At 33.3% G+C, this 57,671-nt stretch carries 52 protein-coding genes, 1 tRNA gene and 10 pseudogenes (1 of these 63 running past the window's edge); 47 read left to right on the top strand and 16 right to left on the bottom strand.

Annotated elements, in window-relative coordinates:
- The 3 genes and pseudogenes from WAZ07_RS23055 to WAZ07_RS23065 form a co-directional block, all read left to right on the top strand.
- Positions 1–126 (top strand): CocE/NonD family hydrolase C-terminal non-catalytic domain-containing protein (locus tag WAZ07_RS23055; RefSeq protein WP_336472815.1); only part of this gene is annotated, 126 nt, incomplete at its 5' end.
- Positions 127–603: 477 nt separating this feature from the next.
- Positions 604–2,136 (top strand): alpha/beta hydrolase, encoded by a 1,533-nt coding sequence (locus WAZ07_RS23060; protein ID WP_336474323.1) that lies wholly within the window; start codon positions 604–606, stop codon positions 2,134–2,136.
- Positions 2,137–2,449: 313 nt separating this feature from the next.
- A pseudogene (locus WAZ07_RS23065) lies at positions 2,450–2,644 on the top strand (IS4 family transposase); the annotation flags it as partial.
- Between the two features lie 122 nt (positions 2,645–2,766).
- On the opposite strand, the gene WAZ07_RS23070 reads toward WAZ07_RS23065, so the two are convergent.
- Positions 2,767–3,510, bottom strand: coding sequence for an amidohydrolase family protein (locus tag WAZ07_RS23070; RefSeq protein ID WP_336474324.1), 744 nt, complete (start codon positions 3,508–3,510; stop codon positions 2,767–2,769).
- A gap of 305 nt (positions 3,511–3,815) precedes the next feature.
- On the opposite strand from WAZ07_RS23070, the gene WAZ07_RS23075 reads away from it, so the two are divergent.
- The 5 genes from WAZ07_RS23075 to WAZ07_RS23095 all read left to right on the top strand — a co-directional run bounded on the left by WAZ07_RS23075 (position 3,816) and on the right by WAZ07_RS23095 (position 6,127).
- The gene (locus tag WAZ07_RS23075) at positions 3,816–3,965 is read left to right on the top strand and encodes a hypothetical protein (protein WP_336474325.1); all 150 of its coding nucleotides are present in this window, start codon (positions 3,816–3,818) and stop codon (positions 3,963–3,965) included.
- Positions 3,934–4,353, top strand: coding sequence for an SMI1/KNR4 family protein (locus WAZ07_RS23080; protein WP_336474326.1), 420 nt, complete (start codon positions 3,934–3,936; stop codon positions 4,351–4,353). Before WAZ07_RS23075 ends, WAZ07_RS23080 begins: the two co-directional genes overlap by 32 nt.
- Positions 4,354–4,628: 275 nt before the next feature.
- A complete protein-coding gene (locus tag WAZ07_RS23085) occupies positions 4,629–5,300 on the top strand; it encodes a hypothetical protein (protein WP_336474327.1) in 672 nt (223 codons plus the stop codon).
- A 145-nt stretch (positions 5,301–5,445) separates the two neighbouring features.
- Positions 5,446–5,643, top strand: a complete 198-nt coding sequence (locus WAZ07_RS23090; protein WP_336474328.1) for a hypothetical protein — start codon at positions 5,446–5,448, stop codon at positions 5,641–5,643.
- Positions 5,644–5,662: 19 nt separating this feature from the next.
- A complete protein-coding gene (locus WAZ07_RS23095; RefSeq protein WP_336474329.1) occupies positions 5,663–6,127 on the top strand; it encodes an NUDIX domain-containing protein in 465 nt (154 codons plus the stop codon).
- A gap of 232 nt (positions 6,128–6,359) precedes the next feature.
- Here the strand turns inward: WAZ07_RS23095 and WAZ07_RS23100 are convergent, their stop codons facing one another.
- On the bottom strand, positions 6,360–6,695 hold the full coding sequence (locus WAZ07_RS23100) for a hypothetical protein (RefSeq protein WP_336474330.1): 336 nt from the start codon (positions 6,693–6,695) through the stop codon (positions 6,360–6,362).
- A gap of 604 nt (positions 6,696–7,299) precedes the next feature.
- On the opposite strand from WAZ07_RS23100, the gene WAZ07_RS23105 reads away from it, so the two are divergent.
- From WAZ07_RS23105 to WAZ07_RS23120, 4 genes are all read left to right on the top strand, one after another.
- A complete protein-coding gene (locus WAZ07_RS23105) occupies positions 7,300–7,503 on the top strand; it encodes a hypothetical protein (protein WP_336474331.1) in 204 nt (67 codons plus the stop codon).
- 211 nt (positions 7,504–7,714) lie between these two features.
- Positions 7,715–8,419, top strand: a complete 705-nt coding sequence (locus WAZ07_RS23110) for an ABC transporter ATP-binding protein (protein ID WP_336474332.1) — start codon at positions 7,715–7,717, stop codon at positions 8,417–8,419.
- Positions 8,420–8,421: 2 nt separating this feature from the next.
- Entirely contained in the window at positions 8,422–10,746 is a 2,325-nt protein-coding gene (locus WAZ07_RS23115; protein WP_336474333.1) for an ABC transporter permease, read from the top strand.
- 841 nt (positions 10,747–11,587) lie between these two features.
- Positions 11,588–12,019 carry an SMI1/KNR4 family protein gene (locus WAZ07_RS23120; RefSeq protein ID WP_336474334.1) on the top strand — a complete coding sequence of 144 codons (432 nt, stop codon included), beginning with the start codon at positions 11,588–11,590 and terminating at the stop codon, positions 12,017–12,019.
- Positions 12,020–12,239: 220 nt separating this feature from the next.
- Here WAZ07_RS23120 and WAZ07_RS23125 read toward each other — a convergent pair whose 3' ends face one another.
- Positions 12,240–13,127 carry an SDR family oxidoreductase gene (locus WAZ07_RS23125; RefSeq protein WP_336474335.1) on the bottom strand — a complete coding sequence of 296 codons (888 nt, stop codon included), beginning with the start codon at positions 13,125–13,127 and terminating at the stop codon, positions 12,240–12,242.
- A 512-nt stretch (positions 13,128–13,639) separates the two neighbouring features.
- On the opposite strand from WAZ07_RS23125, the gene WAZ07_RS23130 reads away from it, so the two are divergent.
- On the top strand, positions 13,640–14,134 hold the full coding sequence (locus tag WAZ07_RS23130; protein ID WP_336474336.1) for an Imm6 family immunity protein: 495 nt from the start codon (positions 13,640–13,642) through the stop codon (positions 14,132–14,134).
- An 829-nt stretch (positions 14,135–14,963) separates the two neighbouring features.
- Here WAZ07_RS23130 and ycaC read toward each other — a convergent pair.
- Together ycaC and WAZ07_RS23140 are read right to left on the bottom strand one after the other, a co-directional pair.
- Positions 14,964–15,599 carry an isochorismate family cysteine hydrolase YcaC gene (gene ycaC, locus WAZ07_RS23135; protein WP_336474337.1) on the bottom strand — a complete coding sequence of 212 codons (636 nt, stop codon included), beginning with the start codon at positions 15,597–15,599 and terminating at the stop codon, positions 14,964–14,966.
- Positions 15,600–15,791: 192 nt separating this feature from the next.
- Positions 15,792–16,352, bottom strand: a complete 561-nt coding sequence (locus tag WAZ07_RS23140; protein ID WP_336474338.1) for an NADPH-dependent FMN reductase — start codon at positions 16,350–16,352, stop codon at positions 15,792–15,794.
- A 401-nt stretch (positions 16,353–16,753) separates the two neighbouring features.
- On the opposite strand from WAZ07_RS23140, the gene WAZ07_RS23150 reads away from it, so the two are divergent.
- From WAZ07_RS23150 to WAZ07_RS23185, 8 genes and pseudogenes are all read left to right on the top strand, one after another.
- Entirely contained in the window at positions 16,754–17,194 is a 441-nt protein-coding gene (locus tag WAZ07_RS23150) for a helix-turn-helix transcriptional regulator (protein ID WP_336474339.1), read from the top strand.
- Complete coding sequence (locus WAZ07_RS23155; RefSeq protein WP_336474340.1) at positions 17,191–18,372, top strand: macrolide family glycosyltransferase; 1,182 nt, start codon at positions 17,191–17,193, stop codon at positions 18,370–18,372. Before WAZ07_RS23150 ends, WAZ07_RS23155 begins: the two co-directional genes overlap by 4 nt.
- Before the next feature lie 240 nt (positions 18,373–18,612).
- Positions 18,613–19,185 carry an HAD-IA family hydrolase gene (locus WAZ07_RS23160; RefSeq protein WP_336474341.1) on the top strand — a complete coding sequence of 191 codons (573 nt, stop codon included), beginning with the start codon at positions 18,613–18,615 and terminating at the stop codon, positions 19,183–19,185.
- Positions 19,186–19,808: 623 nt separating this feature from the next.
- Positions 19,809–20,099 (top strand): annotated as a pseudogene (locus WAZ07_RS23165) (cytoplasmic protein); the annotation flags it as partial.
- A 99-nt stretch (positions 20,100–20,198) separates the two neighbouring features.
- On the top strand, positions 20,199–20,621 hold the full coding sequence (locus tag WAZ07_RS23170) for an SMI1/KNR4 family protein (protein WP_336474342.1): 423 nt from the start codon (positions 20,199–20,201) through the stop codon (positions 20,619–20,621).
- Positions 20,622–20,873: 252 nt separating this feature from the next.
- Positions 20,874–21,581, top strand: coding sequence for a DNA alkylation repair protein (locus tag WAZ07_RS23175; RefSeq protein ID WP_336474343.1), 708 nt, complete (start codon positions 20,874–20,876; stop codon positions 21,579–21,581).
- 60 nt (positions 21,582–21,641) lie between these two features.
- Entirely contained in the window at positions 21,642–22,061 is a 420-nt protein-coding gene (locus tag WAZ07_RS23180; protein WP_336474344.1) for a hypothetical protein, read from the top strand.
- A gap of 11 nt (positions 22,062–22,072) precedes the next feature.
- On the top strand, positions 22,073–22,519 hold the full coding sequence (locus WAZ07_RS23185; protein WP_336474345.1) for a hypothetical protein: 447 nt from the start codon (positions 22,073–22,075) through the stop codon (positions 22,517–22,519).
- Positions 22,520–22,585: 66 nt separating this feature from the next.
- On the opposite strand, the pseudogene WAZ07_RS23190 reads toward WAZ07_RS23185, so the two are convergent.
- The 3 genes and pseudogenes from WAZ07_RS23190 to WAZ07_RS23200 form a co-directional block, all read right to left on the bottom strand.
- Positions 22,586–22,908 (bottom strand): annotated as a pseudogene (locus WAZ07_RS23190) (tyrosine-type recombinase/integrase); the annotation flags it as partial.
- A gap of 354 nt (positions 22,909–23,262) precedes the next feature.
- Entirely contained in the window at positions 23,263–24,084 is an 822-nt protein-coding gene (locus tag WAZ07_RS23195; protein ID WP_336474346.1) for an alpha/beta fold hydrolase, read from the bottom strand.
- Positions 24,085–24,511: 427 nt separating this feature from the next.
- A complete protein-coding gene (locus WAZ07_RS23200; RefSeq protein WP_336474347.1) occupies positions 24,512–24,724 on the bottom strand; it encodes an alpha/beta-type small acid-soluble spore protein in 213 nt (70 codons plus the stop codon).
- Between the two features lie 278 nt (positions 24,725–25,002).
- On the opposite strand from WAZ07_RS23200, the gene WAZ07_RS23205 reads away from it, so the two are divergent.
- Positions 25,003–25,497 carry a YndM family protein gene (locus tag WAZ07_RS23205; RefSeq protein WP_336474348.1) on the top strand — a complete coding sequence of 165 codons (495 nt, stop codon included), beginning with the start codon at positions 25,003–25,005 and terminating at the stop codon, positions 25,495–25,497.
- A 27-nt stretch (positions 25,498–25,524) separates the two neighbouring features.
- Here the strand turns inward: WAZ07_RS23205 and WAZ07_RS23210 are convergent, their stop codons facing one another.
- The 5 genes and pseudogenes from WAZ07_RS23210 to WAZ07_RS23230 form a co-directional block, all read right to left on the bottom strand.
- Entirely contained in the window at positions 25,525–26,040 is a 516-nt protein-coding gene (locus tag WAZ07_RS23210) for a DUF3231 family protein (protein WP_336474382.1), read from the bottom strand.
- Positions 26,041–26,379: 339 nt separating this feature from the next.
- On the bottom strand, positions 26,380–26,592 hold the full coding sequence (locus WAZ07_RS23215; protein WP_026591505.1) for an alpha/beta-type small acid-soluble spore protein: 213 nt from the start codon (positions 26,590–26,592) through the stop codon (positions 26,380–26,382).
- Positions 26,593–26,930: 338 nt separating this feature from the next.
- A pseudogene (locus WAZ07_RS23220) lies at positions 26,931–27,220 on the bottom strand (RNA-guided endonuclease TnpB family protein); the annotation flags it as partial.
- Positions 27,221–27,401: 181 nt separating this feature from the next.
- Positions 27,402–28,535, bottom strand: a complete 1,134-nt coding sequence (locus WAZ07_RS23225; RefSeq protein ID WP_336474349.1) for a zinc-dependent alcohol dehydrogenase — start codon at positions 28,533–28,535, stop codon at positions 27,402–27,404.
- Between the two features lie 499 nt (positions 28,536–29,034).
- A complete protein-coding gene (locus WAZ07_RS23230; RefSeq protein ID WP_396550381.1) occupies positions 29,035–29,880 on the bottom strand; it encodes an MBL fold metallo-hydrolase in 846 nt (281 codons plus the stop codon).
- 1,348 nt (positions 29,881–31,228) lie between these two features.
- Here WAZ07_RS23230 and WAZ07_RS23235 point away from each other — a divergent pair.
- From WAZ07_RS23235 to WAZ07_RS23305, 15 genes and pseudogenes are all read left to right on the top strand, one after another.
- Positions 31,229–31,555, top strand: a pseudogene (locus WAZ07_RS23235) (serine hydrolase); the annotation flags it as partial.
- A 94-nt stretch (positions 31,556–31,649) separates the two neighbouring features.
- Positions 31,650–33,734, top strand: a complete 2,085-nt coding sequence (locus WAZ07_RS23240; protein ID WP_336474351.1) for a serine hydrolase domain-containing protein — start codon at positions 31,650–31,652, stop codon at positions 33,732–33,734.
- 204 nt (positions 33,735–33,938) lie between these two features.
- A pseudogene (locus tag WAZ07_RS23245) lies at positions 33,939–34,223 on the top strand (GNAT family N-acetyltransferase); the annotation flags it as partial.
- 417 nt (positions 34,224–34,640) lie between these two features.
- The gene (locus tag WAZ07_RS23250) at positions 34,641–35,147 is read left to right on the top strand and encodes an ankyrin repeat domain-containing protein (protein ID WP_336474352.1); all 507 of its coding nucleotides are present in this window, start codon (positions 34,641–34,643) and stop codon (positions 35,145–35,147) included.
- A 185-nt stretch (positions 35,148–35,332) separates the two neighbouring features.
- Positions 35,333–35,875, top strand: coding sequence for a DUF2247 family protein (locus tag WAZ07_RS23255; RefSeq protein ID WP_336474353.1), 543 nt, complete (start codon positions 35,333–35,335; stop codon positions 35,873–35,875).
- On the top strand, positions 35,872–36,423 hold the full coding sequence (locus tag WAZ07_RS23260) for an SUKH-4 family immunity protein (protein WP_336474354.1): 552 nt from the start codon (positions 35,872–35,874) through the stop codon (positions 36,421–36,423). Before WAZ07_RS23255 ends, WAZ07_RS23260 begins: the two co-directional genes overlap by 4 nt.
- A gap of 113 nt (positions 36,424–36,536) precedes the next feature.
- Entirely contained in the window at positions 36,537–37,079 is a 543-nt protein-coding gene (locus WAZ07_RS23265; RefSeq protein ID WP_336474355.1) for an RNA 2'-phosphotransferase, read from the top strand.
- A gap of 189 nt (positions 37,080–37,268) precedes the next feature.
- Complete coding sequence (gene imm47, locus WAZ07_RS23270; RefSeq protein ID WP_336474356.1) at positions 37,269–38,057, top strand: Imm47 family immunity protein; 789 nt, start codon at positions 37,269–37,271, stop codon at positions 38,055–38,057.
- A gap of 463 nt (positions 38,058–38,520) precedes the next feature.
- On the top strand, positions 38,521–39,039 hold the full coding sequence (locus tag WAZ07_RS23275; protein ID WP_336474357.1) for a hypothetical protein: 519 nt from the start codon (positions 38,521–38,523) through the stop codon (positions 39,037–39,039).
- A gap of 395 nt (positions 39,040–39,434) precedes the next feature.
- The gene (locus tag WAZ07_RS23280; protein ID WP_336474358.1) at positions 39,435–40,205 is read left to right on the top strand and encodes a hypothetical protein; all 771 of its coding nucleotides are present in this window, start codon (positions 39,435–39,437) and stop codon (positions 40,203–40,205) included.
- 253 nt (positions 40,206–40,458) lie between these two features.
- A complete protein-coding gene (locus tag WAZ07_RS23285; RefSeq protein WP_336474359.1) occupies positions 40,459–40,911 on the top strand; it encodes a DUF7832 domain-containing protein in 453 nt (150 codons plus the stop codon).
- Positions 40,912–41,695: 784 nt separating this feature from the next.
- Positions 41,696–44,266, top strand: a complete 2,571-nt coding sequence (pulA, locus tag WAZ07_RS23290; RefSeq protein WP_336474360.1) for a type I pullulanase — start codon at positions 41,696–41,698, stop codon at positions 44,264–44,266.
- Between the two features lie 225 nt (positions 44,267–44,491).
- A complete protein-coding gene (locus WAZ07_RS23295; RefSeq protein WP_336474361.1) occupies positions 44,492–44,857 on the top strand; it encodes a hypothetical protein in 366 nt (121 codons plus the stop codon).
- 182 nt (positions 44,858–45,039) lie between these two features.
- Complete coding sequence (locus tag WAZ07_RS23300; RefSeq protein WP_336474362.1) at positions 45,040–45,525, top strand: Imm30 family immunity protein; 486 nt, start codon at positions 45,040–45,042, stop codon at positions 45,523–45,525.
- 161 nt (positions 45,526–45,686) lie between these two features.
- Entirely contained in the window at positions 45,687–46,184 is a 498-nt protein-coding gene (locus tag WAZ07_RS23305) for an SMI1/KNR4 family protein (RefSeq protein WP_336474363.1), read from the top strand.
- 182 nt (positions 46,185–46,366) lie between these two features.
- Here WAZ07_RS23305 and WAZ07_RS23310 read toward each other — a convergent pair whose 3' ends face one another.
- Positions 46,367–47,323, bottom strand: a complete 957-nt coding sequence (locus tag WAZ07_RS23310; RefSeq protein ID WP_336474364.1) for a DMT family transporter — start codon at positions 47,321–47,323, stop codon at positions 46,367–46,369.
- 411 nt (positions 47,324–47,734) lie between these two features.
- Between WAZ07_RS23310 and WAZ07_RS23315 the strand changes: the two genes are divergently transcribed.
- The 5 genes from WAZ07_RS23315 to WAZ07_RS23335 all read left to right on the top strand — a co-directional run bounded on the left by WAZ07_RS23315 (position 47,735) and on the right by WAZ07_RS23335 (position 52,645).
- A tRNA-Cys gene (locus tag WAZ07_RS23315) sits at positions 47,735–47,805 on the top strand.
- 25 nt (positions 47,806–47,830) lie between these two features.
- Positions 47,831–48,724 carry an LPD16 domain-containing protein gene (locus tag WAZ07_RS23320; protein WP_336474365.1) on the top strand — a complete coding sequence of 298 codons (894 nt, stop codon included), beginning with the start codon at positions 47,831–47,833 and terminating at the stop codon, positions 48,722–48,724.
- Positions 48,725–48,742: 18 nt separating this feature from the next.
- Positions 48,743–49,894, top strand: coding sequence for a cysteine desulfurase family protein (locus WAZ07_RS23325; protein WP_336474366.1), 1,152 nt, complete (start codon positions 48,743–48,745; stop codon positions 49,892–49,894).
- 1,318 nt (positions 49,895–51,212) lie between these two features.
- Positions 51,213–51,806 (top strand): S1 RNA-binding domain-containing protein, encoded by a 594-nt coding sequence (locus WAZ07_RS23330; RefSeq protein ID WP_336474367.1) that lies wholly within the window; start codon positions 51,213–51,215, stop codon positions 51,804–51,806.
- 383 nt (positions 51,807–52,189) lie between these two features.
- A complete protein-coding gene (locus WAZ07_RS23335; protein ID WP_336474368.1) occupies positions 52,190–52,645 on the top strand; it encodes a hypothetical protein in 456 nt (151 codons plus the stop codon).
- Positions 52,646–52,804: 159 nt separating this feature from the next.
- Here the strand turns inward: WAZ07_RS23335 and WAZ07_RS23340 are convergent, their stop codons facing one another.
- Positions 52,805–53,998: a S8 family peptidase gene (locus tag WAZ07_RS23340; protein WP_336474369.1), complete on the bottom strand. Its 1,194-nt coding sequence runs from the start codon at positions 53,996–53,998 to the stop codon at positions 52,805–52,807.
- 254 nt (positions 53,999–54,252) lie between these two features.
- On the opposite strand from WAZ07_RS23340, the pseudogene WAZ07_RS23345 reads away from it, so the two are divergent.
- Together WAZ07_RS23345 and WAZ07_RS23350 are read left to right on the top strand one after the other, a co-directional pair.
- Positions 54,253–55,221, top strand: a pseudogene (locus WAZ07_RS23345) (RHS repeat domain-containing protein); the annotation flags it as partial.
- A gap of 188 nt (positions 55,222–55,409) precedes the next feature.
- Positions 55,410–56,078, top strand: a complete 669-nt coding sequence (locus WAZ07_RS23350) for a hypothetical protein (protein WP_336474370.1) — start codon at positions 55,410–55,412, stop codon at positions 56,076–56,078.
- A gap of 107 nt (positions 56,079–56,185) precedes the next feature.
- On the opposite strand, the pseudogene WAZ07_RS23355 reads toward WAZ07_RS23350, so the two are convergent.
- Positions 56,186–56,344: pseudogene (locus WAZ07_RS23355) on the bottom strand (IS6 family transposase); the annotation flags it as partial.
- Positions 56,345–56,407: 63 nt separating this feature from the next.
- Here WAZ07_RS23355 and WAZ07_RS23360 point away from each other — a divergent pair.
- From WAZ07_RS23360 to WAZ07_RS23370, 3 genes and pseudogenes are all read left to right on the top strand, one after another.
- A pseudogene (locus WAZ07_RS23360) lies at positions 56,408–56,782 on the top strand (RHS repeat-associated core domain-containing protein); the annotation flags it as partial.
- 111 nt (positions 56,783–56,893) lie between these two features.
- Positions 56,894–57,175 (top strand): annotated as a pseudogene (locus WAZ07_RS23365) (RHS repeat-associated core domain-containing protein); the annotation flags it as partial.
- 20 nt (positions 57,176–57,195) lie between these two features.
- Positions 57,196–57,671 carry the 5' portion of a hypothetical protein gene (locus WAZ07_RS23370; protein ID WP_336474371.1) on the top strand. It continues 286 nt past the right edge of the window, so 476 of the gene's 762 nt are visible here — the first part of the coding sequence; it begins with the start codon at positions 57,196–57,198; the stop codon falls past the right edge of the window.

Genomic DNA, 57,671 nt, shown 5'->3' on the forward strand with positions numbered 1-57,671 from the left:
TTTCAAGCCGGCCATCAAATAGGAGTCGTATTAATTGCAAGTGACTATGACTATACGATTCGTCCAAAAGCAGGGACGAAACTTACAGTAAAATTAAGTGAAGTAACATTACCAATTGTAAAATAGAAAAAAGCCTCCGAATGTGGAGGCTTTTTTCTATGACAGTTTGTCAATCTAAATGCGACAGTTTCTCTTGAAACGCTACGTGAGAGAATGTTAAGTGATGTCATTACTTAAAAAGAATCTCTTTCTTTTATCCTAATTGATGCGCATGGGGTAGTATCACATCATGGTGAAGTATTATCTAAATAAATTATAGAGAGAACAATTAAAGCATCCAGTGAGGTGATTTTTTCTTTTGGAATAGAAAGTTCTTTTGGTCAGTTACATATGATTCAGCGTGGTCCTTCCATACCACTTAAAAAATCCAGTGATAAAAAAAGAGGGAAGAGGCATTTTTTATTGAAGTCTATTTATAATAGCTTTTTAACCTGTTAGGTGGGACCGTAAAGTAGAGTATTAATCTTTTTGAAGAAATTTCTTTCTTATAGTACTTAGCATGCTGTACTAAAAAATTTAATTTTGAAAGGAAAATTAATAAAAATGAAAACGAAAAAAAGAATAGGGAATAAGTTATTACTTGTCAGTGCAATTTGTGCGATAACTATTCCTTCAGTTTCATTTGCGGAGGAAGTAATTTCACCTAAAAATTTCATGAGTTCTTCAAGTTTGTATGAGGGACGGAATACGGATATATTGAAAACAAGTTTATATCAAGATACATATAATAATCTGTTCAATTACCAATTTATATCGACATTAAAGGAAACCACCAAAAATATAAAAAAAATAGACAATACTGACGATGAAAATCCTTTTATATCTACTACTCTTTCATTTATCCGTTATATGCATACTGAAGATTATAAATCTGCATTTAATTTAACTTCTCGATCATTACAGAAAATAATATCCGAAAAATGGCTGAATAGCTATTGGAAAGAGCTTCCTGCTCAATTGCAAGCAGGTTCTTTTATAGAAATTGGAGAGATTACACAAAAAGAGACAAATTCCGTTCATACAAATGTAGAGATTAAATTAGTTTTTGAACAATCTACTGTACCGTTACTAATTAAACTAGATCCATCTGGAAAAATAGATGATTTTCAACTCAGTATGTCGTTTAGTCCTGTTGCAGATCGGCCATCATATAGTAAGCCTGAATCATTTGTTGATAAAGAAGTAGTAGTTGGAAGTGGTGCATTTCCATTACCAGGAACATTATCTGTTCCGAAAGGAAAGGGTCCTTTCCCAGCAGTTATTCTTGTTCATGCATCTGGAGCAGCCGATCAGGATGAAACAGCATATGCTTTAAAACCATTTCGCGATTTAGCTGAAGGTCTTGCCTCGAAAGGAATTGCTGTCCTTCGCTATAATAAACGAACCTATGAACATGGATTGAAAACAGAACTTAGTCCTTTTTATACAGTTGATAAAGAGACAACAGATGATGCTCTTCTTGTGACTCATTTCCTTCAAAATGAACCTATGGTAGATAGGAATCAAATTTATATTCTTGGCCATAGTCAAGGTGGAATGATGATTCCGAATATGATTGAAAAAGACCAAAATCAAAATATTGCTGGGGCAATTGTGATGGGAGGAGCGGCCCGTGCATTCACAGACTCTGTTTTAGACCAATTGGAGTATCGCCTTTCTATTGGAGCAATGAAACCAGAAGAATATAAATTTTACAAATCGCAATTTGAATTATTAAATGACCCTAATTTCTCTAGTCAGAATCCTCCAAAGGATTTTTATTTAGGATCACCAGTATATTGGGATTCTATCCGTAAAATTAAAGCAGCAGAAATGTCAAAGGAACAAAAAACACCGCTTCTTATTCTTCAAGGAGAAAGAGACTATCAAGTTCAATCAAAAATTGAAATTCCTTTTTGGAAAGAACAATTAAAAGAGCGAGATAACGTTGATTTTCGACTATATCCAAAGTTAAATCATTTCTTTACAGAAGGAGATGGGGAGTTAAGTAAACCGGATGAATATTATAGTCCTGCTAATATCCCTGAGTATGTTATAAATGATATTGCTACTTGGGTGCAAGGAAAATCGAAATAAAATTAGCAAACATATTTTTTAATAGCTATTTTCAGTTCTTAAGGTAGAATCATTTTTAATAAGATATATATAATTATATTTATAATGTAAATAACTATAACGAACGGGGTAAAGCTTCTTATTCAAATACTTTAGATTCTCATATCTGGGGGCATCATCCATGCCTATTGATTTAATATTTGAAAGTATATACAAATCCCCCCTAAAAGGGGTACCACCATATCGCTATCAAGCTAACAAAACAAAATACCCCCTAAAATGAAAAAATACGCTATTCTTTCTGTAGAATCATAGGAAAGGATGGCGTGTTTGTATGTCTATTGCTGTACCTGCTGAATTACAACTATTTGCTCAAGAAATTCAAAAATTTTTATCCCAAAATATCTTACGAGCTCTTTCTAGAGATAATGGTTTTGTGCAACGAACCAGTAAGTACTAAGCAAAAGATTTAGTCGCTTTATGTGTATGGATGAGTCAAAATGTCGCAACGACTTCTTTAACGCATTTAATATTGGGCTTAAGATGGGAAAACATATTCAAAATCAACCGATCGTAAAAAATTTAGAAATGTTAACAAAACCAGAAATAGATTATAAAAATATGAAACCTATTTATTCAACTTTCGCTCCCTTATTCTAGATACCAATCAAAGGCATTTTTATAAAGAATTTTTTTTACGGCTTCTTCTTCAAAGTTATTTTTAATCAACTCTATATCTGAATATTGGAACGGTATCTTTGCCCTTGTTGAAGGTAGGTCAGTTCCAAACATTAACGCATCAGGATTAATCGAATAAATTGCTTTCATTGCTTCAGCAGCATCAAAGTCAATCCTTCCAAATCCAGTAGCTTTTACTCGAATCCCTTTCTCTACTAAAGTTAATAAATTAGGGAGACCTTCTTTTGATAAACCTAGATGATCAATTGATACTTTTGGCAGTTTTTCTAATATATTAGTTATCTCTGGTAAGGCATTTGAATTGATATAAAGTTCTGTGTGCCAATTTACTAATTCATATACTCTTCTAGCAAAATTGTCTAAACGTGATATATCCTCTGAACCACCTCGATTTACATTAAAACGAAGTGCCCTAACACCTTTCTCATTTAATTTAATGATTTCATCATCTGATGTATCATAGGGTAGCTGTGTGACACCAACAAAGTTCTTTCCTAATGTTTGTAAGGCATTTACTAAGTAAGTTTGATCAAACTTTTGAAAGGAACCAGAGACAATTGCCCCACCAATTACATTTAAATTGCTGACAGTTTGTAAATAATCTTCAGACCTAAATGGATCTGGCATATATCCTTGATTTTCGTACAATGGAAATTTTGGATCAATAATATGTAAATGTGTGTCAAATATTTTCATAGGTTTACTCCATTCAAACGAATTTATAAATAAAGCATAGCCTACTTTTTGTCAGAAATAAATTCGTTATTAATTATTACAACTTATAAGTATATCTAATTAAAATAGGATAAACATGGAAAAGATATTAAGAAAGAGTTAGAATTTGATGGGTAGTGTTTATGAGTATTAATAATTTTCTTGGTTAAAATTTTAAAAATGAACCGCTCTGTTGGAATATGTAGATTTTAGTTTTTTAAACTCTTGACCTATAAAATAGAAAGTAGAGAAGCGTATAAATATTTTAATGGATTAGGAGGATTTAAATGATAGAGTTTCAAAAATTATCGATTTTCGAATTATTTCCTGCGGTTGATGAAGCGTGTTGTGTCGTTAAATTAAAAGGTTGTATTGCCAAAATACGTTTAGGAGAAAGGAGATTTTATGGGGTTAAAAAAGTGGCTTTTTTCAGATGAATCTTTAGATGAACAAGAAATTATTGAAGTTGAAAGGTTATTTGGATTTAAACTTCCTGATGATTATAAACAATGTATAACGAAAAATAATGGAGGGTTTCCGGAGCCAAATACCTTTGATTGTGATGATGGAAGAATTGAAGCTGTTTTCAATGATTTGATTAGTTTTACCGATAAAGATTTAAATATAAAAATGTTTTCTGAATTTTCAACACAAAAATTATTTCCTTTTGCTAGAGATCCTTTTGGAAATTTACTATGTTTTGACTATAATGACAATGCGGACTCGCCTAAAGTTGTTTTTTATAATTGCGAAGAAACTGGAAGTACATTAATTACCCCAGTATGTCAGTCATTTACAGATTTATTAGATAGATTATATTCTTAAAAATAAAACGAACACTAACAAAAAGAAAAGTGGGCGAAATCAAATTTAACCCTAAAAGCTCTCTTCGTAGTAGATAGATTAAAAAAATAAAACTCTATCTACTATAAAGAGATTATTTTAGGTTGAAAAGAATTTACTGAATTAAATCTTGATTGGTCAAAAATTTTTCAAGAAGGTTGTAAAACATGTTTATCTCAATTTATGTTAGAGTGTAAGATACAAATATTGTTAATAATCAATATTGATATTGATTAAATCGAAGGAAGGTTTAGGTATTGGATGTGGAAGAATATAATTTAGTTAATCGAAATAATTGTATGAAACCTAATTATAAAATAGATGATAAAGAAGTTTCTTTTGACATTTATGTTAGCCCTGATAAAGAAGTGTGTATGATAGGGAGAATGGATAACAATTATATTTGTTGGGCTTCGATTACCCATCTTGATGTAAGTGAATTGAACGTTGCTATTTTCGATTACGTATTGAAACATAGACCTGTTATGATTTCAAATGACTATAACGCATTAGGATTTCGGTATGAAGAAGTAATAAAATGGCATAAATTCCGAATCTTCAAAACGTTTTATAGAGATGGTAGATATCGTTACTACTCTCAAGCCAGTTCTGCCTATTTAGGAAATGACGAAAAATCTCTTTCTAAATATATGTCAGGGGAAATTAATAAGTTTTATTATTCAGAGTTAGTAAAATGTAACTATCGTTTGATAGATAATAATTATATTAAAATATTGGAAGGCTATAAAAATCTTTTAACACAAGGGGAAAATCATGGATATTATTATGAAATGAAACCTATTATTTCTATATTAGAAAATAAAGGTTATCTAAAATTATGTCCAAATGAGGAAATCAGAAATATATATTTGGATTGTATGAAAGAATGTTCTAACTTATATAACCAATATATGTCATCGGTACGATAAATTACTTATAAAATAAGTGCAGCCAAGGTGAATGGTAAATTAGCGTTTAAGGTATATATTAATTAATAGTGGAATGAAAAATAAAGAAATTTGAAAGTTTAAATACAAGTGCAAAAATATCTTTGATTATAAGGCTGAATTTAATGTGTACCTTGGGGAATGTGATATAACTATTTTATTAGGTTCAGTAAACAAAACTAAAACTATAGTTAAAATAAACAGAATTGAGATGGGTTTTAATTCTGAGGAAGAACTTCAATTTATTAAAATTAAAGAGCTAGCAAAAGAAGAATATTCCGAATTGAAAGCTAGTCTGAATTTACAAGCGTGTATAAAAAAATAAATGGTAGGAGGAAAAAACTTTGCAAAAACCATTTCATCATTTAGCAAGGGGAATCTTTATAAAAGATAATAAAATATTACTTGCACAAGCAAGAGGGTATACAAATACTTTTTTACCAGGCGGTCACATTGAATTTGGGGAGAGTGCAAAAGATGCATTGATAAGAGAGATTCAAGAAGAATTAGGAATTAGATGTACAGTAAATAAATTTCTTGGATTAGTTGAACACAAATGGGAGAAAAATGGAGAATTACATTGCGAAATAAATCAAGTATTTGAGGTTAATGGTAATGAATTACCAAATAATTTAAAGTCTAGCGAATCACATCTTAAGTTTTTTTGGTGTGATGGAAAAGATTTGGATGATAGGAATTTACAACCTTATCCATTTAGGAAACTAATTAAAAATTATTTAAACGGAAGAAAAGACGTTTGGTGGGAGAGTTCATTAAATTTAGAAATTGATGATTCAAACAGAAACTAAACTTTTTTATTCTACTAATGGGTTTTAGTTTAATAAAATGAGAGAGGATAGCACATAATAGTCATGTATAATATGTGTTATCCTTTATTTTTCAAAACTTTTTATAATTCAGGTCTTGATAACGTACAATTTTCTTTTTTGATTTGTACTTACATCCCAGAGTGGCCCCTCATACTTTGAATCGTTTTCGTCTCCCTCATATAGTTACATCAGAACCAATTACTCCTGTATATTAAAAATTGCAATACCCGATGAGTGGACTTGATGAACCTATTCTAAGAAAATAATCAGGAATATAACCATAATCTTGATGACCACCATAACCATTATCATCAGCATAGGCCCAAACCTTACTTCCCATGTAATTCTCACTATTTACGTAGCAGTATAGGGAAATGGTATTTCCAGCTGGAATTATTTCTTTTTCACTGCTTATTGTTGGTATAGAATACATATTCAACTCCTTTTTTACTTGATAAAAATCTGCATATGTTACTGTTTGATTAGAAAATAAAATAGATCCAGATATTGCAAGTGAGAAAACGGAAAATAACACTTTTTTAAACATATGTCTCCTCCTATTAATAAATTTGTAATGCCTACAGAAAATCTCCTCATGTCTATAATGATGTTATAGATTGCTTGGTATGCATTAGGGAAGAACTCTTACTAGGTACAATAATAGTTTTTATACTTTAACAGACATGCCCTATAGTCCAAAGTAGACCAAAGAATTCAATTCTATTTTTCACACAAGGATAAACAAAAGGATGATAACCATCATATTTATATCATATTGTATTAACTGTAAACTATTAACATTAAAACCAGAATAATAACAATATCCATATTGAGAAAATTAATACAAAATGAAAACGTTTGTTACTTTGCCCCTGGTTACAGCAACGCTGGTACTGAGCCTATTTGTAACATAGTTCATAACTTAAGGGGAATTTTAAATTAAGAGATCAGTAAGCTGGGTAAAGAAATAATGAAGAATGGAACTATTGTCAACAGAACAGTTGATAGGACTACAGCTTATCAGTTACCTTGATGAAGAAGGTAACATTACTCATTTCCATCCAGTATTTCCAGAATAGTTATTTAGTATAGAAAAAGGTAATTTTTACTCCGCAAGTGCTCCTACAAGTGATGCAGGTGGTGAAGCAACAATGATATCAGAGATCGTAATTAAAAAAGTATATCTTGTACAATGGGCAACAGATTTACGTAAATCAATTGATGGACTAACGGCTATTGTAAAAGGAATTTGGATAATTTTGTCGAATGGATTTATCTATGAAAACAACATTCTCACATTCAAACCAACCCTCAATTCAATCACTTCAAGCTCATTTACAGGTAGATGGATATAGTGGTTATTATCAAGTACTGAATGTCACCCTTGTGGGAAGTTAGGCGCATGCCAGACGTAAACTTGATGAAGCCTTGAAGGCTTTACCGTCTAGATGCAGAATACCGAAAAAAATGCAGCAAACAAATAGTAACTCTAAAATATATGGAAAAAGTTATTTGTTTTGGAATTGTTTTACGTTTACAAAAATACTATACGAGGAGATGTAATACGTGAAAAAGTTAATCGAATTCAAAAACGTAACGAAAGAATACAAAATAGGAGAAGTGTCAATCAAGGCCCTTGATGGTGTTGATTTTTCCATATTTGAGGGGGAATTCGTCGTTATTTTGGGTGCAAGCGGTGCCGGTAAAAGTACGATTTTGAATATACTTGGCGGAATGGATACGGCTACCTCAGGTCAAGTGTTTGTTGGTGATCAAGAAATAACAAGATTCAACGAAAAAAAGTTAACAGAATATCGTGGTGAGAAAGTCGGCTTTGTATTTCAATTCTATAACTTAATTCCAAATTTAAACGCTCTAGAAAATGTTGAATTTGCCACTGAAGTATGTAAAAACCATCTGGATGCTAAAGATATTTTACATAAAGTCGGATTAAAGAATCGTATCAAGAACTTCCCTTCCCAACTCTCTGGGGGAGAACAACAAAGAGTTGCTATAGCTAGAGCTGTTGCAAAAAATCCTTTACTTTTACTTTGTGATGAACCAACCGGAGCTTTGGATTATGTTACAGGTAAGTCTGTATTAAAACTTCTTCAAGACTTGAACAAGGAAACGAAAAAATGTGTCGTTTTGGTCACACATAATTCTGCAATTGCTCCTATGGCTGATAAAATTATTAAGGTTAAAAGCGGAATGATAGAAAGCGTTACGATTAATGATGAAAAACAAAGTGTTGAAGGGATTGAGTGGTAAACATGAAATTATTTTTAAAATTATTAAGGGATATTAAACAATCTATAGGGCAATTTATAACCTTAGTTTTGGTTATCGCAGTAGGCTCTTTTTTCTATGCGGGTCTAGTAACTTATAGCAATAATTTGAGTGCGTATACTAAGGCTTACTTTAAAGAACATAATTTAAGTGACTTAAATGTGTATTACAGTCAACTTTCCAAATATGATGTAGCTAGTTTAAGCGGAATTGAAGGCATAAATAAAATAGAAGGACGTTATACCTTTGATGCCAAGCAAGCCTTTGAAAATTACAAAACTTCCTTAAAAATTCATTCAATCCCTGTAAAGAATGAAATAAATACGCCTACTATGATTGAGGGGAGTATCCCGTCAAAGAAAGATGAAATCTTATTAGATTCTCGTTATGCAAAAGAACATCATTATCGTGTCGGTGATCAAATCAGTATAAGTACGAATGAAAGAAATTTTGAGTTTACAATTAGCGGATTGGGTGAGAATGTTGAATATGCAAAAAAGAACGAAATACAAGATCATAAAACCTATGGAGTAGCTTATATTGCCGAAGAGACAATACCTGAAATTGTAGACGGCTTTTACTATAATGAAATCATTATTGATGCTAAAGAAGGGTACGACATTGACAAATTAGGTAAATCAATTGAAATACAATCCAAACAACTAACTTATTTGGATCAAGTAAGTAAAGAACGGACTTTCAATTATTCTAAAATAAGTCAAACGATATATAATAATGATTTAATGAGTAAAGTTATACCTTTAGTTCTTTTTTTGATTGAAGCCACTATATTATTTCTTACAATGTCGAGAATTATAGATTCTCAAAGAAATCAAGTAGGAATTATGAAAGCTTTAGGTATAAAAAACAGAAATATCATGCTTCATTATATGGGGTATCCTGTGCTGGTAGCCATAATAGGCTCAATTATAGGATGTGTTATTGCTGCTGTCGTATTTGTTCCATTAATAACTGAGTCTAGTGCAAGGGCCTACTCTCTTCCTAACATTAAATACCCACTTTCTCTTTATTCCATCATTCCTCCCATTATTTTCTCTAGTGCTTTCGGACTCCTGTCATGTTATTTAAGTGGTAGAACCATATTAAAAGAACGTGCGGCTCAGGCTATGCGCCCTAAACCGCCAAAGAAGATGAAAAAGCTATTTATAGAAAGAGTTCCGGGTCTATGGAGTCGTATTTCCTACAGCTATAAACTTATTTTGAGAAATATATTTTTAAATAAACAAAAAGCTTTGGCGAGCTCAATTGGTGTTGTTGTAAGCACTGTTTTATTGATAACTGCTTTCGGCACTCAAGCAGCCTTGCTAAAAGTAGCTAACCAAATTGAAGATGTTTATACCTATGATTTAAGAGTCGATTATACGATGGGGACATCTTCTGATACGATAAAACTACCCTCCGGTATTAAAAATAGTTATTTTTTATCCACTTTTCCTGTTGAATTCATAAAAGATGATGAAAAAGAAAATGCCACTTTAGTTATTACTGAAAAAGAAAACAATCTCATCCATTTCTTTGACGAACATAACAATAAGATATCTTTAGAAAATAATGGTGTGCTGGTACCAAAATCTTATGCTGACAAATATCATATTTCAGAAGGGGATATAATCAAAATAAAGTTCACAGCACCAGAGCTTAAAAATAAATCTGTAGATATGAAGGTTTTAAATATATCTACACAGTATTCGAATCCGTCGTTTTATAGCACACCAGCTTATTTAAAGAACTTTGACATAGACTACATCCCAAACTCACTTTTAGTTGAAGCTAATAACTCTACAGATCTTACAAACGTTCGTAACTTCTTTGAACAAGATCATCATGTAAATACAATTGCAGATAAGAATGATCTAAAGAAATCAGCTCAATATATTTTGAAACAAAACAGTTTTGTATTCATATTGTTTATCACTTGTGCCGTCATACTCTCCTTTGGCGCCATATATACGATATCTTCCATAAACATTTATGAAAGGAATCGTGAGCTTGCAACACTTAAAGTATTAGGCTATCAAAAAAATAAAATAAACAGATTAATATTTTTTGAAAACATTATACTAACCACATTTGCGGTAATTGTAGCTCTACCGATAAGTGGCTATGTTTATACAATTGTTGTAAAGGCTCTGTCTAGTACCCATCAACAAATACCAGATAAATTAAATATTTTTATCATGTTAGTTTCTATTATTCTTGCGTTCTTACTTACCATTGTATCTAACTTACTACTTAAGAGAAAAGTTACCAAAATAAATATGATCGAATCATTAAAAAGTATAGAATAAACTCCTTAAGGAAATGGACAAAAATGGGCGGTTTCACCCTAGCGCGAAAATAACCCGCTCCGAAATGATGACCATAATTGTCAAATGGAAAAAGCTTAGTAACATGTTGTAATCAGCTCGTTTCTCTGCTACGGTTTAGCATTGAACAGAAGGAAGAAGCGCAACTGTGAGCGAGAAGGGGTACATGAAAGGATATGCGGATAGAGCGTTCTGTTCGAATCAGCCGCTGACGCGAGTAGAAGCTGTAATTCTATTCAACTGATTGAGAGGCACAGGCCTAATTGCAGGAACGCTGCAGCAAATTCTGTTTACACATCTAGATGGGGTAGCACCACACATCTATCAACTTAAGCCTTTAGGCTATTTTTAAAGTTAGAAGCACGTTACTATTCTCTTATATTAATAAGAGGGAGTGACGTGCTTTTTATGAATACTAACAAAATAACCGAGCATGAAAAACAGCTAAGTATGGCAAATGACATGAGCTTATGAATAGCTGTAAAAGAAACCGTAAGTATCATGTAGATTTTAGCCGGTTACAAGAGGATAATAGGAAATGAAATACAAGGCACCTTAATTGATGAAATTGCAAATAGGGTTGTTGATACGCGAAATCAAGACAAGGTTCCAGCAAGAAGAAAATGAGACCTGAAGGATTAGCTCCAATAGAGAAAAAGGGGTATGGGAATATGTGGTTAAATTATTATTACGATGAAAAATAAATGATGAGCTTAAGGAGCTTAAGGCTTCACTTGCGGTGCGGAAAGGGAATAGTGGTTCAGGTAAGTGAGATCGCGAGGCTAGTAAGATAATTGAAGCAAAAGGGGGAATTTGATTTTTAATGAATGTATTAGCTAATATGAGCAGCATGTATAGGATTGATGCTAGTAGAGCTCCATCTACAGAAGAAGAAATGAAAGCACTTCAAGAATTTTCAACAATAGATATACCTATGGAATATATAGATATAATCCGTGTAGGTTCAGACATAGAAATTAATATAGGTAATGAAATGTATATTCGTATTTGGGGAGCTTCGGGTTGTGTAGAATTGAATGAAGCTTATTTTATTCAAAAGTATATTCCGAACTCTCTTGCAATTGGTGATGATGAAGGTGGTAGAACGTTAATATATTTTAATGGAAAAAATGAGTTTGGATTATATATAGTTGACTTTAATGATTTAGATGTTGACGAGACTGTATTTGTAGCACCATCAATTAATGATTTATTGACTAAGAATGTAGGAGTAGAGAAGATATTACCTTATTAAGGAGATATGTAAGCTATAAAGAATGATGAAAAATCTTAATGTCAAGCAGAAGAGTTGGAATAATTACAGTTCGAAAGCGTAGTCTCATTGAAAAGGGAGACCCTCTTTGGTAAACTACACAGAAGTGTGCCCGTAAGGTGAAATTTCTCTTTGAGGTATTTAAGAGGGTGGAGGGTTTGTTCAATTAGGAAACAGCTTTTATCATCCTTTTTTGGTGTCTTTAACTGCTCGTTCTCATCCCTCCATTGACATGGATTATTTGACCAGTGACATAACTTGAATCATTACTGGCTAAGTACACATATGCTGGGGCAAGTTCATACGGCTGACCGGCTCGCCTCATTGGTGTCCCATATCCAAAACTCATCATTTGTTCAGCTGGAAAACTGGAAGGTATGATTGGTGTCCAAATTGGCCCTGGTGAAACACCATTTACACGAATTCCATCATTAATTAAGTCAAGGGCTAGTGATCGAGTAAATGTAATAATGGCCCCCTTTGATGTAGCGTAATCAAGATTTCCCTGCTGTCCTTCATATGCGGATGCTGACCCCGTATTTATAATCGAACTCCCTTGTTTTAAATAAGGTAAAGCGGCCTTCGTTAAATAAAAAAAAGAAAAAACATTGGACTGAAAAACTCGTAGAAGTTGCTCACCGGTAATTTCCGTTATTCGTTCTTTCGGGAAAGATTCTGCACAGTTATTTACAATAATATCTACTTTACCAAACGCATATAAGGTTTGCTGGACCACTTGATGACTTGTTTTTTCTTGTCCTAAATCTCCAGCAATAACAAGGCAACGTTGTCCTAGTTGCTCAACACGCTGTTTCGTTTCTAATGCATCAATATGCTCATTTAAATATGCAATAACAATATTTGCTCCTTCCTTAGCAAATGCATATGCAACTGCTCTTCCAATCCCACTATCTCCGCCTGAAATAATTGCTACTTTTCCCTGCAATTTGCCTGCTGCTCTATAGGTGCTGCTTTCTGAAATAGGTCTTGGTACCATTAAGTATTCAAACCCTGGATGAAATGGCTGATGTTGAGGAGGGAACTGAACAGGTATCTTTTCTGTTCTTATTACGTATTGTTGTTGTTTCATTTTTCTTCTCCTCTCAAGGTCTTCTTTGTTAACTTATGCCTAGAAAGGGAGTTTAGTTCATCCCTCTTAATTTAATCATTTAGTAATGCGTACAGCCTAATACCTGTTAAAAGTGAAGGATAAATGTACAACATCGTTATTATACTAATTTGTCTTTTAGTTTAAGTACAATTTTTCACAAACTATCTATACTAATGTTAATATCCAATAATGAAACAATTAGATTAACGCTATAACTTTTTATATACCTCTGCGTATGTTATTTTCAATTGCTTCCGTAACTGTTTGTTTTTTTTCTTCCAGTTTTTTGTATTATTGATATTATCAAATTCCATTTTATTCAATTTATTAGAGCTACTTCGAGTAAAAGAAATAATAGGGAAGCAAAAAATAAAAACTTTAAAATAAATGAACATAGTGTAACCATAATAAAGAAACTTGGCACCACTTTTGCTAGTTAGGTCAAGTTTGCCATTAGAGATGGTAAATATATTGAGTAAGTGGAGGGAATTATGAATTTAAAACAATTTAATGCTTTAAATGAGAATAAGAAAGTAATATTTTTTCTAGGTTTATCAGAAAAAGTTATTCCAATTTTTTCTCAAAATGAAGACAAAGTTATCAGTAGAAATAGTATTAATATTTGTTGGGAGTGGTTAGTGAATAAACACAGTATTGGAGAAGAATTATATGATGTTTTAGATGATGAAGAAAAAGGAATAACAATTATCCAAGAAATGTCTGGAAATGATAGAGATATAGAAGCGTGGAATTGTATTATTGATGCAGTTGCTTATACTTGCCGTAAAGCTTTTGAAAATCAGAATGTTAAATACTTTCCAGAGCCAATAGAGTTAGTTGATGATAATTTAGTAATTCACTTTCTTAATTGCTTTAAGCAATGTGTTTTAGACGCAGTTAATGAGATTGAACGAGTAGAGAAATTATTACGGAGTGATAACATTATTAGTGTTAATGATTTTAAATGCATAAATAAAGAAGTTTAGAAGTAGTTTATCCCGCATTAACGGGAGATAAAAAAACTCTCCACTGATGGAAGTTTCACTTTATAAATTGGTATTAAGTAAAAAGAAGGTAGAATATGTTTCAAATTCGATATGAAATTTCAAGGAATATCTTGGATATAATTGATGATTTAAAGGGAGACGCAACTATTATAGGTGGGGATAAATCTTCTAGCAAGGACTGTTGCGAATCCTCTTAACACAATTGTTTTATCTATATGCGTAATAGATAGCAACAGTTCTTGGGTTTACGGATTAACAAACACAAATGATCAACTAATTCCAACATAGATGGTACTAAGTTGTTATAATTAATCTTCTAATGTATAAGCAAATTCCTTTTTAAAATTTTAGTACTGAATAGTTATCAACGGTAAGTAGAATGAAGTAAGCATTAAGAGAGTAAGACAATGAGTCAGTGGATGACCCGCCCCCCTGAAAGGTATTTTTGTTGTTTATATAATTTTTATTGGTAATCAGTAAATAGTCTAATCATTTTCCATACAATATGAATATTTTAGTAGTGGAAAAGACAATTAAGAGGTCTCGCCACACATCTATCAACTTAAGAAATTAATTGTTTCTTAAAACGAAAAAATGAGCAGAATTCTCATGAATAGCTGTAAAAAGGTGAAATTTAGTTATAGGGAATGTATCAAAATATTAGCTTGATGGGTATACGGCAGGACCCTATTTTTTCTTGAAACAGAACAAATTTATATAATGAGGAAATCTCCACCATACTATATATATCTAAGTATGGTGGAGATTTGGTTTTAAAGCGTTTTTGATAAATTCATATTAAGTTATTTTACTTGCTAAGCTCTCTTTGAGCTCCCCTATAGCTTCCGATGATATTTTGATAACTAGGAAGATATTTAGCAAGTAAGGCTCCAAAGCCTTCAACGTCATTTCGCCAGTCACGCTGTAATTCTGCTGCAACGCTAAACCAATTCATTAATTGGACCCCTCCATGAGCCATACGCATAAGGGCAGCATCTGCAACTTGTTTACTAAAAGTTCCTGATGCATCGGTTACAACGAACACCTCATACCCCGCGTTTACAGCAGATAGTGCTGGGAACGCAACACAAACATCAGTAACAACTCCTGCAATAATTAGTTGTTTTTTACCTGTTGCTTCAATGGCTTTAACAAATTCTTCATTATCCCATGCGTTAATTTGTCCAGGCCGAGCTATTTTTGGCGCACCAGGAAGGAGCTCAACCAATTCTTGCATTAGTGGGCCATTAGGTCCGTCTTCAAAGCTTGTTGTTAAAATAACTGGTAAATCAAAAAACTTAGCGGTATTAGCAAGAGCCAAAACATTGTTCTTGAATTCATCAACACCATAGTCACGCACTAGGCCGGAAATAAGACCAGTTTGATAATCCACTAGAAGAACGGCGGCATCATTTTTGGAAAGACGAGAATAGAGATCAGACATTTTATAATCCTCCTTTAATTCATGTAATAGAAGAAAGTTCATATAGCGGGAGATTTACGTTAAACTTCTTTGTTTGTTACAATTCGTTTATGATTAAATGGATTGTTGACATTGGTTTATCTATAAAGTGTCAACAGTATTTTTAACAATGAAAAATCATCATAAAAAAATACTTAATGCGGTATTCTTTAGTTAATCTAGAACAGGAGTGTGGTCGATCCAATGAATAAATTGTTGTAAATAACGCTGAAGATATTGTTTTGTTTTTTCGTCAGTAAGCACTTTCTGATCGGAGTCAATCTTTTCATGTACTTGCGAAATCAGTACTTTTTGAAATGGGAGGACATGAGCTTGCATGGCTTCTAGTATTTGTCTGATTTGCATTTGAGCAAAGACAGTCCCTAATCCCCCAGGAGTTGCTCCGATTAAGCCAACCGGTTTTCCACTAAGAACGGAGGACTCCCGAGGTCTTGATGCCCAGTCCAGTGCATTTTTTAGTGCGCCTGGAATTCCAGAATTGTACTCTGGACTTACGATAATGATACCGTCAACGCCCTGAATAGCGGATTTAAATGATGTTATTGTTTTTAGAGCACCGCCAATTTCTAAATCTTCGTTAAACAAGGGAAGATCGTTTATTTCGATCCAGCGAAATTGAGCAGTATTACTCATATCTATCAATGATTGGGCAATGATTCGATTATAAGAATTTTCTCGTAAACTTCCACAAATAAGGCCAATGGTTTTGGGCATACAGATTTCCTCCTTGTTTGCACTCACCTTTCAAGATACTATGTCCTATTTCATCACTCCTATAATAGAATACGTACAAGTCCATTGTACAATTATTTTCCTTTTATTAGTAAGTGATGAATTTATTTCTCAACAAAGATAATTAGTTTCTCCTTTTTTGCGGGAGCAACCTTCAACCTTGCAAAATATACAGTTGGGTATTTTTCACCCTCAACTACAGATAAAGTGCATACGACCTTTTTTTGAAGAAGTGACCTGTCCATTTTCTGAGCTTTTCGCTTGGCAAGCTGTACCAAATGTATGTGTACATTGCCACAATTTTTAACAAAAAATGTGGCAAACTGTTGGTGGATTTTACCTTATACCTTTTATATATTTAAACGTATAAGGAGATGAAAAACATGATTGGTATGAATATTCGTATTTTGCGTAAAAAGAATAAAATGAGTCAGGAACAATTGGCTGAGAAGGTAAATGTATCGCGACAGACCGTAGCAAAGTGGGAAAACGAGGAAGCCTTGCCCGATATTTTTAAATGCAAGATACTCTCTGATATTTTTCAAGTAACCTTAGATCAATTATCCCGTGATATGAGTGAAAAAGAGGCAAATCAGCTCGGTCCCAAGGGGAAGCAGTTCTTTGGTGTTGTGAAGGTAGGAGATCGGGGGCAAATTGTGATTCCAAAAGAAGCACGCAAAATGTATCAGATTCAAGCTGGTGATAAGCTGGTTGTTTTGGGAGAAGATGCGACAAAAGGAATTGCTTTCTTAAAAAGTGAGAATTTCATAGAATTTGTAGAGATGATCCGAAAAGCTGAACCGATGGAAGATGAGGCAGAATGAGCAAAATCATATTTTTTTCGATGCCCGCACATGGTCATACCAATCCGACCATTCCGGTGGTAACTGAGTTAGTAAATAGAGGTCATCAAGTTTGGTATTATTCCTTTCTAGAATTTCAAGAGAAAATAGAAGGCGCTGGTGCTACATTTATTGCTTGTGATGAATTCTTGCCCCAACTGTCACAAAAAGAATTGGATCGTAAGAGTGGCAAAGATTTTGCGGCATTGATTGAAATGGTTGCTGATACGACCATTTCTTTGGACGAAAAGGTATGTAAGGAATTAAAGGAAATTCAGCCGGATTGCATTGTATTCGATTCTTTATGCTTTTGGGGAAAATTATTTGCCAAGAAACTAGGAATCCCATATATTTGTTCGACTACTTCCTTTGCTTTTAATCAGTATACGGCAAAACTGTTGAAGCGGAGTTTCACGGAACTATGGAGAATGATCGTGGGCTTGCCACGAATAAACAAAAAAATTCAGTTGTTAAGGGAACATGGATATGAAATAGAGAATTTTGTATCGATGGTTCAAAATGATAATGAAACAGACACCATTGTTTACACTTCGAAAGAATTCCAGCCGATGGCGCATACCTTTTCTGAGCGTTATGCTTTTGTCGGACCATCCATCAGGCATTCTTTGCCGGTACAGAATAATAAAAAAGATAGAAAAGTAATCTACATTTCCCTTGGAACTATACTTAATCAAAACCAGGATTTTTACCAAAAACTTATCCAAGCATTTGCAAATACGGACTATAATGTTGTAATGTCAGTTGGTGAAAAAACTGAAATTTCTTCTCTTGGCAACATACCAGGAAATTTCACAGTGAAAAACTTCGTGGATCAGATATCGGTACTACAGACAGCAGATGTATTTATTACCCATTGCGGCATGAATAGTGCGAGTGAAAGCCTGTATTTTGGAGTTCCAATGGTTTTATTTCCGCAACATAGCGAACAAAAATTAGTGGCTGATCGGGTTTCCAAACTGGGTGCAGGATTAAAACTGAAAGGGAAGAAGCCAAAACATTTGGCAACAGCGGTAGCTGAGGTGTTGGCGAATCGGACATATCAGGAAAATGCGCAGAAGCTGTCAGAAATCTTTCGGAATGCTGGTGGTGCAGTAGAAGCATCTAATGTGATTGTGACTAAAATTGGGGAGAAATCTTAATGGCCTGATAATTCTTTATGAAAACAGACTATCGTATTGGAATAAAACAACAACAATCGGGTGCTTTAATTGAATAAGGATTACAGAAATGATAAAACTTTTTTATAATAAAGAAAAGGTACCCCTGCTACAAGGTACCTTTTCCATGAGTTATATACATATTTATGCATAGATGATATCAAAAATATTATCTATGGTAAAACCAAAAGCTATTAATATAATTATAAAAGGGTGGTCTACTTGAATATTTTATGGGATTTTGATGGAACATTGTTTGATACGTATCCTGCATATACAAACATACTCTCTTTGGTGTTGGGAGAAGCAGTAGATAAACTGGAAATCTATGAAAAGCTAAAAATTTCGTATTCGCATGCAATTAATTACTATAACATTTCCAGCAATCAAGAAGAAGAGATAAAAAGATTAAAGAAAACATTATCTCCAAAAGATATGAAACCATTTGATGGTGTAGAAGAAATCTTAAAATTTGCAAATAAAAATGTAATTATGACACACAAGCATAGGGACGGAGTTTTAGCCATCTTAAAATACTATGGATGGGATAAATACTTTGTGGATATGGTTACGATTGACGATGGTTTCCCTCGTAAACCTAATTCATTAGCATACATTCATTTGCACACAAAACACGGAATCGATCTGGTTATTGGAGACAGAGAATTAGATTTATTACCTGCAAAAGAATTAGGAATTGCAACGTGCATGTTTCAAAGTCAATGTGATGTAGCTGATTATCATTTACAAGACTACTCGGAATTTTTTAATACGGATATTCCATTAGTGAAATGAGTGTTCAGTTACTATATAAATCCAAATTGAAAAACCGACATAAAACCATTCTTTTTCGGTGGGCGAGAGCATCTAGCCATGTATAGAAGCGGTCAGTGCTCTTTCCTGCCACATGCAAGGTTTAAAACGAAGGGAGAAAGCAAATACAGGCTCTTCTGCATAGCTGCAATCTTATATGTCGAAAAATTAAAATAAATTCATATAATAATTAATGTAAAAGGATTGGATCTTGCTTTGCTTATTTTTTGATTATCAACATAATTTTTTAACAGAGTCAAAAAATAAAGACGCTTCACATATTATTCATGTTTAATGTATGAAGCACCTTTATTTTTAAAGATTTTTTAAATTAGGGGTCACCTTACATGCCTATCAACTTAAGAGACTTTAATACCCTTAAATACAAAAAACGTTATCCTTTCTAAACAAACTAGTATTGTGCTAAAAGGTTGTATAAAAGTGTTTTAGATACAGACGATTTATTTATTCCATATATAAACGTCTTAAGAAATGTTACCAAGAAAGCATAAGTAGTTACGATTTTGAAAGAAATAAGTGATAAACATCCAACACAATACTCCGATAAAGTTAATTTTATACTTAAGGAAGTTAGTTGTTAAGTTATTTGGGGTGATATTAAATCCTCAGAAAGTGCAGAGATAATTGGAAAATTGTATGAGAATAATTTGAGCTCTATGGAGCGTCCCATAAGAGAGATTATTCAATCATCAGAGAACTATCAAAGTGATTTTGTATCACAATATATTGATATTTTTGAAGAAGTAGTCGGAGATTTATATATGTGCGTACTAAATCGTTTAGTAAATGGAAAAGGTGATAATTTTTATGAAAGAATCTTTAAAATTTATAAACTTGGTGGTTGGCCTTGTGGCTGGGAGGGTGAGTATCCATAAGGAAGCATAATTGTCTATTTACCTGAGAATAAATAAAAGCTGATTCTTATGAATGGGCTTTTTCTTAAGAATTTTGATATATGTGGGAGGATGGTACCAATGAGTAAAGAGGAAGTTATCGAATTAATAAAGAATGCTCCAAAAAAGTTTTTTGTTGGGGCTTTAAAAGATAGTCAAATCAAAAATATTGAGAAGGGGCTTAATGTAGATTTACCAGAAAGTTATAAATGGTTTTTGCGGGAATATGGAACTGGAGGGATTGCTGGGATGGAGATTTTCGGAGGTGGACTCCATGAGGTTCCAACTTGTGTAAGAGAAACTGAAGAATGGAGGAAATACGGCTTACCAATGGGGTTCGTTGTAATACAGAACTATGGGGCTGATGTGTATTGTCTTGATACTTCACGATTAGAGGAAAATGAGTGTCCGGTTATTGACTGGGAGCAAGATGAAGAAGAGGGAATAAGAGAATATAAAAACTTTTATACATTTTTAGTAGAAAAATTTTCAGAGAGTTTTTAAATAAATTAAGATAGCGAAAATAAAAGGGCTGTGTCACAAGTCGGTATCACTGTGACACATTAGCTGCTAAATTTACTGATTGTTTTAAAGAGTATGTGCTATATGTCAAGGCTTGTATTAAAAATATAGAAACAAATCAGACTTGAATAAGATTAATGGTAAAATTGAGAAGTATGGAAGACTTGATAAAGAGTATAAACTAGTTGGTTATAATTAAAAGGGTCTTAATATTAAGGAAGGAAGTGCAAAACTATGGATTTCGAAACAGTTATGCAGGAGCTTGAAGCCCTCAGTAAGGAACGAACTAAAAAAATGTACATATCCAATGGTGCGCACGAGCCGCTTTTTGGCGTCGCTACAGGTGCTATGAAACCAATCGCAAAGAAAATAAAAATAAATCAACGTTTAGCTGAAGAGCTTTATTCCACAGGTAACTACGATGCAATGTACTTTGCAGGCATTATTGCAAACCCAAAAGCTATGAGTGAGTCGGATTTTGATCGTTGGATGGATGGGGCGTATTTTTATATGCTGTCTGATTTTGTGGTGGCAGTAACTTTATCAGAGTCAGATTTTGCACAAGACGTTGCTGATAAATGGATTGCAAGCGGTGACGAGCTGAGAATGTCAGCGGGCTGGAGTTGCTACTGTTGGCTTTTAGGTAATCGCCTAGACAATGAATTTTCCGAAAGTAAGATTTCCAATATGCTTGAAATTGTGAAAAATACGATTCATGATTCGCCAGAACGAACGAAATCTGCTATGAATAATTTTCTATACACTGTGGGGATTTCATATTTGCCGCTACATGAAAAGGCAGTCGAGACTGCAAAGGAAGTAGGTACAGTAGAAGTAAAACGGGACAAGAAAAAAAGTAGTTTCCTAAATGCTTACGAAAGTATTCATAAAGAAATTGATAGAGGGAGGATTGGTTTCAAACGTAAATATGTAAGGTGTTAAAAATTAGCTACTTTCAAGTACTAAAGTCAATATTACATAAATAAAAGGGGTACAGACAAAATGAGTGGTATAGGGAACTTAATTGAAAATCATGTCGAAACTTTGTTTCTTATCTTTGTAAATATAATTGTACTGGTATTTCAAAGTATTGTCTTTGTAAGAATAGCAAGAGACTGGTTTAAAAGTAAAGATATAGAGAAGTTAAAAGAAGATAAACAGTATATTAAGAAGTTAACTATAGTATACATAGGAATTATGGTAATAGGTACTATAACAAACTTACCTTTATTCGGATTTATATTGTTAGGTTTTATGTCTAACACTATTATATTAACGTCTTTAAAGATAGAATTGTCTGATATAAAGTCAAATCAGTTGAAGACTGTAAAGAACTCAAATTTCATGTTATGGTTTGTAATAAACGCTATGCACTTAGTATTATTCTTTATTGAGGAAATAAAACTTATTAAAAGTATTTAGGGGGTGGACTTATGGATAACGATATGACTTCGTATGCTTCACTGATGAACTATATAATAATTGCATTACAACTAGCTATTTTTCTAATGGTGGTTCTTTACTTTATTAAGAAAGACTTATTAATAGCTATAATTAAGAAGATGATAAAGAAAGACATTAAGATAGAAGATATAGGTCTTTTAAATGCAGTAAGATACTTATTATTTAAAGGTATTATTATTCAAGTAACAGTTACATTGATTTTAAGCTTTATGTACGGATTATCTCAAGTAACACCTATGTATGTGAGTTTTGTAACAAACATCGTTCTTTTAGTATTTTTCTCATTTGAGTTAAACTATAAAGTGGATAAGAATACTTTTAATAAAACAAAAAGAAATGTATTCTTAATACTGTCATTCCTTGTCACAGTGGGGTACTTTTCAGTAGTTTTAGACTTCTTTAGTCAACTATATTGACAAATCTATAAAAATATACACTAGTTAAGTAGTATATTTTTAGATTCTATATTACTTAGTTATTTTTTATTCTAACAATCCACTTAGCTGCGCATATATTTTTGTGGTTTCACTCTTTTCATGATTAACAACGGATTACTTCAAGAAGTGCTCCGTTGTTAATCATGTGAGTCGCATAACTATGCCGTAATTGATGTGGATGAATACTCTTTTTAAGTCCTGCGCGACTTGATATACGTTTAATGATATATCTCATAAGGTCAATACTCATGCCTTTCGGTGATAAACAAGCAGCAATCCTCATCGTCCCGTTCGTCTAAGTATCTTTTCGGCCACAAGGAGCAGCGAGTATTGAAGTACACTTCTCTTTCCTTATCGCCTTTTCCATGTGAAGTATGCAATGCATTCGGTATAAGAGATATTAAACTAAGAATCTTATAAATAAGAAAAGCTGTAGAATAATCTACAGCTTTTTTCGTCTTACATATTCAAAAATTTTTGTATAAGCTCGACGATGATGGTAATGGACTTTACTTATTAGGAGCATCCGGTGCAATGTATACGAATGAAGGATGGGTTCAGTACGAGGGAGAATGGTATTACGTTCACGATTCAAACGCATAGGTTGCGTTTTTATTATGATTAAGCTCAACTATAGTTGAGTTGTTATGACTCTGATGAATTGTAGCCCTGAAATAAATAGAAAACTAGCAAAATGAAATGCGCTAGTTTTCTATTTGTCCTTATAAATGTGAAGAACAAATCTTGTGTAACTTCTCAGCAAATTCTTTATAATGACTTGTATTATAGCCTCCATGATGTCCGGGAAACTCCACGATCTCTGTTCCTATTTGTTCTGTTAATGCGACTGCGCAGCGATAAGCGGAAAAATCCCGGGAAGCACTTCCGCCAGCTGGAAGTACCTGCATTGATGAAGATTTTAATGCAGTCTTCAAAGCATTGATATCAAGCGAATGATTAAGAATTCCTGGGATTTCATACTCGACGAAATACGTTGAATTACTGAAAATACGCTTTGTTTGCACATCCTTTGAGTGCTCGGGATTGTTAGTATCCACTCCTAAATTTGATAATAACTTTACGACCTCATTTCGATGATTCTTCTTAAGGTCTTCCATAAATTTTCTAGCCTGCATCTGCTCCTCGCCGAATAAAAGTTGCAATAAGACTGGTTCATGAGGGATCAGTAGCTTTACTTGCTCCGGATGGTGTATACATAGATTAAGTCCGATGACAGCACCGGAACTGCTTCCGAATACGTACGCCGGTTCATCGGTCAATTTGGCTATGAGGCGATGAGCGTCGTCACTGTGTGTTTCCACGGAGTAATCTTCAGTTCGATTGGCGAGATTACTGCGGGAATGGCCCCGGCGATCGTAAGTAACAATGGTATACCGATCAGCAAGATGGTCAGCAACACTAAGGAATTTGTCAGCGTCACCACCACCGCCATGAATGAAAAGAAGTACAGGGCCATTTCCACGTACTTCATAGTAGATGCTTGCTCCAGGTACTTGCAATGTTCCATTCTTTACTACAATCATTGATAAACTTACTCCTTTCTTCTTATTCATTGTGAAATTTTTAATAAGGTTTTCCAATTTTTATCACTTTTAACTATGGCTATATTCATAAATCGCTAGACTTCTTTACTTTATATGATTGACGAATTATATAAAATGCAGAAATTAACTAAGAAACAAACTCACCATATCTCAATGCAACAATGAAATTGCTACTGTGGGATTCATTATAATTTTTGAATGATATAGGCGATACATATTATATGAGAAAAGATTGTACTTAAACTAAAGGGGGCGTTAGTGAAATAAAGCTTATTCTCCCTTTTCGGAAGGATGGGTAAAAACACCCAAATTATAGTTTCAATTCTTTTTATTATTCATATATACTAATTATATGCAAAAAGGGAAAGATGATTTATCTCTCCATAATATCCATTACTATATCAAGTTAACGAGTAACTCCACCGCCAAGTTGTTGTTCAGCTAATGACACTAGACGTTTTGTAATTTCTCCACCAACAGATCCATTTGCACGAGCTGTTGCGTCTGCACCAAGTTGCACACCAAATTCTTGTGCGATTTCATATTTCATTTGATCAAGAGTTTGTTCAGCCCCACGTACTAACAATTGATTGCTGCTTCCACTGTTATTGTTTAACATGTTATGTCACCTCCTTCACTCTTTAATATGTAAAAAAGCATTCGGAAATATATAGTCCTTTTTGGGTATTGATTTTTATTGTTTTAACACATAATTCATACTTATATTTCACAAAATAGTATTGTGTAGGAGAGCAAAAATTTTTTTGCCATATGGGTATCATGTAGTGAGTAAACCTCCTGAACATGATGAAACGGGTTGTGCTTTATGAAAGTGCAACCTGTTTTTATTGAAAAGTACTATTTCTACATGAAAATTAAAAGATAGGAGAATCATTTATGAAACATATTGTGGCATTATTAATTAAATATACCGCTATCAGTGCCGTATTATTGATGATATTAGGTATATTCCAGAACATCTCGATCCCTAGAATATTACTGATTTCATTACTAATTACAGGATCGGCCTACTTAATAGGAGATTTATTTGTTCTACCTAAGTATGGGAATATGGTTGCTACAATTGCAGATTTTGGGTTAAGTTTCTTAGGAATTTGGGTGTTAGCTTATCTTCTTACAGACAACAATTTCGCTCGTAATATTGTTGCATCTTCATTTTGGTCGGCGCTTCTTATCGGTGTGATAGAAGTATTTTTTCACATTTATATGAAAAAAGCGGTTTTATATGAAAACAATGATTCACGAGAATCAACTAACATACATCATGATAGATATGCTATGGAGATCTCACATGAATATTTAAACCGTTCTGAAATAGAAAAAGTAAGATCCATGCAAAAGGAAAACGAGATAAAGAATAAAACGAAATAAAAAAGTGGCTTTTAGCCACTTTTTTTATTAAGCTTGTTCAGTATTTTTAACATGTAATGGCGGAGGAACTACCCAGCCTTTTTTCTTACTTAGACGTAGTAAAGTTACCCCAGCTTGTGCTTTTTTCATATGGAATTGTCCAAAAAGCATTCCTACATCTTCTCGAAGACATTTTCCCATTACTTGACTACAAGTTACTAATCCTGCCGCTAGACCTGCAGAAACTGCTGCTGCAATTTCAGCATCATTGATGCGTGCCCCAGGAGGAATATCTTCAATAGACGCAACTGGTCTTTCTGGAGGTGCTGGCGGTAAAGCCACTCCATTTACCTTTAAAAGAGTTTTTAGTTCCTCTATTTCAGAAGTCATATCATTCTCAATTAGGTTTTCTAAGAACTTTTTTAAATCTTCATCACCCGTGTGATTCATAAATACTTGATGTCCAGCAACAGCCCCTTGTGTTGCAAGAAGATAACTCCAAATATCAAATACTTCTCCATAATGCAAAGGCTCATTTTGAGGATTTCCACTTAATACACCCATTTTAAGATGCCTCCCTTTTGTAAATATCATAGTTAGTATGCTTTTCAATATTGAAAATAAATTTTTAAGTATATTTGTTCCTGTAAAAGACTTTTTAATATTCATGGGAAACACCTTCCCCACAAGATATGTGTTTGTAATCTAGAAAGGAAATTTTTTGATAAAATACTCAAAGATTATTATTTAAAATAATCAACAATCTGTGAATACAAATGTATTCATTATGAGAGATTATTTTAAACCACATAGGAAAAATAGATATGCTAACTACTGTAACTTGCTATGTTTCCAATAATCACCCATATCGCTCACCCTAAGCTTTTCCACTTTTAGGTGAAGTTAACGAGTAAATCCACCACCAAGTTGTTGTTCAGCCATTGCTACTAAACGTTTAGTAATTTCACCACCAACAGAACCGTTTGCACGAGCTGTTGTATCTGCACCAAGTTGTACACCAAACTCTTGCGCGATTTCATATTTCATTTGATCAAGTGCACTTTCAGCTCCTTGAACCAATAATTCATTACGATTTCCGCTTTTATTGTTTGCCATATTGTATCACCTCCTATGTTTTTAATATGCTACGAACCACAGAAAAACAAGTATTCCTTTTTATGGTATTTTTGCATCTGAATTTGAGTATAAGTTTTATTTTTCTACTTAAAATATGGATGGAGGAGCTAAAAAGGGGAACTGTTCTAACATCTTTTCATAACAAGGTTTGTTTAAAATGCTTATTTTCTGTGCTGATTAAGTAAGGGGATTACAGATTTTGTGATACTTTCATTTTATGCCTAAAGGTGGATAAAAGTATCGCAAGAGCTTTCTTGTATCGCAACATTTTTTAGTCCAGCGTTAATTCTACAAACGGATTCAGTTTTAGGTATTTATTGTACTCTTGTTTTGATAAGGATAGATACAAAATACTTACCACTTGGTTACGTCGAGTCGTTGCATGCAAGATACGTCCTTTTACTTCACGACTTTTGGAAAAGCGAACCAGGACAAGTTTAGGTACTTTCACTTTGTTGTCTACAATAGCAATATTTCCGTTCGCTTTCTTGGTTGTTTAGGATTAAACTTTATTCTTTTTAGACTTGAATCGTGGAATAGCATCTGCGAGATTTTTCAATGTTGATTGAAGAACAATACTATCGACTTCTTTTAACCAAATTGTATCCGGTGGATTCTTTAATTAGGTTAGCGCAGCAGGACATGTATGAATGATTAAACTATATATATTTATATTCAAAATTCATTCAGTATTTATTTTTCAAAGTAAAAAAGATAAGATCTTGGAATGGAATCTTATCTTTAGTATAAAGAATAATTAAAAAGGATTAATGAGAAAGAAGAGATGTTTAAGGTTTCAGAATAACTTTTATACAATTATCTTCACGATTATTAAAAATTTGATAACCATAACTTGCTTCTTCAAGGGGGAGTTTGTGTGTAATGATCTCCTTTGGATCAAATTCACTTTTTGTTATTTTTTCAAACAATTCGGGCATAAAATGAATGACCGGGGCTTGTCCCATTCTAAGATTAATATTCCTACTCCAAAATGCACCTAGTGGAAATGCATTATAGTTGCCACCATAAACACCTGTCATTTGGACCGTTCCATATTTTCGTACGGCTTTTGTAGCAATTTGTATAGGACCAAGTGTTCCCCCTTGTAATTTTAATTTTTGTTCAATAAACTCCAAAGGCGATTTCTTTCCATCCATACCCACACAATCGATGACGACATCCGCGCCACCATGCGTAATTTCTTTTAAATGTTCTCCCATATCCGGGTATTTTGTAAACTCAAATACCTCAACATTGTTAATCTTTTTTGCATATTTTATTCGATAATCCAAATAATCAACTGCAATTACACGCTTGGCACCTTTCATCCAAGCAAATTTTTGTGTCATTAATCCAACAGGTCCACAGCCAAGCACGATAACAGTATCACCTGATTTTACACCTGCATTTATTACACTCCAATAAGCTGTTGGTAAAACATCGGATAAAAAAAGTAGTGACTCATCCTCAAGCTCGCATGATTCTGGTATAAGAAAGGGAGTGAAGTTACCAAAAGGAACTTTTAAATATTCAGCTTGACCACCTGGGTGGTTACCAAATTTCTCTGTATAACCAAAGTATCCACCAGAATCATAATGAGGATTTGAGTTATCACATTGACTTTCCATTTCATGTTGGCAATAAAAACAATGTCCGCAGGCAACATTGAAGGGGATAACAACACGATCTCCTTTTTTTACTTTAGTGACATCAGGACCCACCTCTTCAACAATCCCCATTGGTTCATGACCGATAATGTATCCTGGGGGTAAAGGCATATTACCTTGGTATAAATGTAAATCGGATCCGCAAATAGCAGTTGAAGTAATCTTTACAATAATATCATCTTTTTTTTCTAATCTCGCATCATCAACTTGTTTAACCTGTACTTGATTCGGTCCTTGATAAGTTACAGCTTTCATATTCACATGCCTCCTTTTTTAACATTTTCTCAAATATATTTTTAATCCCGCTACTTTAGGGCAGTAAGACCCCCACTTCAAGATTCAGAGAAAGCGAAGAAGATAGGTGGGGGATAACTGCCCGTAAGAGCCCGGTTGGTTTAACTAACCATCAGTGGGGATGAAGAAAACCCCCACTGATGGAAGTTTCACTTTATATTTATTTATAATACAGAAATCATTTTCCTAGTTAGTAAAGAGAGACCAGAATTGAATCAGGGGGAATACATAACTTTGTTATGAAGTGTTTTCATATTGCCTTCTCTTCTCTATGTCTTCTAGCTATATTTTAAGAAGAAAATCAATATTTATACATGTTAAAACAGATTAAATTTCCATAAAAAGGAGGAGTGCATCGTCCCTCCTTTTATAAAACTTTAATTTATTAATGAATAAAATATTTCTATTGTAAATTAAGTAAGAACTTTAGGCTTTTAATGTTTCATAATAAGGATTATTGTTAAATATATCTTCCGTAATCAGGAATAGCTACTTTATCAAAATTCTTTACTAAACGATGCAATTCATTTCTTAATTCTTCCCCAAACATAGGTAGACCGTGTCCTGTCACTACAGATTTAGGATTTAACTTCTCAAGTATTTTTATAGACTCCCAGGCGTTCTCCCAATCGGTAGTAAGATATCTTGGTGGACCATTTAATTCTTTTTGTTGAATCAATACTTTATACAATGAATCTTGTCTTACGGTAACAAAAGCATCTCCAGCGATTAAAAAACCGTCCATATTTCGAAACAAAGATATATGTCCAGGAGTATGCCCTGGAGTATGTATCCAACTCCATCCAGGCATATGGGGAACACTACCATCCGGAGGCAACTCATGTATACAGTTACCTAAATCAATGCCCTCATTTGGAAACAAAGGAGAAATTTTCGCTACAAATCCACCCTCCACAGATCCATCTGGATCTGGATAGTCTTTTTCACCATTTAAATAGGGGATTTCTAGCTTATGTGCATAAACTGGAACATCCCATTTTTTTATCAATTCAATTGCAGAACCAACATGATCAAAATGACCATGAGTCAATATAATTGCTTTGGGTTTACTATGTTTACCAAATTTTTCTTCTGCAAAATCTATGATGAGATTCATCGATTTTGGCATTCCCGTATCAATTAGAACCCATTCGTTTGGATTTGTAGAATCACCAACAAAACATACATTAACAATTTTTATACATAAACAATAGATGTTGGATGTAACTTCGATGCTATTTCCATTGCCAAGAGAAGTTAAAGGTAAAATGGTTTCATCTAAATTACTTTTCAATTCTTGATTCAATTTTTCATTCATAAGAGCAAACTCCTTTTTACATTATGCTCTTTAGTATGTAGAATTACTAAAATAATATTACCATTGGGTTCAGCCGCATGCCCATCAACTTAAGAAATTCATTCTTCTCCAAAACGAAAAAATGAACTGAATTCTCAAAAATAACTAACTTTAGAGAAGGAAAAACTTTGTTTAGGCGGTACTTCAAAAAACTAGCTTGATAGCGGTGTGGCGATACCCCTAAAGGGGATTTAGTTAAATAAAAAATAAGTGATTGTGTTTTTAGGTCTCGTTCATAATTTGAGTTATTCCATTTAAAGGGCGCGATTGTGGAGCAAAATAGATAGGAAATGATCAAACTTTTTTATAAAAAAATAAACCAACTGAAAGTATTAAGAGCGTGTTTTGATCAATCTGTTTTTTTAACACGCTCTTTTTTATGATTGTTTATCAAGGTTATTAGTATTAATTTGGTCAAACTTTATTTTAAAGCAACAGCTTTATCAAGTTACTTTTAAGATTCATCTATATATGAAAGATGATTTTTATTCATCTTGAACGATTTGAATTGGATATAAAATGTTTGAGTTCTATAATTATTTTCGTTGTGTTTGAATTAAAACTTATATTACATAAAAATTCGTTGAGCAACTTCTATAATTGCAGCAACACCGGATAATAATACGAAACCACCTAGGCAGGACATAACAACAACTTGATTGAATAATAAATCTTGATTTTTTTATGAGAATTCGCTCCTTTAGCATATTTTTTAAGTTTGATTGGTTATCTACTATTAGTTTATATGGAACCTGATAGTAGAACCATCGATCAAGAGGATAAACTGAGTGAACCCGAACTGTTCTCTACCGTCCATAGACGCTTCCCAGATTTAAAATTGGCGATCGATCCAGATGAGTTGATTTATAACCATAATGGAGTGGTACGTTTCATTGCTAGTATCCCAATGATTTTCTAACCTTTGGTGATATGTTGTTTTTAAATTAGATACAAAGCCTAGTTGAAAAAACAGGGAATCGATGATGCCCTCATTCAGCCTTGTTCTGGACATACAAGTAGGCAATCGCTTGAAGTGTATTCGAAATTAGCTATAACAGAAGCGCAAGAAGAATATAACTAAGTGATTTCTTCCTTTCCTGTGTGAAAAACTTCTGTGTTTCTTTATGATTCATATATTTATTGGAAAATACTTTGAACTTTCAGGCACAGATACTCCTTCTACCCTATTATAGAAGCTATTTTGAACGTAAGGAATTTGTAAGGAATAGGTAAGGAAAAAGAAATTTTCATTGTGTATGATCAAAATATAAATAAGCATGAAAGGTGGAACAGATATATGATTTCTACTGCTGACGACTTAAACAAACTCTTCTCTTACTTACTCAGTGGCAAATGACTGAAGGAACAGCAACTAAAACAAATGCTTACTACAGTTCCTACAGGAAGAAAAGGAATCGATGGATATGGTCTTGCAATCTATGAAATTAAGCTTCCAAACGTTGTCTAGGTATGGGGACACACGGGCGGTGTTCCAGGGTTTTCTACTCTTACCGGAGGTACACTTGGAGCCAATCATACGTTGGCCATCAATTTGAACAGTTCGGGTAGAGCTAACATTACTAATCCTTTTAAAAAAATTTTACTTGCCGAATTTAGCAAGTAGGCAAAGAGGAAAAACGGATAAATTTTGTCATATTTTTTATAGCTAAACAAATAAGTGATGAAATCGATTACTTATCTAAGGAGGCAATTCTCTCATGAAAAATAAACTCTCTGGGGTATTAGCCGCTACATTGGCACTAACGATGACCCTACCAACAGGGGCGATAGCGTCTTCTAGCAGTAAGACTCCGGTTGTAGCTAACCAAGAAGTTGCTAGCCAAGAACTGGAGAAGATTGCGGCAGAGAAGGCTGCGCTACTCACGAAGTCCCATGGTACGACTAGCGTGCAGTATGCGCTAATTGATAATGGAAAACTTATTTTGTCGGGTCAGACAGGCAAGAACGATATGGAAGGGGAACAGCGGCTGACTAAAGATACTATATACGGGGTTGGTTCAGTCAGTAAAGTGTATGCAGCAGCGGCTGTAATGAAATTGGTTGACGAAGAAAAAGTCGATTTGGATGCTCCTGTTGTCCACTATGTTCCTGATTTCAAGATGAAAGACGAGCGGTACAAACGCATTACGCCGCGTATGCTGTTGAATCACTCCTCCGGCTTGCAAGGTTCCACGTTTAGTAATGCATTTTTATTTAACGATAATGATCCCTATGCCCATGATGTCTTGTTGCGGCAATTGTCCAACCAGAGCTTGAAGGCGGATCCCGGCGCGTTCTCGGTATACTGCAACGACGGCTTTACGCTGGTCGAGATTTTGGTGGAAAGAGTCAGCGGTATGAGCTTTACCGAATTTCTACATCAACGGTTTACAGAACCCTTAAAGCTGAATCATACGAAAACGCCGCAGGACAAATGGGAGGACGAAAAGCGGGCTGGACTTTATTTTCCGGCGTACCAAGGGCAGCTTCCCATTGAATCGGTGAATGTGATTGGTTCGGGAGGGATATCTTCCACGGCAGAAGATATGGTACGATTCTCACAATTATTTATGGGACAGGGAAAAGGGATCCTCTCTGATAAAGCAGTCAAGGCGATGGAGCAAGAGGAATATAAAAAAGGAATGTGGCCGGGGGATGGAGATAATATTTTCAACTATGGTCTTGGCTGGGATAGTGTGAAACTATACCCATTCAGTGAATATGGGATAAAAGGCTTGGCTAAGGGCGGCGACACGGCACTGCAACATGCTATACTGGTCGTGCTTCCGGAACAGAAGATGGCAGCGGCCGTGTTGTCATCCGGCGGCCAAAGCTCTACAAATCAACTAATGGCAACTGAATTGCTGCTCGCCGCGCTCAAAGAGAAGGGCACAATTAAGGATATCAAGCCGAACAAATCCTTTGGCAAGCCGATCAAGGCCAAGATGCCTCAAGACGTGGCGAAGAAAGCGGGTTTTTACGGCAATAGCGAAAGTCATTTCAAAATAGAAATTACAAAGAATGGAGAACTGTTCTTACCATCTAATCGAGAAGAAAAATATGTATATACTGCGAATGGAAGCTTTATTAATGAGAAGGGTACTTCCAAGCTCAACTTCGTCACCGAGAAGAATGGAAGAACTTATTTGAGGGAGAGCACATATAAATCGACGCCAGGCTTAGGGCAAGATGTGATGACTCACTATTTAGCCGAGAAACTAGAAGACAACGTGCTATCGAAGAAAACCGCTGCCACATGGGCGAAGCGGGAAGGCGTCAAGTTCTATCTCGTGAACGAGAAATTTAGTTCTATTGAATATCTCGTTCAACCGAAACTTCTTACCACACAAATTACTCGCAAGGAAGGCCTGGCGGGCTATTGGGACGGCAGAAAAATTACAGGCCCGAACACCGCGGCGCATCAGCTCCAGATTCCTGTGATGAACGGCCGTGATACGACGGAAACTCATTTCTATACAGAAGGCGGCAATGAATATATGGAGATGACCGGATTGTTATACGTAAGTGGATCCAACGTAAAACCGCTTGATGCAGGTCAATCATCCAAAGTTACGCTGCAAGCAAATGGGCATGCGAAATGGTTTACGATCCCGCAAGCGACAGCAGGGAAAACGATGACCGTGGCGTTGTCATCGAAGAGTTCGTTCGCGGTGTATGATGAGAAGGGAGTATGCGTCAATTTTACCGTTGTGAGCGGCAATAACAAAGTAAAACTGCCGAATAACGGAACGGTTGTATTTGCTGGCGCGCCGAATTCGGAATTTGCAATTACGTTGAACTAGCTACAATTCAAGATGAACTTCAACAAAACCAGTACGACACAGAAAAGGTGTTTTGCTGGTTTTGTTTGTATTTACGCATTATCTTTACGAAGAGGCTTTCCACGAATAATATCACGCTCAAACTATGCAAGAACAGCTAGCATGCCAGTTTTCAGGTGAAATAAATTATTCGATTTATAATTCATTGCAACATTGACAGTTATACGAGAAATAGTTGGCGGTATTGGTTTTTTGGGTGATCCCGATTCGGGCGGTATGATTGAAATGGGCTTTGCTACTAATGAAAGCCAACACCGTAAAGGTTATTGTTTTGAAGCTGCTCAAAAATTATTAAACTGGGCCTCGAACCAGGATGAGGTCAAATGTATTACTGCTAGATGTGAACGGGACAACATCAATTCTAACAATGTTTTAGAGAAGTTAGGATTCCAAATTACTCACAGAGATACAGAACTAATTTATTGGAAATATAGCACTGGACAACTCTAGAAAAATTTGTCCATTATTATATCCTGTTTATATAACCATAAAAATTTATCTTATACCTTTACTAGAAGACATATAAAATAAAAGTATTAATAACTGGGGAAAATCGGGGTCTTGGTTTTGAGTTAGCCAACATATTTTCTAACAATGGGCATATTATTTTCCCCGTTGTTAGAAAGCAGCAAGAACTTCAGAAGCTTACGCATATGTTTCCAGACCGTTGCTATCCAATTTTAGCAGATTTAAACGATGATAAGAGTGTAGAGAAAATCTAAACTTCTCTTAACAAATATACAGGTTGTATCGGTTTAGTCATTAATAATGCTATTCGAAATAATAAATTCAATGTAGACGAACTTTCTGGAATTAGTAAAAATGAGCAGCTAGTAGAAGATAAATTGAAATTAAGGAGGGTTTGTATTGGATAAAAAAAGTATAAACAAAGCAATAAGGACTGCAATTAAACTTGGTGATATTAATGAGGTGAAACAATTAATAGGAAATGATACAGAAATATTGAATACTATGACTCTGTTTGGTACGTGGTTGCATGTAGCAGCAAAGAAAGGACACCTTGAAATAGTTAAGTATCTAATTGAAAAAGGTATAGATATTGATGCTAAAGGTGGTACATTTGATGCTTCTGCATTAAATTTGGCAGCAGGAGCGGGGCATTTGGAGATAGTAAAGTATTTAATAGAGGCTGGCGCAGAATTAGATGTGAGCCTAGCAAAAAGAAATCCATTATTTGGAGCAATTTATGATGGGCATAAAGAAGTAGTTGAGTTTCTAGTTGAAAAAGGAATAGATATTTCAATTAGATATACTGGTGAAAAGATTAACAAGATGGATGCCTATGAATATGCTAGAGAATTTGGACAAACAGAAATTACTGAATATCTAAAGGGAAAATTAGAAGAAAAGTAGTACTAGTTATTAGTTTTCAGTTGAAACATGGGGACATTCTAAAGTAAAGGGTAAAAATATTTCACGTAATGAAGTACTACAGTTATAAAGATTTATGAATTACAGAGAGAATAACAACAGTTAAATCTTAATAGGGAAATTACAGGTTCTTCTAATCGAAATCCAAAAGGTCAAAGGTGAATATAATGGATTATTCTATAGATATTTTAAAGCAAAGCAAAATAAAATACGACTGGAAAACAATATATATAGGTTTAGAACTTAGTATTATTAAAAATAACGATATAACTAATTATGCTGTGGAATTTTTATCTACTCATCAAGAATGTAATAATCCGTTCATTATAGAACTTGCTTGGGGAAAAAATGATATTGAATATCGGAGAATACTGAAAAACATATTGAAAGAGCTAAATGATGAACACCTATTAAAGGATTCTAATTTATGGAAATGTGAAAAAAGAAAATGGAGGTTTAGCATTCTTAAATGTTTAAAAGAAATGTATCAAGATGAACCTAAAGAATTATTAAATAAAATTGTTGAAATATATGCTGACTTTGACTATCCAGAAGATATGGAAAGGTTTATTAATTATATGCCTCCTAAAGATGGCTATAACCCATTGCTATACTCCGAAGAAGAAAATATAGTAAGATTAATCAGTTTTTTTAATGACTTTTTACATAAAGAACAACAATACTTACAAAACAGAAAGGTGAAAAGATGATTTTACCAGAGGAGTTTAATGAGAAATGGGATGTTAGCAAAAATGGTCCGCTAATAAAATTTAATTATGAGCATTTAGTGGACACAGATTTTTCTGATGAAGTAAAGAGATTTTTGTCTATAGGAGGATTACCTGAAACTCCTGCACCATATTTAGAATTTATTTCTTCACAAGCGTTATTAAAATCTATTACAAGTATACTCAATATACCAGAAGAATTTCAAAAATATTGGTTTTTGGGATCGACAGGTTCTGGAGATCCAATATGTATAATTGAGAAAAAAGAAAATGTAGTGTTTCTTAATAATAGTGATGGTTATAAAGAAGAATTTATAAATTCTTCTTTAAGTCAATTTGCAGAATGTTTATTAGTATATTCAAGAATGATTGACAAGGCAATACAAACAAATGGTGAGGATGCCTTTATTAATAATGATATACCACAATCTGTGATTAATTGGCTAAGAGAAGAGTTAGAAAGAATTGACCCTAAGTGTATGGAAAAGAGATGTTTTTGGTTTACTGAGATTGGAAATTTATATGAATAATTGATAAGTACATTATCTTAGGGATTTGTATCATTTTGCAATCTTCTATGAAAATAGCAAAATGTATGCATTTATAGCTGAATAAGTAGAGGTTTTGGTAGGAGGGAAAATGTATGAATTACCAAAAAATGAGCAAAGAAATTTCTTATGCGCTTCGTCATGCTCCATGGAAGTATGAATTAGAATTAGATGACGGAGGATGGGTGCCAGTTAATCAGTTATTAACTGCATTGCATCAATTAAAAGAATGGGAAAATATTACGCAAGAAGACATAGAACAAATGATTTTAATATCGGAAAAAAAGCGGCACGAATTATCAAATGGAAAAATTAGAGCTTTATATGGTCATTCTGTTCCAATGAAGATTACTAAAAAGAAAGCTATACCGCCTAGAAAACTATATCATGGGACTTCACCAAAATTTATGGAGTCCATTAACGAATCTGGTTTGTTACCAATGTCCAGGCAATATGTTCATCTTTCAGAAGATATAGAGACAGCTAAATTAGTTGGTAAACGAAAAACCTCTGCTCCTGTTATCTTAATAATTGATACAGAAGAAGCTCAAAAAAAGGGAATTAAATTTTATCTAGGAAATGAAAAGGTATGGCTTGCAGATTCTATTCCAATAGAATTTATATCGATTAAGAAATGAATGGTTTTTGAAATGTTATTTTGCTGGATTCTGAGAATGAAGAAAGAAAATTTTAAAAGAACAAGCTAAAAAGCGAATACAAACAGTGGGCATGTTAAGTAGAAAGTGATTAAGGAACGCTAATGTAGATTGCTATTTTGTGAGTTCCTCGAGTACTGATAAAAAACATGCTCAATAAGGAGAGAGACTATGAATTTAGAAAATATGGTAAAAGATATTTGGTATGGAGAAATTCCTAATGATACAATTCAAACTCTTAAATCTCAGCTTAAGAATGCTACAACAGAGGAAGAATGCTTTCGCCTTATCAACGAATTGTTAAAATTAGGTGATTTTTCTGTAAAGGAATTGCTAGTACAACTAATGAATAGGACCCAAGATAAGGTTATTCTCAATTTATGTACAAGTCTTTTTTGCTCGATAGCTACTCACGATGACCTATTAGACACTAGTAAATTGAAATTTCTTTCAAATGCTTCCGAAGATGGTGTTCATACTTTTGTAGCAAGTGCAGGAGACACTCTTTCATATAATGTGATTCCATACCTTCTCGCTTTATTAGAAGAATGGGAAGAGACTTTTATTGAGAAGGCAATCAGAAATACACTGACATTAATGCTTGGAGTTAGTGATGACTATTATGAGTTATCAATGGAAGAATTTAGAGAAATATATTCGGAGTCCATTAAAAATAATGATATCACTAAATATTACTATCATAATAATTTGTCATTTCCAGGGAATTTGGTGAAGGAATTAATTCCGAGGGTAATGATTTCTTTAAGAGAAAAAAACACGTTTAATGTGATTACAATCCCGTCTATTTTATCCATTTGGAGTGGGATTAAATGCCCTGTTCAGTATGGAATCGTAATAGATGATCAAAAATACAGAGAATGGATGTCATATATTGATGCATTAACAAAAAGAGAATGGAAAGTTGGAGAAAAGTATTTTTACGGTCATTTAGTAGTGTAAAGTTGACATGCAAAAATAAATACTAATCGAAACTAGAATTGACTAGAAATTTGATTAAAAATCTGTTTTGACAACAAATTAAAGTCGAACTTTATGATTATTCATTTTAATTTTATATAAATGGATTTGAATTAATGGAATCGGTTTTACATAGATGGACAGGTATGATAGATGTGTGAAGCATATCCTTTCTTTCTAAGTATTGTTAGATTTGTGCAGTAACTTATCTACTTCAGAGAAGGATGAATATGTATCTTTGAAAGATGAATTAACTGCAAAGCACAAAACTTGGTTTAAACAGTTAGTCGAACATGAACTTGAGGGAGCTAGATTGATGCAGAGTGATTTGCCTTAAAGATGTAAAGGCGATTGAAGATGGGGTCCCCCCCTGAAGCATACAATTTAGCTCCAGAGCCTTCAGGAGATCTTCCAGATTTTATTTTAGATATAGGATAGTGATTTTGTGACACAATTTGAAAATGCAATTCAAAGAATAAAACACATAAATTGGGATAATGTAAAGGAGAACCAACCATCATTTGAATTATTGGTTTCAGAATTTATTAGAAGGGGTAACATTTTCAGGGATATATATAGTCCAGAAAATAAGTATCGTTTAGCAATTTTTAGTGCAGCTGAGACTATAAACACTGAGATTCAAGTGGATATTGAAGGTATTGTTAATGACCTGAATTTACTAAGGTATGGTTGGACCGCTAGATATCTATGTAAGAGTTTTTTAGAATGGTCATATCTGATTAGTTCAAATAATAAAATTGCTATGCAATTTGAGGATCTGTATGAACCAATAATCATGCTATATGAAAGGGGTGGTAGGATAAACTATCATCAAAATGAACTACTTTGCGGAAAATATGCTTGGCTACGTAATTGTTACGGTTTTCCGGAAAAGGGTAGTGTTAAAGAACTTAAGCATGAAGAATTAGATAAAATAGATAATAAAGGTAATGTTAATACTTGAATTTAGAAGAAATCATCCTAACATACAACTAAATATTTATGTTACTTCCACTCCTTTTCTTTCTTCTTCTACCAATAGCTTTACTGCATAAAGTTTGAACTCTTTATCATATGTTTTTACCATTGCAGACACCTCGTTCTTTTTAGTACGTGTATTATACTAAAAACCCCAGTTTGGCGTGTCCATTTTTTAGACTAGCATTAAAGTCTATATGTTAAAATATAGTAAGGGTGAAGTGTGAATATAAAAAAAACTGCTATAATTGCGATTGCTATTATAGCATTATTTATGCTTATTTTCTTTCAAACCACAGAGGAGGAAATGGGGGACACACTTGGCACACGGTTCAAGTGAAAGATAATCATAACATTCAGTTTCAGGTGGAAGTGAATGGTTTGTTTAACTCCACCATTATAGGGAATGATTATGAAAATGGTTTAAAAGTATATGAAGAGTATAAAAAATTCAAACCATTATTGAAAGAAATTGAAAAGTTAGGATACATTCCAGCACCTGATGAAAATGTAATTCAATATATAATTGATGATATGGAAGAAAGCCATAGAACGCCTCTTTCCGAGTTATTTGTAATGTTAAAATCTGTCCAAAATCTAGATTATAGTCAATTTGAAACGAAAGAACTCGATCGTTTATTTGCTCTATTGCAACTTGTTCAAAACAATAATAAACAAATAACAAAAATTGAAATACTAGATAATAAGGATAAGTTACCTCATTTAAATTTGGAAAACATACAAGAAATCAAATCAAAAGATCAGTTGCTATTCGCAATGAAAAATGCTTCAAGAGAATATTGGGCCAATTTAATTCTAACGCAGATTCAAGACAAAATGAAAGAAATTGAAAATGACTATGTAACGTTCAAAGGTACTTCTTGTAATCATATAGAAAACGGAGAGTGCAAAATTTATAAGGTGATTTTACAATTTAAAGATGACATGTTGAATTATAAGAAAAATCCACAACTCATTGACGATATTTACAAAGTGTCTTCTTTATTGCAAGCAGAAAAACCTAACAATAATTTTGAAATGGAATTTGTTAATACTGGGAAATCATCTTATACAAGAAGTCTTTTACTTAATCAATTGCAAACAAGAGAACAAATTGAAACTGCTGTAAAAAAATTCTTAGTGGAAGAATAAAACACAAAAGTTGATTCATTAGTATATAAGAACTTCCTCATAATATGAACGGAAATCTGGCGAGTTTACTATCGAGAATATAGAGATTTCTGGGGAAGTATATATTCCTTCTGGTGGGAGCGTGATGCTTATTTTCATGCTACGGGATTCAAATATAGATAGGATAAATATACAAATTAAATAAAATAGATTCATTGTATATGAGATTTTTATAATAGTTGCATAGTTTGATTTTCAATAGTATGTAAAATAAATGGGATATGAAAAGGAGATGTTCATCGTGATTTATGATAAAGCAAAGTACCACTATAATGGTGATTTTCCAGAGGATTTGCCAATTGAACAAGCATATGTACATACTGGTATGTTTCTTGGGTGGATCATTGAAAATAATTTATTTAGTAAGGAATTTGAAGAAAAGTTTCGAGATGATATTAATAAGTTTAAGCTTAGACAAATGACTGGTACGCAAATCTATATGAAGTGGGGTGGTGTGTTTGCAGACGACATGTTAAATGATGAGGGTAATCAATTTGCAATGTATTACTTTAATAATGATAATGATTGGAAGTATCTATATGATTATAGAGATGTTTTTATAGATGCAGGCGAAACACTTTATCATGTACAAGATACTTGGGAAAACTATTTTGAATTAAAAGAAGAGGTTGATTATAGCTATCTGAACTGGAAAAACAACATATAGAAACTGTAACAGATCTCAATAATTGTGCTTTTAGTCGTGCTATCAATGGGAAAAATAACAATTTTTTTGAAACTATGTTTGAAATCTATAAAGCAGGTGGCTTCCCTTGTGGCTGGAATGGTGAGTATCCTGGTGATGGAAGAATCATCGCTTATTTTGAAAAGAGATAGTTAATACAAGCGAGTTATAAAGAAAGAGGATTCAATACATGAATCTTGTAAAATAAAGTAATCCCAAGCTCTCCTAAATACGTGAATGTATTTAGGGGAGTTTTTATTATGTAAAGTGGGAGAATTTTATTAGGTGTTGAAGCTACAATGAAGTTTCAAAATCAAAATATATCCATGATTTCTCTCTTCAATAATTTACAACTTTAAATGCTTTAAATGTTAACAAAATTTGAAATATGTGCACAGAATAAAAACAGATAATTAATAATATATTGACCTCTTTATAGTTAGTACTATAAAATTGAAAGCGATAACAAACGGTTGCTTAAAAAGGTTTTCTATGATCTTTTGATATTTAGAGATATAACAAGGAATAAGTAATTCTTTTTTTTGAGATTTAATGCAAACGTTTTCGTAAACCCCCCTTTGTTATTTCTTTTTATGTTTGATTTTCTTATTAAAAGATCATTGAAATAAATACGAATACATTCAATATGGAGGTGTTATAAAAGAGATTTTTAGATGAACTTAAGCAGTGTTACTTAGTTAGTAACATATAGTTTTGAAATAAACATAATCAATTGTTCGTAATATTTTAAGAAAGGGTGAATGAAGTGCAATTTACAAAAAAATTAATAAACAAGGCGATGTTATTACTTACTGTAATTGTCATGCTATTATCTGGTTTTTCTTTTCAAAATGTAAAGGCAGATTCAAATACAAAAACAACTGAAATTATTATTCATTATAAGGAGAAGTCTGGAAATACAAAAGATTGGAATCTTTGGATGTGGGCTGGGAATGGAGATGGTAAATCCCATGAATTCACTGGGAAAGATGAGTTTGGTAAGTATGCTAAGGTGAAAATGGATGGAGATTATAATCGTGTAGGATTTATAGTTCGTACGAATGAATGGGAAAAAGATGGTGGTGATCGTTGGATTGAAAATATTAAAGATGGCCGTGCTGAAGTATGGGTCCTTTCGGGCGATGATAAAGTATACTATGCTAAGCCTTCTTCTGAACTTTCTATTCAGAAGGCCACCATTGATGGCTTCAATGAAATTACTATAACTACGAATGCTCCATTCAATATTAAGGAGCAAAAAATTGAAATTGAGGGCGTTAACATTGAGAAAGTTAGTCCTTATGACACAAAAGATGGAGATATTACCAATAAGGTTAAAATAATTACAGAAAAGAATCTTGATTTAAAGAAAACATACAAAATCAAAATGGAAAATTACGTTGAAGCTAATACTGAGATTGGTAAAGTAATTCGTAGCGAGGAATTTGATAATTTATTTTATTATGATGGTAATGACTTAGGGAATATGTATACGCCATGGGAAACAAAGTTCCGTTTGTGGGCTCCTACTGCAAGTGAGGCAAAGTTAGTTGCTTACAAAAAATGGAATGATGAAAAAGGTACTGAAATAAACATGGAACAAAGTGAAAAAGGAACTTGGATGGCAAAGCTGAAAGGTAATCAAAAAGACCTTTTTTATACATATAAAGTGAAGATTGGTGACACATGGACTGAGGCTGTTGATCCATATGTACGTGCTGCTTCTGTGAATGGTGATAAAGGAGCAGTCGTTGATTTAAAAGAAACAAATCCGAAAAATTGGAAGGGTAATAAAAAACCGAAATTTAAAAATCCAGAAGATGCAATTATTTATGAGTTGCAAGTACGTGATCTTTCTATTCAACCTGAAAGTGGTATTAAAAATAAAGGAAAATATCTTGGTGTAGCAGAAAAAGGGACAAGAGGACCTGAAGGTGTAAAAACAGGTCTTGATCATATTAAGGATCTTGGTGTTACTCATGTTCAGTTTTTACCGATATTTGATTATGCTTCAGTAAATGAAGAAAATTTAAATGAACCACAATATAACTGGGGATATGATCCGAAAAATTACAATGTACCAGAAGGCTCGTATTCTACAAATCCTTATGAGCCGACTGTTCGAATTACTGAATTAAAGCAGATGATTCAAACACTTCATGATAATAATCTTCGTGTTGTGATGGACGTGGTATATAATCATATGTACAATGCGGCTGAATCCAATTTCCACAAGTTAGTTCCAGGCTATTATTATCGTTACAACGAGGATGGTTCACTCGCAAATGGAACTGGTGTAGGAAATGATACGGCTTCTGAACGAAAGATGATGAGGAAATTTATGGTGGATTCCGTCGCGTATTGGGCAAAAGAGTATAATTTAGATGGATTCCGTTTCGATTTGATGGGTATTCATGATTTTGAAACAATGAATGCGATACGTAAAACCGTTAATAAAATTGATCCTTCTATTATTCTTCATGGAGAAGGATGGGATTTAAATACCCCTCTTGCGCCTGAGTTGAAGGCAAATCAAAAAAATGCGGAGAAAATGAAAGGAATCGCTCATTTTAATGACGATATTCGTGATGGATTGAAAGGCAGCGTATTTGGAGATACGGATAATGGTTTTGTGAACGGAAAACAAAACATGGAAGAACGCATTAAAAAAGGAATTACGGCTGGTATTGATTATGATAAAAAAATGACTACTTATCAGGATCCTGAGCAAGTTCTGACATATGTTGAAGCACATGACAACCATACATTATGGGATAAGCTTGCGTTGACGAATCCTGGCGACAGCGAAGAAGTACGTAAACAAATGCACAAGTTGTCTTCTTCCATCATATTAACATCGCAAGGGATTCCATTCTTGCATGCAGGCCAAGAGTTCATGCGTACAAAATATGGTGATCATAATAGCTACAAATCTCCTGATTCTATTAATCAGATGGATTGGGTACGCCGCGTGGCATTTGGTAAAGAAGTAGATTATATGAAAGGTTTAATAGAGTTGCGTAACAACCATCCAGCTTTTCGTATGACATCTGCTGAACAAATAAAAAAACATATAACGTTCATTGATTCTCCCAAAAATGTTGTAGCTTATACAATAGATGGCAAAGCAAATGGTAATAAAAACGAATACTTTGTTATAGCTCACAATGCGAATAGAGAATCCGTGGAAATTACTCTTCCATCAAAAGGTCCTTGGAAAGTGCTAGTAGATGGTGAACATGCAGGAAATAAAGTGCTTTATGTTTTCCATGATAATAAGATTAAGGTTCCTGCATTAAGTTCATTTGTTTTAAAAACAGAGAAAGCTATTAAATAAGAATAGATGATTAAAAAAATCCACTAACCATATCTGAAGAGAAACAGGATTCTTATCGTAGACTATAAAGTAAAAGATAGAAACGTTCATATTACTATCAACAATTTAACCCTTAATATGATAATATGCATATTGTGGAAAAAAGATGAAGAATTGTAGAAAATATACTAGGTTGAAAAGTGAGAAGTCTAGTATTAGACGAACAAAAATTTAAGGGAGTTTAAAATGGCTATAAAAGTAATAAGGGCAACAGGTATGATGGGTGGGGTTACAAGAGTAGCTTTAAAAGTGGATAATGAAGTTGTGATGAAATTAGAAAATAATGAAGCGTACACGCTCCCTTCTGATGTAAAAGAAGCGAAGATAAAAGCAAATCAATTGTTTTTCGGAAGTAAAGAAAAGCAAGTGAAAAGTGGAGATATAGTCGAAATTAAGATTAATGGTATAGCCATGCTATTGTATATAGTATCGTTAATAGCAGTAGTATATGGTTCCATGATTGATCGTAGTGTTATTTTGTTTGCTTTTATCGTAAGTTTGGTAACGTTGGTGTATTCAATAAAAAATTGGTTCAAGTTAGAAGTTAAATAACAGAAAACAGCAGAGATTTTAAAAACTCTGCTGTTTTTTTTACATAATAATTGTTTAAATCATGTTCCATATCCCCTAGTGACTAGCGAGTATCAATAAAATGTAGAAAATGAATTGAGGATTCAGTAGCACAAGATTGAATAGTGGAAAATAACGCTGCGAATAAAATCAGGAGGTACATTATGAATTATAAAGAAGAACTTGCTATTTTATATAAGATTCGCTTTATGGAAAATGAAGGTGATGATATTGAAAAGTTTGAAGAAATATTAAATGACTTATCATTTCATGCAGGAAATGAGGTGATTCCAGAGCTTTGTAAAATATTTGAAGATGAAATAGCAGAACCTTCTGCAGACGATTATGTAATTGAAACTATTTTTTATATTGCAAGCCGGAATGGATTAGAAGATGGACTTGTACAGTTAGCGAGTGGAATAGCAAATATGTTACCTCAGGCAGAATTTTGGGCTGATGGAATTCATCGAACGCTTTTACATTCAGAAGAACTAATTTTTCCCTATATTAAAGCATTACAACAGATTGATAAACATACAAAACAAATAGTGAGAGATATTTTATGTAATATAAAGAGTGAGATGCCGGAGTTATATGCGGAAAAGGCTGATTTTATATTAAATCATTCCGTTATCAATGAAGTAAATTGAAACTTTAGAAAAGAAATTGAGTGACAGTGCTACAATCATTTTTCTAGATTCCACATGATTTAGGAAGGGAATCAAAGAAAACAGTTTTACTAAAAAACATTCGATGCCGTAAAAGTGCACTCAAATTTGCTAATACGAATATCACTTTAGGAGTTATAGATATGAAAGAAATGAGTCAACTTATTGCACAAATAGAGTCTTTATCTGATTGTCGTGTCCTTGAGCCTGCAGGAATACCGATAATTGACGAGAAGAAGCATATCCTACCCGAGGAGGTAAAGGAATTTTACAGTCTTTGCGGAGGAATGGTTTTGTTTGAGAATGAGAAGTATCCGGTTTATATTGTCTCTCCACAAGAATTTGTTTTAGCAAATCCGGTAATAATAGGTGAGCTGTGTGAAGATGATATGACTTCAAATTGGTATATTATATGTAATGATGGACAAGAAGAATACGTAACAATTGATCTGCATCAAAATAGATTAGGGAAATGTTATGACAGCTTCTTTGATTGTCATGGAATTGTAGGAGAATCACAAATCATTGCAACATCGTTTACAGATTTACTTGAAAGACTTATACATAATAAGGGGAAGTATTGGTATTGGCTGCAGAGTGATTTTGTATCACTCGGGGATGCTTATGATGGACTTATATAATCATTTGTAAAAGGGAAATCTTTATTATTTGTAAACGATGTGTAAATAATTTATAAATACTCATAAGTTTATATTCAAAATTAACTATATTTTTAAGTAATGTTCAGCAAACCGTATGAGAGAGAACCTCTCATACGGTTTGCTGAACATTACTATTTTTCATTATCTATTTGCATTCAAACTCATGTATCAGAACTTATATTTTCGTTTCTACTTTTTTGAAATATTTCATTACTTGTAACTGTACTTTCACTTGAAGAGTTTGTAATAACAAAAATCCCCGCTATAACCAATAGCATACCGAAAATATGATACCAGAAAAGAGGTTCATGTAAGATAAGGGCTGATAAAACGACGGTACTTATCGGCATTAAAGCAGTAAATACTGCTGCAGTTCCCGCTGATACTACTTCTAATCCTTGATTCATCAATAGAACTGCTAGCACAGTAATTACAACGCCTGTATATAGTACTAGCAACCATATTAATGGAGAGACAGTAAAAAAGTTAAAATGTAAGGATTGATAAATTGCCAAAGGCAAAAATAATACGGCACCTGTCAAGCTCATAATTGTCGTCATTGTTAAAGGTCTTAAAGGTGTGGAAATTAATTTTCCAAAGGAAAAGAAAACTGCTTCTCCAATAACAGCACAAAAGATTAGTATATTTCCTATTAATGAATGTGAGTTCTCATTAAAATTTAAAAGTTGACCAAAAACATTAATAGATAATGTACCTAAAATGGTTAAAAAAATTCCTCCTATTTTATGAATCCCTAGTTTTTCTTTTAGAAAAAAATAAGAGATTAAAGCCATTATTGCAGGTGTACAACTCATAATAATGCCGCTGTCTAAAGCTGTTGTTTTTTTTAATCCATATAATGTGCATATGCTAAATAGGAACACACCTATAAAACTTTGAAGAAAAAATATAACGTAATCCTTTTTTATGAGTTTCGGCATTTTTTCCCCTTTATATAAAAATAAAGGAAGTAGTATTAGGCAAGCAATTAATAACCTAAGCTCAGAAGCAATAAATACAGGAAGCTCTTTAATAATGAACTTATTAACAATCACAAAGCTTCCAATTGCAACCATTGCAAATGAAATTTGAATATAAGCAAGTGTTTGTTTAGACATAAGGAGTTCCTTTCTTAATAAATTTTCCCTATTAAGTAGTTTTATTTGTAATTATAGTGTTAGGTGATTTTGGAAAATCAAAAATTTCTAAAAATAACCATAGCATAATAGAGCTTATATTTGCAAAATAAAAAATCGATTATTATTTGAGAAATTTATCCAGAGTAATTACTCATAAAACAGAAAAAAATGTTATATGGTTATGTTTTTTTAAAAATCACTATTTTGAAATGATATGTATATCTCTTTGTTTTATTTGAATGCTTATATTTTCAATAGATTTTCTAGGTATTTACTTTAATGTTGAGAAAAATAATTATATTCTAAATATTATTGACACTTCTTTTTGCTAATAATACCATTAACAACGTAATAAGTAATCTTCAAATTGGCAGCTAAACTTTATGTAATGGCAGTGTAGCCAAGTGGTAAGGCATAGGTCTGCAAAACCTAATTCCTTGGTTCAAATCCAAGCACTGCCTCTATTCATTTTAAGGGGGATAACATATGTCGAATTCAATCAATGTAAAAAAGAAAGGAATTCATCAATTAGTTGCATCAGAAGAAGAAATGATCAAATTAATCAGTGAAGAGTTAAAAAATACTACTCAAGAAAAATTAGCAATTATGTCAGGACATTTTATGCTTTTTTTTAATGAAGAAACGAATAACTTAACTCCTGGAATTATCGAAGAGCAGAAAACAGGCATAATGAAAGAGCGGATTTCACGTAGAGTAGGTATATTCCCTATGTATACTTGGGATATTGGAATTCAGTTAGGTGAGCAATTTTATGAACAATTTAAAGATATTAAATTCCTATTATTAATTAATGATTGGCAATATGTCCCTTCTACAAATGCAAGTGTTAGCGACCTTCGTAAAGAATTTTACGAAAGATATACAGAAATTCCAGAAGCTTACATTACAAGTTTAGAAAAGAGTAAGTACTTTAATCAACAAAGTATTTTGTCTAGCCGAAAAAATCCAATCTTTTTTCCGGAAACTTGGCTTAAATATAGATTTCAAAAAAGCGCTAGTAAGCTAGTGAAAGATGGAAAATTAGAAAAAAGAATGTTAAATGATCGAGACAATCAATCTGAAGTATCGTTTTTAGATGAAGATGGAAATTATAAAACATTAATTAGTTGCGGTATAACTGGATGTGCAGGAGAAATTACAGAAATGATTGCTGAGGTATATAAGGCGGGTTATAGAGCATTATTATTATTTGCGCCTGGGGAGTGTTACCAGCCAGTACGTACAGGGATTGAAATTGCTCTTAATCTATATAATCTAACAGGCATGAAAGTTATCGTTGCAGATCCAGGAGGAAGCGGTGAAATGTCCAAGGAAGAAATCTATGAAAAGCCTATTAATTTCTCTGTGTTTTCTTCTTAACAAAGGAGGACAATGTTTATGAGACAAGTGTACTTAGATTATGCTGCTACCACTCCGTGTCATAATAAAGTGGTCGAAGTGGTGGAGAAGTACATGAAAACAGAATTTGCAAACCCATCGTCTCAGCATGTGATGGGAAAAAAAGCACAGTATGCAGTTGAGCAAGCAAAAAGTAAAATTGGTATTTCTATTGGTGCCGATAAAGAAGAAATAATATTTACTTCAGGTGCAACAGAAAGTAATAACTTGGCATTATTGGGAGCCGTTGATTATTATGAAAAAGAACCGGTAAATGTAATTCTCTCTCCTATAGATCATAAATCGATTCTAGGGGTCGGCAAAGAGTTACAAAGAAGAGGGATTATCGTAAAATATGTGGATATTAATCGTGATGGAACTATTTGTTTAGATTCATTGCGATACTTGTTAGATGATAATACAAGGGTTGTTAGTTTTGCATATGTTAATTCTGAAGTTGGGACAATTCAGCCTATCAATGAAATCTCTGCTCTATGCAGAAAGTATCAAACATTGATACATGTAGATGCTGTTCAAGCTTTTGGAAAAATACCAATTGATGTAAAAAAATTAGATATCGATGCTTTATCATTATCGGGACATAAAATTTATGGACCAAAAGGCATAGGCGTTTTATATGTAAATCAACACAAACAGAAAGATTTCCGGCCTTTACTATTTGGTGGTGAACAAACATATTTACGCAGTGGGACATTACCGACTTCACTAATAGCTGGTATGGGAGTAGCAAGTGATATTGCTGTATTAGAACTAGAAGAAAATTATGAAAAAGTAAAGAGATTAAGAACAATTGTTGTAAAACGAATTCAACAAGAAATACCTCATTCTTGCGTAAATGTATGCATGGAAAATAGTATACCTCATATTATAAATATAATGGTTCCAAACATTAGTTCAGAAACACTTATAGCAGGTATGAGAACTGTTTCTATCTCTTCAGGATCTGCTTGTAACTCAAGTAGTTTAGAACCGTCATATGTTTTACAAGAGATTGGATTAACAAAAGAAGAAGCAAATAGTTCTATTCGTATATCAATTAGTCCATATTTAAGTGAAGAAGAAGTCTTGTATGCTGTTGATGAGATTGTAGCGAAAATTAAAGATATTTATTGTGTACAACAAGGATTTTAATAATACTATCAATCATGTTGTACAAACAATCTTTTGTCTTTCCAAATGGGCATGTTTATGCCCATTTTTTCACATATCCTGATTGAAGCCAAGTATACATGAAATTGTTGTTCCATTTGAAAAGATTGTAAAAACAAATAAGCAGAGTATGAAAGAAGTAGAATATATTTTGGAACAAAAAATACCCAATTGTATTTAGTTTGTCTTTCTATATACTTAATTACCATATTAAGGGTTAAAAGTATTAAATTTACAAATTTTACTTTAAAGTCGTTCCTATACCAACATATATCTTTATCTCCTGATTATTATCTAATAATTGCTTTACACTATTCAAGGCTTTTTCAATTCATTTATTTTTGGAAATATGATATATCCCTCCTAAAAAATTCTTGATTGTGTAGGTGTTTCGTTAAAAAATATTTTAGGCTATAGAAAAAAGTATTAAACTGTTAAAAAATAGTTGTAGACTGAAATGGTGTTTTCTGTACATGAGAGCACCTTATGTTAACAGAAAACCAATGTATCACAAAAAATGAAAAGTCCCTTCAGAAGTTATTCTCTTCAGGTTTACTTGAGACATAAGTGGTAACCTCCAGTTTTTACACTTAATTTTTGAATAGCTTAGTATTATTTAAACCTTATGAAAACAATGTAGATTTACATAATGTGTCATTATACGTAGTAAACAAACAGGCTGATCCCTCATTCAATTAAGCCTTTTTTAAGTATATTTTCTTGGGATTTTCCTTATTTCCTGTATAAAAATTTCATATCTACTATTTAGTCTCATATTTTATCCCGCTATTTTTTGGGCAGTAAGACCCCCACCTCAAAATTCAGAGAGAAGCAGAGAAGATAGGTGGGGGATAACTGCCCGTAAAAGCCCGATTGGTCGGGCTAACCGTCAGTGGGGGATGAAGAAAACCCCCACTGACGGAAGTTTCACTTTATTTTAATAAAAATTCTTCACACAAAATGAAACTAAGTCATCAGTCTAAACCCTAATTTTATTAAACTAAAGAAATAAGAAGAGAAAAATCTAATTATATATACAAGTTAAAAAAACGACCTAAAAGCCCCTTTCTTTTTAGGGGAGGACGAGAGCATCTGGCTGTGCATAGAAGCGACTTATATGTTGAAAAATGAAAATGGATTTATATAGGTCAACAGCATTCAGTCTAAAATATTTTTTAAGTCGGACAGTAGGTTAAATGAAATAAAATATTAATATTATACAAGTTATTTTATTTATTAGAGGAAATATAGAGTGTATATGGAAATTTATAGAAAGGTTATATGGAGAGGAGTGGTAAAAATGGTACAGAAAAGATTAGCAACTGTTGATACTAATATCGAACTACATCTTCATAGGACAGCGACAGAGCATAGGGATTTAAAGGTTATTTATAAAATAAATTCTTTTGTTTCAGTCATAGTAAAAAATATTGTTGGATTTGGTATATTTGTAGTAACTGATGATGAATACAAAACTGAAGGACTTTTACACATTAATAAGTTTCAGGATAAATTCATTAAAAATATAGAAGAATATATTTCAATAGGGGACAGAATTGATAATGTTAAAGTTGTAGGGATTAATCAGGAAAGTAAACTGGAATTTTCTAGTATGCATTTGACGTTTGAGAAAAAGGAGAATTATACAGACAAAAACACAAATGATTTAGCAGTGCAAGAGCTTTCTAAAGAAGTAATGGAAATAAAGAAAGTATTAATGAATAAAGTAGGAGTGATATCAAAAGAAGCAGAAAATAGGATACTTAGAAATATAGAAGAAAATGGTTTGATAACATTTTCGATGGCAATGGGGAGAGTTTTAGAAAATTATCAGGTTGATTTAGGTATGCTCTTAATTAAAGAAATTGAGAATAAAATGAGTGACTATCTTTAGCGAACTAAATTTTATAGTTTCAGATCATGCAAATATACAATTTTTAGCACGCAGCCGTGAAAGGTTAGGATTAAGAAGTAATAAAGATATTGTGGAACATTTACTTAAAGCTTATGTAGCCTTAGAGACAGAATCACATATATATTTCATTACTGAAAATTTTAGATTTCCCTGTAAAAAGGAAGATAATTCATATATCGTTAAATCAGCACTAACAAAACAGCAACTAATGAAACCATACAATTAATCATTTACTATTAGTAGGATAAGAGTGAGCGAAAAAGGAAAACATGTAGTGAAATTATTAAGATTAATTCATAATAAAGAAAACTGTAAACAAAATTAGCTGTAAAGATGCGAATACAACAAGGAGAAATTGATGTATGTTTAATAGCCTTGAAGATTTTAATAATATATTGTTAACCAAAAGAAATTCAGGTAGCATTACTTGCAGTTTCAAAAGTATAAATAATTTGAGAAATGAAATAACAAAGGAAGAATTTTTGGAAGAGATAGGTCATCAATCCAATGAAATAAAAGGAAGATGGGAAGTAATTGACAAAAGAATGGCTAAGAAAATTCTTGAGTACATTTTATCAATGGATATGGCTTATGATATTGATTTAGAAACAAAGCCTTTAGCAGAAAAATTAAGTAATTATTTTTTAAACGAATTTCTACCAGATGCAAAATACTATACTAATGGAAACTTTGATGAAATTGATGGATTCTTTAGGCTAAGTGGGTGGACATCAATTACAAACTCGACATTTGACACAGGAGTTTTAGCAATAGATAAAAACAAGATAGGCATACTGTGGGCAGAAGATAATGATTAATAATTCGTGTATTAGTTTAATAGAAATAAAAAATAGCCTGTAACAATGATTACTTGGTAATCATTGTTACAGGTTATATAGGCAACTAATTACCCTTATCTATATTTAACTTAGCTAAGAGGGCAATAGGGAACATAATATACACACTTGTTCCAGTTTTTATGAAGCTTTCTTTTCTTTTAATTGTAATCCATATTGCACAGCTTTACTTGCATTTACTCTACCGTTTTTCCAATATGTTCCTGTTCCGCTAATTTTGTCTGCTGTTGCTTCAATAATTTGACGGATTTCAACGTTGCTGTATCCTTGACTTGCTAATAATCCTGCAACTCCTGCAACGTGTGGAGTTGCCATAGATGTACCGCTTAATGATCGATACGTACTGCCTTTATACGTAGAGTAAATACTTGAGCCTGGCGCCGCCACATCTACCCAGCTTCCATAATTTGAGAAATAGGACTTTTGATCGGATTGATTTGTAGATGCGACTGCAATTACTTCATTGTAATAAGCAGGATAATTGGGTTGTGTATTGCCAGAATTTCCTGCAGCGGCAACAATTACAGCACCTTTATTCCAAGCATATTGAATAGCTTGCTGCAAGGCAGTTCCTCCACTAGAAGCTCCTAAGCTTAAGCTAATTACTTTTGCCCCAGCATCTGCAGATTCTCGAATACCTCGTGCTACAGCGTCGAGAGTACCACTTCCTTGACTATCTAGTACGCGAACAGCATATATAGAGGACTGCGGAGCAACCCCTGCAATTCCAATATTATTATTTGTAAGAGCTCCTGCAATACCAGCGCAGTGTGTACCATGCCCGTTTCCGTCATCGGATTGGCTATCACTATCTACATAATCATGTCCATAGATTACCTTAGATGATAAATCTGGATGCGAACCTTGTACGCCGGTATCAACAATAGCAATTTTCACGTTAGGGTCACTTCGTTGGGTATCCCAAGCTTGAGGAGCCTGGATTTTTTGTAATCCATATTGATTACTAAAGTAAGAATCATTAGGAGTCCAAAATGCATGGAAATAATAATTTGGTTCTGCATATTCTACATCCGGGTTATCCTTATAAATTTTCATCTTATCTTTGACAGTACCTGAAGTAAATTGAACGACTTCAAACCCTAAAGCGTCATCTTTTGAGACAATTTCAGCTCCTGCTGATTTATGAAATTCTTGTTTTTTAGTAACTGAAGTAGTGTTTTTAAATTTCACAATAATTTGGTTAGGAACGTATTTGTTAGACGTTGCTGCTTGCGAGGTATCGGTGTTATAAAAGAAGAACCCGCCAAAAATAATTGATAAAACAGATACTAAAGAAATCAACTTGTTTTTCAATCAAAATTCCCCCTTCGTATTTCCCTGTTTTTGATGCAATTTCTTTTCCACTATATAATTTAGAACATGCCATTTATGACTTTTTTTTGAATTTTTTTGAAGATATAAATCTATATAAGTTGAATTAAGTATTTTTTTGTAGTGCTTTCTCATTGCTAAGGTATTATTCTGTAAAAATTAAGCTCATCTAATAATGCACATATGGAAATAAAATAACACGATGAATAAACTTAAAGCCACTTCTCTATTAGCTGATTACAAACTTACAAATTGGTACAAAAGATTCACAGCGCATTTTAGAAGAATCGTATACGTATGATGCAACAAGCAACCGCACCGCAATCGAACGTAAAAACGATGACAAAACAGAAAAAACAACATACGCATATGACGCTATTAATCAATTAACAAAAGAAACATTGCCAAATGGTACAATGAAAGAATACAGCTATGCCGGCTTTGGAAACCGCACAAACGTACAAGTAACAGAAGCAGGAAAAGCAGCCGTATCGACAACAGCCGTATTTAACGACGGTAACCAGCTGCCGAAATTTAGCGACGAGTCTCTAACGTATGACGCCAACGGCAATCGTACATCCGATGGAAAGTACCAATACACATGGAACGAAGCAGATCAACTTGTAGCTATTACCAAACAAGGCGAAAGCACATCATTTGCGACATATAAATACGATGACGACGGACGACGCATCGAAAAAATAGTAAACGGAACAACGACACGTTATCACTATGACGGCGACAGTATCAATCCATTATATGAAACAGACGGAAGTGGAAACGTCCTTCGTCAATATGTATACTCAGTAGATGGCAGCCGTCTTGCGATGAAGTCCCAAGGCCAAACGGTATACTACCACTACAACCCACGCGGTGACGTCATTGCGATGACAGATGAAAACGGACAAGTTGTAGCAAGCTATGAATATGATGCATGGGGCAATGTCTTAAAGAGTGATGCAAAAGGCATCGCAGCAGAGAATCCATTTGGCTATGCGGGATATATGTATGATAAAGAGATTGGGATGTATTATCTAATTGCGAGATATTACAATCCAACTCATGGTGTGTTCTTGTCAGTGGACCCTGATCCGGGTGATGAAGATGATCCGTTGACGCAGAATGGGTATAATTATGCTAATAATAATCCGGTGATGATGGTAGATCCGGATAGGAAATGGGCAAAAGCGATAGTTGTAGTGGTTGGATATAAAGGATATAAACTTTACAAAAAAATTCAAAAGGTACAGACTTAGAAAGGGAAAATTTCTAAGTCTCCATATGGGCATCTAAAAGTAAAGGTGGAAGTAACAGCTATAAAAATGCACAAGTGTTATCCCGCGCAGAGAATAGAAAAAAATCTAATAAATATTAAATATAGAGGAGATATCATATGCTAAAAAAAAGACTAGATATAAATAGAATGGATTTATGGAAAGGGAGTATTTTAAAATCTATTGCACATGCAATTAATGTAGCGCATTATCCTGAATTATCGTATGAAAATTCGTGGGATGGTTTTAATTATAATTTGCAGGATGGAGAAGGGGCGCGAGGTACGATAACTTTTCATCCAGATTTTTGTATTGCTGCATTCCAAGATTTAAATAGTGAAAGAAGCGAGCTGGTAAAAGAAGCATCGACCTATTTTGAAGAAGCATCGGACAAATTGAAAGAAATAGCTAAAGCGGAAACATTTCAATATTTATTAGAAGATGTTGAAGGAGAAACAATACCATTAATTACTTCATCATTTTGGATTGAAAATAATAATGCATATTCAATGGACACATTTGAAGATTTACAAGAACATGGAGGCTTTTTATTGAATCTACAATTGGAGGATATTACATCTGCAATAGAAACCTTAGAAGAAGAATACGAAATGACTGAACAACAATTAGAATTATTACAATTAATCTTTGCTAAGAAAATAAAAAATCCCGAAGAGAGAATTATTCTTTCTGAACATGAGGTAGGTATGATGGGTGTAATTGATGATGAAGGGCTTAAAGAAAGCAAAGAGTCTTTTGAAGAAATAAATGTTACTTGGAATTTCTAATATCGGAACTGTTTTTTGAACTTATTTCTGTCAGTTTTATTAGAAAATAAGGTTCTGTTGCAAAGTTTCTCAAAAGATAAACAGGGATATAAAAGTATGAGGAAATATTATGTAGTAGCTAGTGGTTTCTGTAATTCATGATACACCGAAAAGGCGGAGTCTGCTTGAAGACTTCGCCTTTGTTTGTATAGGGCATGAACAATTTCGATTTCTTTTATGGTATGTGAGGCATAACGAAGAATTTGAAATCCTGCAGATTTGGCAAATATAGTTTATACAATAACACAACAAACTATGAATATAATGCTTTAAATCAAAATACGAAAGTAACGGTATACCATCACTACAACCCACGCGGTGACGTCATTGCGATGACAGATGAAAATGGACAAGTGGTGGCAAACTACGAATACGATGCATGGGGAAATGTCTTAAAGAGTGAGGCAAAAGGTATCGTAGCAGAGAATTCATTTGGTTATGCGGGATATATGTATGATAAAGAGATTGGGATGTATTATCTAATTGCGAGATATTACAATCCAACTCATGGTGTGTTCTTGTCGGTGGATCCGGATCCGGGTGATGAGGATGATCCGATTACGCAGAATGGATATACTTATGGGGATAATAATCCGGTGATGATGGTGGATCCAGATGGACATTATGCGCAGTTATTAATTCCAGTTGCAGTAGGTGGATATAGAGCGTATAAAGTATACAAAGGATATAAACAAATTAAAAAAGTTAATAACTATAATAAAAAAATAAAACAAACAAATAAATAACAGAATAGACATTCTAATAGTAAAAAGAACCCTCAAACATATCATGGCTATGAAATTTATAATACGAAAAGTAAACAAGTTGTTAAAGTTGGAATTAGCGGTGATAGAATTAAGAAGAATGGTAAATCAGCAAGAGCTGAGAAACAAGTAAGGAACTTTAATAGAAATTACGGTAATAATTATGCATCAAGAATTGTTAGAGTGGATTTAAGAGGTCGAGCTAAAGCAGAGCGTTGGGAAAAATACCATGTAAAGTATATTAATAGAATACAAGGAAGACCATTAGCGAAACCCTTCCATAGTCGACCGTAGGGTTAGTAAGGAGAGAGTAGATGCCGGTTGTAAAAGATATTCAATTAACATTCCTAAAAAGAAAAGAATGTATAAGTAACATAGAAACATTAAAATTAACATCTTCAAGTAACTACGATGAAGATACATCTTTTTTTAAAGAAACAAGATGTATCACTTCTTTATACTGGAGATATATACCAAAATTAAGAACCGACTATGAAAAAGGTATTTTGATTCACTGTGTAGATGATATTTCATTATTAAATCAGTGGGAGAAGGAATATCGAACTTTCCCTGAATATATTAATGTTTTTGTGGAATTTGGAAATGAACAGAATTTTTCAGATTTGCCTGATAGAAAGAAAAAAGAACTGGCCCTCCAGATTATACATTCAGAAATGAAGAATCTAGCTGTGAAATATGATTGGGATGTAGAAGAGTTAGAAAAAGTATACAATAAGATAATGGAATTGGATTATAAAAATGAACTTGTATATATAAAAAAAAATAGTCC

It is taken from the genome of Bacillus bruguierae (assembly GCF_037104725.1).
Lineage (GTDB): Bacteria > Bacillota > Bacilli > Bacillales > Bacillaceae_G > Bacillus_A > Bacillus_A bruguierae.

Excerpts from the sequence above, each read along its gene's own strand:
- WAZ07_RS23215 (WP_026591505.1), bottom strand. The coding sequence starts at position 26,592 with ATGGCAAACAATAAAAGCGGAAATCGTAATGAATTATTGGTTCAAGGA.
- WAZ07_RS23350 (WP_336474370.1), top strand. The coding sequence starts at position 55,410 with ATGCTAAAAAAAAGACTAGATATAAATAGAATGGATTTATGGAAAGGG.
- WAZ07_RS23060 (WP_336474323.1), top strand. The coding sequence starts at position 604 with ATGAAAACGAAAAAAAGAATAGGGAATAAGTTATTACTTGTCAGTGCA.
- WAZ07_RS23170 (WP_336474342.1), top strand. The coding sequence starts at position 20,199 with ATGAGTAAAGAGGAAGTTATCGAATTAATAAAGAATGCTCCAAAAAAG.
- WAZ07_RS23265 (WP_336474355.1), top strand. The coding sequence starts at position 36,537 with ATGAATTACCAAAAAATGAGCAAAGAAATTTCTTATGCGCTTCGTCAT.
- WAZ07_RS23150 (WP_336474339.1), top strand. The coding sequence starts at position 16,754 with ATGATTGGTATGAATATTCGTATTTTGCGTAAAAAGAATAAAATGAGT.
- WAZ07_RS23115 (WP_336474333.1), top strand. The coding sequence starts at position 8,422 with ATGAAATTATTTTTAAAATTATTAAGGGATATTAAACAATCTATAGGG.
- WAZ07_RS23195 (WP_336474346.1), bottom strand. The coding sequence starts at position 24,084 with ATGATTGTAGTAAAGAATGGAACATTGCAAGTACCTGGAGCAAGCATC.
- WAZ07_RS23180 (WP_336474344.1), top strand. The coding sequence starts at position 21,642 with ATGAGTGGTATAGGGAACTTAATTGAAAATCATGTCGAAACTTTGTTT.
- WAZ07_RS23125 (WP_336474335.1), bottom strand. The coding sequence starts at position 13,127 with ATGAAACAACAACAATACGTAATAAGAACAGAAAAGATACCTGTTCAG.
- WAZ07_RS23300 (WP_336474362.1), top strand. The coding sequence starts at position 45,040 with ATGAATTATAAAGAAGAACTTGCTATTTTATATAAGATTCGCTTTATG.
- WAZ07_RS23120 (WP_336474334.1), top strand. The coding sequence starts at position 11,588 with ATGAATGTATTAGCTAATATGAGCAGCATGTATAGGATTGATGCTAGT.
- WAZ07_RS23295 (WP_336474361.1), top strand. The coding sequence starts at position 44,492 with ATGGCTATAAAAGTAATAAGGGCAACAGGTATGATGGGTGGGGTTACA.
- WAZ07_RS23205 (WP_336474348.1), top strand. The coding sequence starts at position 25,003 with ATGAAACATATTGTGGCATTATTAATTAAATATACCGCTATCAGTGCC.
- WAZ07_RS23100 (WP_336474330.1), bottom strand. The coding sequence starts at position 6,695 with ATGTTTAAAAAAGTGTTATTTTCCGTTTTCTCACTTGCAATATCTGGA.
- WAZ07_RS23305 (WP_336474363.1), top strand. The coding sequence starts at position 45,687 with ATGAAAGAAATGAGTCAACTTATTGCACAAATAGAGTCTTTATCTGAT.
- WAZ07_RS23185 (WP_336474345.1), top strand. The coding sequence starts at position 22,073 with ATGGATAACGATATGACTTCGTATGCTTCACTGATGAACTATATAATA.
- WAZ07_RS23330 (WP_336474367.1), top strand. The coding sequence starts at position 51,213 with ATGGTACAGAAAAGATTAGCAACTGTTGATACTAATATCGAACTACAT.
- WAZ07_RS23320 (WP_336474365.1), top strand. The coding sequence starts at position 47,831 with ATGTCGAATTCAATCAATGTAAAAAAGAAAGGAATTCATCAATTAGTT.
- WAZ07_RS23210 (WP_336474382.1), bottom strand. The coding sequence starts at position 26,040 with ATGGGTGTATTAAGTGGAAATCCTCAAAATGAGCCTTTGCATTATGGA.
- WAZ07_RS23130 (WP_336474336.1), top strand. The coding sequence starts at position 13,640 with ATGAATTTAAAACAATTTAATGCTTTAAATGAGAATAAGAAAGTAATA.
- WAZ07_RS23080 (WP_336474326.1), top strand. The coding sequence starts at position 3,934 with ATGGGGTTAAAAAAGTGGCTTTTTTCAGATGAATCTTTAGATGAACAA.
- WAZ07_RS23075 (WP_336474325.1), top strand. The coding sequence starts at position 3,816 with ATGATAGAGTTTCAAAAATTATCGATTTTCGAATTATTTCCTGCGGTT.
- WAZ07_RS23155 (WP_336474340.1), top strand. The coding sequence starts at position 17,191 with ATGAGCAAAATCATATTTTTTTCGATGCCCGCACATGGTCATACCAAT.
- WAZ07_RS23240 (WP_336474351.1), top strand. The coding sequence starts at position 31,650 with ATGAAAAATAAACTCTCTGGGGTATTAGCCGCTACATTGGCACTAACG.
- WAZ07_RS23325 (WP_336474366.1), top strand. The coding sequence starts at position 48,743 with ATGAGACAAGTGTACTTAGATTATGCTGCTACCACTCCGTGTCATAAT.
- WAZ07_RS23285 (WP_336474359.1), top strand. The coding sequence starts at position 40,459 with ATGGGATATGAAAAGGAGATGTTCATCGTGATTTATGATAAAGCAAAG.
- WAZ07_RS23105 (WP_336474331.1), top strand. The coding sequence starts at position 7,300 with ATGATATCAGAGATCGTAATTAAAAAAGTATATCTTGTACAATGGGCA.
- WAZ07_RS23260 (WP_336474354.1), top strand. The coding sequence starts at position 35,872 with ATGATTTTACCAGAGGAGTTTAATGAGAAATGGGATGTTAGCAAAAAT.
- WAZ07_RS23310 (WP_336474364.1), bottom strand. The coding sequence starts at position 47,323 with ATGTCTAAACAAACACTTGCTTATATTCAAATTTCATTTGCAATGGTT.
- WAZ07_RS23070 (WP_336474324.1), bottom strand. The coding sequence starts at position 3,510 with ATGAAAATATTTGACACACATTTACATATTATTGATCCAAAATTTCCA.
- WAZ07_RS23175 (WP_336474343.1), top strand. The coding sequence starts at position 20,874 with ATGGATTTCGAAACAGTTATGCAGGAGCTTGAAGCCCTCAGTAAGGAA.
- WAZ07_RS23225 (WP_336474349.1), bottom strand. The coding sequence starts at position 28,535 with ATGAAAGCTGTAACTTATCAAGGACCGAATCAAGTACAGGTTAAACAA.
- WAZ07_RS23140 (WP_336474338.1), bottom strand. The coding sequence starts at position 16,352 with ATGCCCAAAACCATTGGCCTTATTTGTGGAAGTTTACGAGAAAATTCT.
- ycaC (WP_336474337.1), bottom strand. The coding sequence starts at position 15,599 with ATGTCTGATCTCTATTCTCGTCTTTCCAAAAATGATGCCGCCGTTCTT.
- WAZ07_RS23335 (WP_336474368.1), top strand. The coding sequence starts at position 52,190 with ATGTTTAATAGCCTTGAAGATTTTAATAATATATTGTTAACCAAAAGA.
- WAZ07_RS23200 (WP_336474347.1), bottom strand. The coding sequence starts at position 24,724 with ATGTTAAACAATAACAGTGGAAGCAGCAATCAATTGTTAGTACGTGGG.
- WAZ07_RS23255 (WP_336474353.1), top strand. The coding sequence starts at position 35,333 with ATGGATTATTCTATAGATATTTTAAAGCAAAGCAAAATAAAATACGAC.
- imm47 (WP_336474356.1), top strand. The coding sequence starts at position 37,269 with ATGAATTTAGAAAATATGGTAAAAGATATTTGGTATGGAGAAATTCCT.